The organism is Enterobacter sp. CPE_E863 (assembly GCF_046521465.1).
Taxonomy (GTDB): Bacteria; Pseudomonadota; Gammaproteobacteria; order Enterobacterales; family Enterobacteriaceae; genus Enterobacter; species Enterobacter adelaidei.
Genome location: NZ_JBKFZX010000005.1, coordinates 57034 through 114704, shown reverse-complemented (window position 1 = coordinate 114704; position 57671 = coordinate 57034). Strand labels below are relative to the sequence as shown.

The window sequence follows — 57671 nt, the reverse complement described above, 5'->3', positions numbered from 1 at the left end:
CGTCCAGTCCAGGCCGAAGGGGTTGCCGATAGCGAACACCTTCTGACCCACCTTGAGGTCGGCACTGGTGCCGACCGGCACGGCCGGCGGGCGCTTGAAACCGACGCCGATCTTGAGCACGGCGATGTCGTGCGCGGGGCTCGTCCCCACCAGCGCGGCCTGGTAGTCGCGGCCGTCGGCCAGTTTGACGGTGGCTTCGGACGCGCCCTGGATGACGTGGAAGTTGGTGACGACGTGGCCGGCGTCGTCCCAGATGAAGCCCGAGCCAGTGCCGCGCGGCACGGAGAACACGTTGCGCGTCCAGACATCGCGTACTAATTGCGCGGTGGTGATGTAGACCACCGAGGCGCGCGATTTTTCGAACAGTTCGATGGTGGTTTTCTCGTCCGCCGCCAGATCGCCACGCGCCATCACGGTGCGTTCTGCTGCCTCGCGCGGACTGAACCATGCCTCGATGGCGGGCAGAAACTGCCACAGCAGCATGAGCGCGGCAATGCAGGCGGTGATGAAGAGCCCGCGCCGGACGAAGCGGTCCGGCGCGGGGCGTTGGTACGGGTCGAGATAGGCCATGAGACGTCTCCTGTTGATGGGCAATCAGCGCCACAGCCCGCTCAGGCGCCAGCGCGGTGGGCGCGTCGCCAAAGCGGATTCCGGCAAAAAATGGGGCGCGCGGAGTGGCAACGCTGATGCTGGACCAGGCGCCAACGTCAGCAGGCGTGCGATGCGCTCTTGCGTTGCCGGACGCGTGCGCAAGCAGGAGGGCTCGGGATTGCCCCATCCCGGCCATAGCCAGGCACGCCAGGAGCGGCTGACCCGCTCGATTTTCGCCAGCGCGGACGCCAGCCCCTGCGGGTCGCCAGTCAGTTCCGCCGCAAGGCGGTCAGCGTCGAACTCACGCACGCGAGACAAGCCGAGCTGTGCGGGCAGGCTGAGCAGGATCGCGATCTGCCCCATCAGGGCCAGTAGGCTCGTGAGGCGACTGTTGGAATCCGCCAGCCCCATGACACGCAGATCCTCATTAGCGATGTGCGCGACCTCGTGCACGAGCACACCCGCCAGCTCGCGTGGGCTCAGGCTGCGCAGCAGGCCATCGGTGAGGGCGATCGATGCCTCCTGCTTCGATCCGGTGGCGAAGGCGTTGACGACGGCACTGGGCACATAGTGCGGCACCGGCGTGGCGGGCAAACCGGCACGGGCGGACAGCTCGCGCAACAGGGCCCACATCTCGTGGGCTTGTTGCGGGTGCAAGGCCCGTACGCGGTACAGGCGCAAGCTCAGCGCCGACGCGGCTACCGGTTCCAGCAGCAACGCACCTGCAACGGCAAACAGCGCGAGCCACAGGCAGCCTTCCCCAAATGGCAGTCTCCCTGCTGCGGCTGCGATCCCGACCAGGGTCAGGACCAACAGCCCGGTCTGCAGGCGGTTGAGCCAGCGGTGTTGCAAGAGCGCAGGGCGCGGATCACTCGGATGATGACGGGTCATGCTCAGAGGTCTCGGCGGCGCGGTCGCCGCGCTTGCGCAGCAGCCAGTAGGTCGCACCCAGAGCCAGCGTGGCGCCTGCCAGCGCGGCTATCTTTGCGGGACTCGCGTCGGAGTCGAGGATCACGAACTTGCGGGAGAGTGCGATCACCGCGATCAGGACCACCGTCTTGACCTGGATGATGCTGTCCCGACGCAGCGCCACGCGCACGATGGAATGCTTGAACTCCATCGCGATCAAGAGCGTCATGATCATGCCGAACACGCTCTGGAATACCTTGTGGTCCAGGGGATTGAAGGCATCGAGAACCAGCAGCGTGAAGACGATGGAGATGAGCTGGAACAGCGACACCACGATGATGACGGCGATCACCGCCGACAGCACGAGCGCGACGACCTGCTCGAAGCGCTCGTAAAAACTCATGATGGCCAATTGGTCACGCAAGACCTGAAATGGGTTAAGGCGTTTTGATTTCATGACTATGAACTCCCTGGAAAACGGCTGCTGTCGAGACGGCGGCGCATTGCGCTGATGTGTCCTTCAATCAACTCGGTCGACATGCCAAGCGTCGACATCACCTGTTCCGCCAGCCCAATAGCTGCGGCAAAGGATTGCTGATACACGCGCACGTTAGGCATGGCGCGAAATGCATCGGCCGCGGTCGTACTTCTGCATGACACCCACAAGGTCAGCGCCGGACGGCGCTCGGCAATCGCCTGGGCGATGCGCAACGCTTGCTGGGCATGGGCGAACGTTAGCACCACCAAGTGCGCATGCGTCAAGCCGGCAGCCAGCAAGGTATCGGGCCGACTGGCATCGCCATGGAACACCGGCGCGCCGGCGGCACGCGCGGCCTCTACCTTCTGCGCGTCCGCCTCCAGCAGCAGATGCGCCACGCCGGCGTGGCGAAGAATCTCGCTGACTGTCAGGCCAAGCTCGCCCGCGCCGCAAACGATGACATGGTCTCGATATCGCGTCGTCTGCGCGGCGATCTCGACTTCTTCAGCCTGGGGTGGCTGAATGACGCCGCCGGTGCGGCTCAAGAACCGGGCAAGTACATCGTGATGGCGGATCAGTAGCGGTGCCAGGGCCATGCTGAGCACCAGCGCGACCAGCATGGGTTGGACGACGGTCGCGGGGATCAGATGCTGCTGCAAGACCGTGCCCAACAACAGCAGGGCGAACTCGCCGCCGTGCCCCAACGCTATGCCCGTGCGCCAGGCATCGAGGGCGGACAGGCGCGTCGCCCGCAAGGCCAGCGTATTGAGCAGGATCTTGACCGGTACCAGCACCACCAGCCACGCCAGCACCGCCAGCGGTGCCGAAAGAATCTGTGCTGCGTCCAGTTGCAGGCCGATGGTCACGAAGAACACGCCCGACAACACATCGCGAAACGGCCTGAGGTGGCTTTCCATGTGGTGCCGGAAGTCGCTCTCGCCCAGCACCATCCCGGCGAGGAAGGCCCCCAGGGCGGCGGATACGCCGACCGCGTGCGCAGCAGCGGCGGCAGCCACCACCACGCACAAGGAGACGAGCACGAACGATTCCTCGTGGCCCCGCCGCGCCACCCAGCCCAGCAGGCCATGCAACAGACGGCGCGAGACGAGGGCCGCTGCCGCGAACAGCAGCAGCACACCGAATACTTCGAGCAGCACATGCTCGATCTTCGGCGACTCGCCGCGCGCCCAGATCGCCAGCAAGGCCAGCAGGGGCACGCTGGCCAGGTCCTGAAAGACCAGCACGGCGATGGCACTGCGTCCGTGGCGGGTGGTGAGCTCGCCTTGGTCGGCCAGTTGTCGGCTGACCAGCGCCGTGGACGACATGGCCGCCGCAGTGCCGAGCAGCGCGGCGCTCTGGCCGGGCTGCCCCAGCCACATCAATAGCAGGATCAGCGGCGGGGCCACGGCGATCATCTGCAGAGCGCCCGCCATCAGCACCGTCCTGCGGGCGAGCCAGAAGTCTCCGAGGGAGAATTCCAGTCCGACCATGGACAACAGCAGCGCCACGCCCAGCTCGGACAGAAAGCTCAGCGTCTCCCCCGGCGCGATCACGCCGATGACTGAGGGGCCCAGTACAACGCCGACAGAGAGATACCCCAGCAAGGCGGGCACTCTGAACGCCGCCGTCGCCATCGCCGCTAGGCTGCAAGCCGCCAGCAGGATTAGCGTAGTGCCGAGCAAGCCCTGCATCGGTCAGCGTCCCACTTGCGTCGACGTCCAGCGCACGATGTCCTGCGCGCCCATCACGCCGGCCTGACGGGCGATCTCCCGCCCACCCTGGAACAGGGCGAGCGTCGGGATGCTGCGGATACCGAACTGCGCGGCCAGGTGGGGCTCAGCCTCGGTATTCACCTTCGCCAGCCGGTTCCTCGGTTCGAGCTGGTGCGCCGATTGCTGGAACTGTGGCGCCATCATCTTGCACGGCCCGCACCATGGCGCCCAGAAATCGACCAGCAGCGGCAGATCGCTGCGCTCCACGTGGCGCGAGAACGTCGCCGTGGTCGACTCGATGGGCTCGCCCGTGAACAAGGGCTGCTGGCAGCGGCCACAGTTGGGATGTTCCGATAGCTTCGCAGTCGGTACGCGGTTGATGGACTGGCAATGCGGGCAGACGAGGTGAAGATCATTCTTCATGGTTCGCCTCCTTGGACCACAGTGAGGCTGCCTCGCTTCGGGTCACAGACAATGCCGACCAATCAACGCCTTGGAGCCAATCGTTCCCGTTTTTGCTTACTCCGGCCTCTTCCAGATGAGCAGCGATGAATGCTTCGGCCTGCATGAGCCACCTTCGGACAGCATCTTCCTTACTAGGAATCAGCAGGATTTCAGAGACGCTGCTGGCATTCAGCCCGTCCACACGGATAAGCAGAAAAATGCGCCGCCACAAACGCGGCATGTCCTTCAGCAGGTCAAATGCAAAAGCGAACTCGCTCGACCGATCAATCAGCTCCTCCTGTTCCGCGATCGTTGCGACATCGGGATGCTGACTGCCAGCGAAAATATCGGCCAGCTTGAGTGTGTCATCGTGCTGATAAAATTCGAAGATTTCCTCTTCCACCATGGCCTCGGCCACGTCTTGGGCATCCGGTTCGACCGGCGCGTCCAGAGAAACGAATTCGCCAAATTGCCGGCTGCTTGCCACTTCGTTATCCAGGACGGCGAACAGATGCTTCAAAAGACCGGTGTAAGCCTCTTTTTCCCCCGGCACGGATTGCCATTCCACCTTAGCTCGGACAATCGCTTCATCCACCACGTCGCGCAGCGTCGGATAATCGCGCGGTAAATCGCCGACAGCCCGCAGATAAGCCAGCTCACGCCTTGCGACAGCCTCAAGTTTCGACAGTAGAGGCATTCGGGTCACCTCGGCCTCATGGGCGGCTGATGCGGGTTTTGCGGCAATCCGCACCTTGAGCTCGCGCAAGCGCTCGCGTCGTGCTTTGCGCTTGATTTGATCCTGAGCATGCAGTCGGTCAAAATGCTTCTTGGCCTGACGGAACAACGACTGTGCGAGCATCTGCGCGAGGGGCGTCAGCTCGTCATGTGATGCAGTAACGCTGACAATCTTTTTGCCGGGCAGGTGCATATAGCCACTGGCCAAAAATTGCCGCTTGATCTTGTCGCGATCAAGGACGATTTGAAGTCGCGCTGAATCTTTAGTGTGTTTGTCGAGCAATGGCTTGAGGGCGTGCTCGATCACATTTCCCAAAGCTCTCTGCCAAGGTTCATGAAACTCTTTGTCGATAGCTCGATAGCTATATTGTATCTGCATGTATGACTCCTTCGATGTCATTTCTATGGAGGCATGAATCGAGGATGCTCATATCCATAGATTTTGGTTTGGCACGCTCTTACCCCAGGCGCGTTTTGCGAAGACTCCAACTCAAGAACAAAAGCGTGACGCCATAGACTGCCGCATGGAAACCCAACAGCCAGCCTGCGGCCACGAATGACTCGACCGGACGGGTAAAAAATATCCACAAGACGATAGCACCAAGGATAATCGAGAGCAGTCCACTGAGGGCAAGCCAGATTTCACCCTTGATTTCCCGACGCAGCCGAACGGCGGCGGATATCTCCAGCACACCGGTGAAAATCGCCCAGAAGCCCACGCTAGCCCATAAAAAAGAAGCCAAGACTATCGTGGCGACCCAAGGAGCAACCAGGACGACGACGCCCATAAGTATGCCGACAATGCCGCTGAACAGCAGCCAGCCCCAGCGCTCTTTTTTCTGGATATGGCGCACCGCTGCAAACAAGTTGAACGCGCCATTGACCAAGGAAAATGCGCCGAACATGATGGTCATGGCCAACAGAGCCGATTGTGGCATCCAGAACGCGAGGGCTGCAAAAATCAATGCCAAGACACCGCGCAGCACAAAAAGCCACCAATTTTGGCTCAGCGAACACAGTGCTTTGGTGGGGTCATCCGCATTGGAATTGGCGATGGTGTCTGTGTTCATGCAATATCTCCTAAAGATCTATACAAAATAAAAAATCAAACACTCATGGGACAAGAGAGGGGGCGCTATGCGCCCCCTCTCCAGCGGTTTCAGAACAACCTGGACAGTTTTGCCTTGACTTCATCGAGCCAGCCTTTTCCGCAGCCTCCCCCTCCCGTCTTTTCCTTGATTTTCTTGAGTTCAGCGTACAGGGGCTCAAAGTCCTTCCTTTTTCCATAGCCCAGCAGTTCTGCCATTTCCAACTGCTGCCGGGCTTCGTTCAACAATGTCTCCAGGCGCTCATTGGATGCTTCGCTGCGCTGACCATCTTCTACCAGGGGCTCGGCGCGCTTCAGGAGCAGCTTCGCACGCAGGACGGGCAGCGGAAGCACGCTGCGCTCCTCGACCAGCGTGCTGAGCGCTGACTGCAGCGCGGCTTTGGCTTCTTCGATCTTGCCCTGATCGATCAGCGGCACGACTGCCTTCACGGCTGCGGGATAGGACGCCAAAGGGATGTTGGTGACCGTGATCACGATTTCACTGGCCAGCAAAGCCAGCACGTGGCGAGCCTGTTGCACCTCGCCATGTTTGAGGGCATCCAGCGCCTCGTCGGTCATCGCCTCAATGGTTTCCGTGTTGGCGAACAAGTCGTGCACGATGGTGCGCACATCAACGCCGGCCAGGGCGAGCGTGGGTTCGCGCGCGACGATCAGCTCCAGCTTTCCCGTCACTTCGGCCAGCGTTGCCAATGCGCGTGCAGTGTCCTTGCCGTCAAGTGCGGCCAGCGCTGATTTGGTCAGCGACAAGGCCGAGACTGCCTCATCGAGGACTTGTTTACGTTTGTCTGCCGCCTGCGAGTCCGTTTCTTTCTGAACCTCAGGCTGTACCTCCGTGACGACTTCAGGCTTGGACTCTGGACTGACAGGAAGGCTGCTTACCGCGGCCTGTTCGTTTTTTCCTTCGTTCGTCGCATTGGGATTCGGTGTTTGCTCATTCATGGTGATATGCCTCGTATGAGATAGTGAAAATAGGCGAATCTATTGGGGCTCAATGCGAACATCGCGAGACTGACCGACAGAGCAGTCAGCCCCTTCATCACCTCAAAACAGCTTTTGGATGCGCGTCTTCAACTCGTCGAACCATCCCTTGCCGCTTTTGCCACCAGCCGACTTTTGCTCAATGGACTTCACCTGATCGAAGATGGGTTTGAAGTCCGCCTTCTTGCCATAACCTAGGATCTGCGCCATCTCGATCTCCGTGCGCACGGACGACAGCAAGGTGCTGAGCTCCTCGTTCTGCTTGGCATCGCGCCTGTCGGTCTCGGCCAGCTTTTCAGCTTTTGCCATCGCGGCTTCGGCCCGTAGCACGGGCAGAGGAAAGGCGACCGAGGTCACCACCAGCGTGTTCAGTGCTCGGGCGAGTTCCGCTTTGGCGTTGTCGATCTTGCCGCTGTCGATGAGCCGTGCGGCCGACTTGATCGCTGCCGGGTACGTTGCCATCGGAAGGTTGTCGGTTTGGATTACGATTTCGCTGGCCAGATTGGCAACGATGGGCCGGGCCTTTTGCACCTCGCCATCACCCAACAACTCCCGAGACAACTTGACCGCTTTCTTTACCGATTCCACGTTGGCGTGGATATCGTGGGTGATGACGCGTACATCGACCGGCGCCAAAGCAAGTTTGGCGTCGCGTGCCAATACCAGTTCCAGCTTTCCGCTGGCCAGTTCCAGCGCAGCAAGCGCCTCCTTGGTCTTGTTTGCATCAAGGAGGGTCAAAGCCTCCTGGGTCTTGGTGAGCGCCGTGATGGCGTCTTGAGTGAGCTCGGCACGCTTTTTATCGGCTTCCCGGGCGGCCTTGTCATCTACCTGTGGCTGTGCCGCCTTGGATGCGGCAGAGGGTGCTGCAGCACCTGGGCTAGAACCTGCCGCCGATTGGGCCAGAGCCGGTCCGCTCAGTCCGACGACGACCGCCAGGGCAAGTGCGGAGAAGGTGTATTGTGGCTGTTTGATATTCATGATCTTGGGCTCTTGATTGAAGTTAGTTGACTGAGATTTCAATCTGTTTCGGTTTGGCTTGCTCGGCCTTGACAAGCCGCACTTCCAGCACGCCGTCTTTCATGGAAGCCGTCACCTTGGTCGGATCAACGTTGTCAGGCAAGACAAAGCTGCGCACAAAGCGGCCATAGGCACGTTCGATGCGGTGGAACTTCTTGCCCTGCTCCTCTTTTTCCAGTTTGCGCTCGCCGCTGATGGTGAGCACACCGTTTTCCGCGCTGACGCGCACGGCATCCTTGGGGACCTCCGGCAGATCCAGCTTGAGGAGGAATGCGTTCTCATCCTCGCTGATGTCCGCCATTGGAGCCCAGTCCGCCGTGGTCATGGCTTCGTTGCCGGTACGGGCGCCCTGTCGCTGAGGTATTCGTCCGAACATCGTCGCCAGGCGGTTTTGCAATTCATCCAGTTCCCGGAAGGGGTCCCACGGAGTCAATGCAGACATGTCGGTTCTCCTTGAACAATGCCGACGAATTGGATGACGCACTGAACAGAGCCGTCGGTTTACTCTGAATGGCACCTACTACTGTTTTCAGTTCCGAACAAGTCCTTGAGTCAATTGACGGATATCGCTTTCGTCGAGCGTTTCCCGCGCCAGCAGCTCGCGCGCACAGCGCTCCAGCACCGCGCGGTTGATGTCGAGAATCCGGTAGGCGCGCTCGAACACGCCCATCACGATGTCGCGGATAGCCTGATCGATGCGCGCCTGGGTCGATTCGGCCACCCGGCAACAGCCTTGGCCAGCAATGTCTTGCCGGTGCCCGGTGGGCCGACCAGCAACACGCCCTTGGGAATGCGCGCCCCGAGACGGCCATAGTCCTGCGGATTCTTCAGGAAATCGACGATCGCGACCAGCTCCGCCTTGGCCTCATCCCCCCCCCCGCCACATCGGCGAACGTCACACCGGTGTTCTTTTCCACGAACACCTTGGTGCGGCTCTTACCGATGTTGAGAAACCCGCCCATGCCCTGCTTCTCGGCGAAGCGGCGGAACAGGAAGAACCAGACGCCAAAGAAGGATACCGCTGGCAGGATCCACGACAGCACATCGCTCAGCCAGGTGCTCTCCAACACGCGGGCATAGGGTACGTCGTACTTCGACAGGCGATCGGCAAGATCGGGTTCGACCCTCGTTGCCACGATCGTCGTCTTGCCCCGGCTGTCCGGCGACTTCAGGCGCCCGGTCACCGTACGATCCGACACCAGCACTTCGGCCACGCGCCCCTCGTCCAGCGCCTTCTCGAACTCGCTGTAGGGCACCGGCTCGACGGTTTTCGCCGTCTGCCAGTAGCTCTGCAAACTCAGCAACAGCAGGAGGGCAACGATCCAGTAGCCGGTATTCCATTGATTCTTTTTTTCCATGGACCGTGTTCCTCGAAAGTCGAGTTGCCAGAGGATCATGTGAACAGACGGGCCGCACCGTCACGCAAACGGATGGCCAGCGAGCGGGAGGGCAGTGCCGCCGCTGATGAGCAGCCCCCACGGCGTGGCCGACCGCGGATCACGCTTGTAGACGACCGCGTGACCCGCGGCCACGACCGCCACCGCGATCGATGCCAGGGAGGCTGCCCATGCCAGGCTGATGGAGTCGGACACGGCAGCCTCGCCCGCCATCAAGATGCGTCGCTCGCCGACTTCTTCTTGCTCGAGTCTTTGCCAGCGTCGCCGTGCGGCGTCTCGGTCGCCTTCGCGACATCCGGCTGCTCCGGCTCGGCCGGGGTCTGCGGTGGCTCTTTGCGTTCGAACACCACGCGTTCGGCCTTGTCGTCCCAGCGTGCGCTGGCGTGATCGCCCTTGCCGATGCCGCCACCGAGCATCTCGCGCGCCAGCGCAGTTTCCAGCTCGCTGCGGATCAGGCGCTTGAGTTCACGCGCACCGAACTCGGGCTTGTAGCCTTCTTCCGCGAAATGGTCGATCAGCGTCTGATCGAAAGTGAGCGTCACGCCCTGGCTGGCGGCGCTGCGCGCCACGCGATCGAGCTGCAGGCCGACGATGTGGCGGATCTCCTCCTTGCCCAGCGCATGGAAGACGATGATCTCGTCGATGCGGTTGAGGAACTCGGGCCGGAAGTGGCCGCGCAGCACGTCCATGACCTCGGCCTTGGTCTTTTCGTACTCCTCGCCAGCCGCCTCACGCGCCTTCAGCCGTCGCTGGATGATGTCCGAACCCAGGTTGGACGTGGCGATGATGATGGTGTTGGTGAAATCCACCACCCGGCCCTTGCCGTCGGTGAGGCGACCGTCGTCGAACACTTGCAGCAGGATGTTGTAGACGTCAGGGTGTGCCTTCTCGATCTCGTCGAGCAGCAGCACGCTGTAGGGCTTGCGCCGCACCTTCTCGGTGAGCTGACCGCCTTCGTCGTAACCGACATAGCCCGGAGGCGCGCCCACCAGCCGCGCCACGGTATGGCGTTCGCCATATTCCGACATGTCGATGCGCAACAGGGCATGCTCATCGCCGTAGATCGATTCGGCCAATGCCTTGGCGAGCTCGGTCTTGCCCACCCCGGTCGGGCCCAGAAACAGGAAGGTAGCCACCGGTTTACTGCCTTCGCGCAGGCCGGCGCGGGATAGCCGCACGGCATCGGCCACGGCACGGACCGCCTCGTCTTGTCCCACCAGGCGCTCGTGCAGCCGTTGTTCCAAGTGCAGCAGCTTTTCGCACTCTTCCACCGTCAACTCGTTGACCGGGATGCCGGTCAGGCGCGAGACAACCTGCGCCACGTGTTCCGCCTTGACCTCGGCACTGCCGGAGGCCCGCTCCCGCTCCCAGTCCTCGACGAGCTTCTTGAGCTCGGCCTCCTTGGCTTCGATGCGCTTGCCGAGCTCGGCGGCCTGGTCGTACTGCTTGCGCGCGGCCACGTAATCCTGTTCACGCCGTAGCTGGTGCAGTTCGGACTCCAGCTCCTGCACGGCCACCGGCCGGGCCGTGGCCGACAGCTTCACGCGCGCGGCCGCCTGGTCGAGCAGGTCGATCGCCTTGTCCGGCAGGAAGCGCGCCGTGATGTAGCGGTCGGACAACTCGGCTGCCGCGATGATCGCGTCCTCGGAGATGCTGACCTTGTGGTGCGCCTCGAAGGTGTCGCGCAGGCCGCGCAGAATCATGATGGCCTGGGCCACCGTCGGCTCGGGCACCGTCACCGGCTGGAAGCGCCGCTCCAGTGCAGCATCCTTCTCGATGTATTTCTGGTACTCGTTCAGCGTCGTGGCGCCGATCAGGTTGAGTTCACCGCGCGCCATCATCGGTTTGAACACGTTGGCCACGTCCAGCCCGCCTTCGCCACCGCCCTGGCCGGCACCGACGATGGTGTGCACCTCGTCGATGAACAAAATCAGCTCGCCCTGGTGCTCGGTCACCTCCTTCAGCACCTTCTGCACGCGCTCCTCGAACTCGCCGCGATATTTGGCGCCGGCCACCATGGCGTTGATGTTGAGTTCCACCAGGCGCTTGTCGCGCAAGGTCTCGGGCACTTCACCCGCCACCATGCGCTGCGCCAGCCCTTCGACGATGGCGGTCTTGCCCACACCCGGCTCGCCGATCAGCACCGGGTTGTTCTTCTTGCGCCGGGCCAGCACCTCGATGGTGGTTTCGATCTCCTGCGCGCGGCCGATCACCGGGTCGAGCTTGCCGTCGCGCGCCATCTTGGTCAGGTCGCGCGAGTACTTGTCGAGTTCTGGCGTGTTGGTCGGCGTCTCAGCGCGGCCATCCTCGGCGCCCTTGCCGACCACCTTGTTGACCTGTTGGCGCAGCGCCTGCGGCGTCAGGCCGTAGCGGCGCAGCAGGTTGGCGGCCAGCCCTTCGCCTTCCTCGGCCAGACCGATCAGGAAATGCTCTGGACCGACATAAGAATGGCCGAGTTCATTGGAGGCCACGAAGGCGCGGCTGAGCGCATCCTTCACGCGCGGCGACACGCCGATCTCGCCCTCGAAGGGCTTGTCCCCGCGCTTGGCCTCAGACTCGATCTGCCGCTTGAGGTCATCGACCTTGATCTTGAACTGACCCAGGATGGTCTTGACCACGTCGCTGTCGGCCAGCGCCAGCAGCAGATGTTCGGTATCCACCTCGGAGCGGCCAAATTCGGCAGCGTGTTTGGCGGCCTCCTGCAGCAAGGCTTCCGACTGTTCGCTGATGCGGCTGGCCAGCCCACTGCCGCGACGGCGCGGCGCACCCGAACCTGCGGTGGCGGGCTCGCCAAACGAGGCATCGACCACGTCATCGGTATCGGCGGCAACTGGCGTCGCGTCTTCGCCGATGCGGAAGAAGTCACTGCCGAGGAAGTCCTCGAACAGGCCGCTGCGCGAGCCGAACAAGGCTTCCAGCGGCGAAACGGTGCGCTTTTGCTGGCGCACTAATTGCCGGTAATGGTCGTCGCACAACAGCATGGTGCTGTTACGACCGTTGAGATTGGCTTCCACCCGCACGGTGGCGGGTTGGCCGCAGACCTGGCATTGTTTTCTGGCCATGCTGATGCTCCTGAGAAGGTTGACAAGGTTGAGGAGACGAGGCATCGCGAGCCGCGACTCCTCGTCTCGTGCCGGGTTTTTCTTGTGACGAACGAGCCGGCGACGTCAGCCTTTGATCGGGATCGAGCGTCCCTGCTTCGGCGCGCTGACCTCGCGCTTGTCGATCGTGACCGTGAGCACCCCGTTCTTGAACGATGCCTTGATCGAATCCTGGTTGGCGTCGTCAGGCAGGTTCAAGGCACGCTGAAAGCTGCCGTAGGAGCGCTCCACACGGTGGAAGCCACCTTCCTTCTTCTCCTGTTCCTGGCGCTTCTCGCCACGCACCATCAGCACGTCGTTGTCGAGAGTTATCTGGATGTCCTTCTCCTCGACACCGGGCACTTCCAGGGTAATCTTGTACTGCTTGTCGGTTTCCTGGATGTCCAGGGCCGGCTTCAGCATGCCCGACCAATCGGATGGCCACTGCGGCATGTTCAACGCCGGAAAACCGAAGCCCCGGAATGCGTCATCGAACAGCCGGTCGATTTCCCGATGCAGTTGCAGGATCGGGCTGACTGGCCCGCTCGCCGCTGGCAGGTCATTGCGCTGCACCGGCAGGGAAGAGGCGGTCTGCTGCTCTTGCTGCTCGTTCTTGAACCAGTTCCAGGGAGCCAACTTCTTGAAATCGATGTCCATGTCATACCTCCAGAAAAATTGGAAAACGAGTTACTCAAGCCCTTTGCCTGCTGCGACGGGCAGTGCGCCCAGGCGACACGGGCTGCTCGGATGACTTCTGCTGTTCACGCTTGCGCATCACCTCCTTCTTTGCTCCGGCTCGGGTCTGATCATTGATGCACTGATCGATTTCACTTTGACGAAGCCGCCACGTCCCGCCCACCTTGAAAGCCGGAATTTCCCCGTGTGCGGCGAGCCGATAAAGCGTCCGCTTGCCGACTTTCAAGTACGCAGCCAATTCATCGAGCGTGAAAATCACCTGTAGGTGCGCTTTCATCTCACCCTCTCCAATCGCGTCGCTTTGCGGTTCCGGCCAAGGAAATCCTTGCAATACTTTGTAATATTAGACCTACTATGAATAACTTCAAGAGTCAATGTGCAGCGTTCTCCCGCCCCATTGATGCAGGTCAACTGCTCAGGCAAGGCACAGGGGGGCGGTCTGATCAGGCAATGGACAGCGCCTGGCTCGTCAGCCTGCGTGTACCACAGGCGCCTCGATCAAACACCGATCCTCACGTTGTAGCCGAGTGCCCGCAGCCCCTTGCTCGTCTGCATGTTCCTTGGCGGAAACTCGTCTGGGCGCGCCCAGACGACGATTTCCCCGAGGCTGCTCAGGCTAACGTGCGGAATTGCCCAGTCGTCGCTGCGGATCGCGTTCCAGAGTCGGGCCGAAACACTTCCGTTGCCCCAGACAACGTAGTTCAACAGTATCCGTCCGGCCAACACACCTTCCCGACACCGCCGCCGAAGGCCATGGCCCATCAAGCGGATTTTCCATGCGCCCTCAGCGCCGTACCTACAGCAAATCTTTCAAGGCTCATGTCATTCAGGAGTGTTCTGAACCCGGTGCCTCCATCGCAAACATCGCCTTGGGCTACAGCCTCAATGCCAACCTCGACCACAAATGGATTCGGCTGCCTACCCAGAAAACCACGGCTATCCAGCCAGCGTTCATCCCGTTGCCTTCTCAAATGCTCGGCGTGGGTTCGCATACTCAAGCGCGCTGCTGCGATCATGAGTTTGATCCAGTCGGCCCGTAATAATGGGCACGATCCGTATGCCTATCTCAAGGATGTGCTGACACGGTTGCCGTCCCTGTAACAGCCTGAAGTTGACCTGGGTAATCAAATACCGGTGTAGTGATTAGGAAACAGGGCTCGGATAACATCATGGCGCAGGTCACCCTGATCTTGACCCTCCATCTCCGAACAGCTTTTGTATCTTAAGTTAACGATGTCCGCTGCCGGTATTCCCTCGGGGAGTGATATCCCAGCGCGCTGTGCGGGTGGCTTCCATTTCAATCAGATGTCCTTCCTGCTCCGCTACTGAAGGCGTGGTGCGTAACGGCAAAAGCACTGCCGGACATCAGCGCTATCTCTGCTCTCACTGCCGTAAAACATGGCAACTACAGTTCACTTACACCGCCTCTCAGCCCGGTACGCACCAGAAAATCATTGATATGGCCATGAATGGCGTTGGATGCCGGGCAACCGCCCGCATTATGGGCGTTGGCCTCAACACGATTTTACGTCACTTAAAAACTCAGACCGCAGTCGGTAACCTCACGCATACAACCGGGCAGTGACGTCATTGTTTGCGCGGAAATGGACGAACAGTGTGGGGTTATGTCGGCGCTAAATCACGCCAGCGCTGGTTGTTTTACGCGTATGACAGGATACGGAGGACGGTTGTGGCGCACGTATTCGGTGAACGCACGTTGTCCACGCTGGAGCGTCTTCCGGGCCTGCTGTCGGCCTTTGAGGTCGTGGTATGGATGACGGATGGCTGGCCGCTTTATGAATCACGCCTGAAGGGAGAACTGCACGTTATCAGCAAGCGATATACGCAGCGCATTGAGCGGCATAACCTGAATCTGAGGCAGCATCTGGCAAGGCTGGGCAGGAAGTCACTGTCGTTCTCAAAATCGGTGGAGCTGCATGACAAAGTCATCGGGCATTATCTGAACATAAAACACTATCAGTAAGTTGGAGTCATTACCTTCTTTGCCGCCGGACATTGTCCGGCGCAACACCAAACCGGTCTGGCGGGCTGAGCCAATCCCGCAGGCAAATTCAGCCCTTACCGGATGGCTCAGCCCCCTACTCATTGGAATTGGATATTCAACTTTCAGGGGCTACTGCGCCAGACTTCAGTCTTTAAAGTGATTGACTTAGCGCCTGGCACACTCAATTTATTTAGGTAGCGGGCCTAATTGCACCCCATCAGGATAATACTTCCAGCCATCGCGAATTTTGACATTTTCATCCCACGGAAGTTTGTATTCGCCATTGGCAAGATCGCGCACCCAGGTCAGGTAATTCTCGCGTTCGCCTCCCGGTTTGCCGACATAGCCCCGGCAGCCAAGGTTGAAAATATTGTTTTCCAACGCCCAGTTTTCACGCGCTTTATCCACCAGGCGCGGGAACAGCTCTGCGGTAACAATTTCCCATGGGTTGCGGTGCCCCTGCTGAATGACGTTACCGTCATAATTGCAGACCGTACCCTCGCCGAAGTAATAAAAGACATCGTCATAACCGGCCAGATTCACCGAAACGGTATACATCAGGTTTTGCCAGGCATTCGTCCGGTTTGTCCAGATCCACTGATCGTTCACCTGCGTGGAATAGCCCGAAATACGGATATAGACATTGCAGCCTTTATAAGCAGCCTCACGCGCCAGTTCCGGGAACATGCCGTCATGGCATATGCAGACGGCGAGTTTAGAACCTTTAGGCCCATCGCATACCGGCATTCCCATATTTCCCGGCATCCAGGGCTCAATCGGAACCCATGGTTGCAGCTTGCGGTAATGCAGAGCGATATCGCCCCGATCGTTAATGATAATAGCGGTGTTGTACGGTGGAAGAGACGGGTCTTCATTGCGCTCCATTAAGGAAAATACCCCCCAGATGCCGTTGCGGATACAGGCCTCTTTGAACTGACCAATCTCCGGGCTATCGAGAGTGAGTAACATCTCGTCATAGGTCCAGATTTTAGTATTCAGTCCCTGGGTTGAATATTCCGGGAAGACGATAACATCAAGTCCCGGATATCCGGCTTTGGTGGAGTCAACGGCCTTACAAATCTTATCGACCTGTATCTGGATATCCTCCGGTCCTTTAATAACGGGAACGGGGTATTGGATGGCGGCAATTAATAACGCTTCATCCCAGGAGCTTACACTTCCGGTGCTACCCATAGCAGACCTCTCGTAGTTAAGTTGGTGATATAAATTTAAACCGACAGATATGACGCAATTTGTTCTTCATCAGCACCAGAACGCGCCTGTTGATGAACAATATTGCCTTTCTCAATAACAACAATTTTATCTGACACATCGAGTACAAAGCTTAAAACCTGCTCGGAAACTAATATGGTCAACCCTTCTGCATCACGAATCTTACGTAATATTTTTGCCATTTCTTTAATAATTGACGGTTGAATTCCCTCCGTTGGTTCATCCAGCAAAAGTAATTTGGGTTTACCGGCGAGAGCTCTGGCCATAACGAGCTGCTGCTGCTGACCACCGGAAAGATTTCCCGCCATCCGTTTGCGCATTTCTTTCAGCACAGGGAAATAGTCATACAGGTATTCAGGAACCTGTAACGAACGGGATTGGCGAATCCCCGTTTTTATATTTTCTTCAACCGTCATGGTTGAAAATACCATTCGCCCCTGCGGGACAAAGCCAATGCCATGCTGAACGCGCTGGTAACTAAGCAAGCCGGTAATATTTGTACCGGCAAACTCTAACTCACCGGCACAGGACGGTATCATACCAATCAGTGATTTCATCAGCGTGGTTTTACCCATACCATTGCGCCCTACCAGAGCGACGATTTCACCCTCTGCTAACGTCAGATTCAGTCCACTGATGACCTGGCTCTGACCATATGCGACAGCATAATCAGAAATTTTCAGCATCCGTGTCTCCTTAATGACCAAGATAAACGTCAATAACCCGAGGGTCGTTTTTGACTTTATTGATGCTACCTTCCGACAATACTTTTCCCTGGTGCATGACGGTGACATGATCGGCAATGTCTTCGACGAACTGCATGTCGTGTTCAATCACCAGTACAGAACGTCCCCCGGCAATTTTGCGCAGGAGCTGCGCGGTTTTTTGGCGTTCGGCGACAGACATGCCTGCCACGGGTTCGTCCAGCATCATGAGCTTAGGATCTTGTATTAGTAGCATCCCTATTTCTAACCACTGCTTTTGCCCATGGCTGAGAAGGTCAGCCTGCGTATGTAGGTAATCGGCAAGGAAAATTTCGCCAGCAACCTGTTCGACCGCAGCGATTATTTCTGGCGTGCGACGAAAGAACATGGCGCCCAACGCGGTTCTGGCTTTGGGATAAGATAACTCGAGATTTTCAAATACCGTTAAGTTCTCATAGATTGATGGATTCTGGAATTTACGCCCAACCCCTTCATGAACAATTTTATTTTCCCGAAGTTTACTCAGTTCCTTATTGCGAAATTTGATGCTGCCGCTGGTTAGCTTTGTTTTCCCGCAAATGAGATCAAGCACTGTTGTCTTACCCGCGCCATTTGGGCCAATAATAACGTAAATCTGCCCCTCATCGATGTACATTGAAAAATCATCGACGGCTTTGAAGCCATTAAATGAAACGGTTAATCCCTCTACCGCTAAAATTATTTCTTTTATCGGATTTTTCATTTCAGCACTCCGGTGTTTACTCTGGGTTTGGTCATACTCTTTTTGCGCAGCAGCGACATCACGATCGGGTGAATATATTGCTGATAAAGCCCTGCCAGTCCTTTCGGGAAAATCAGCACGACGGCAATAAAGAGCAGGCCCATGGCAATCGTCCAGAGTTCAGGAAAAGACTCGGAAATACTGCTCTTGGCGGCATTGACGATAAGGGCGCCATATACTGCCCCCAGCAAAGAACCTCGCCCGCCCACGGCACAGAAAACGACCATTTCAATTGAAGCAACAGTGCCAATAAACCCTGGCGACATGAACCCTACTTGCAGAGTGAACATCGCGCCACCGATCGCCGAAAACAGAGCGCTAATGCAGAAAACCACCGTTTTGATATTCGCGACATCATAACCAGAGAAACGAACGCGGTCTTCCTTATCGCGAATGGCAACCATCAGTCGGCCGAGCTTGCTATTCACAATAAAATAGCCCGCGCTCACAACCAGCATCAGTAAAACAGCATTAATAAAGTAGAGGATATAGCGTGCAGAATCAGTACGGATATCCCAACCTAAAAGCGTGCGTAAATCCGTGATGCCGTTAATTCCCCCGGTGTAACCCTGTTGTCCGATAATAAGAATCGTCAGGATCGCGGAGATAGCCTGGGTGATAATAGCGAAGTACACACCGCCAACGCGGCGTTTAAACATTGCGCTGCCGAGAATCAATGCGCAAATAGTGGGCACGATTAAAATAGCCAGAATTGTCAGACTAAAAGAATGGAATGGCTGCCAGAACGAGGGCAAAGCGGTTAGCTGATTCCAGTCCATAAAATCCGGGATGCCCGGGGTGGTTTGCATTTTTGTTTCCGCTGGCGAGGAAGCTTCCAGCTTGAGAAACATGGCCATACAATAACCGCCGAGGCCAAAAAAGATGCCCTGCCCCAGGCTCAGAATACCGCTGTAGCCCCAACAAAGTACCAGCCCGACGGCAACAAATGCATAAGTCAGGTATTTACCGATCAGGTTTAAACGGAAAAGATCCAGGGTTAGCGGCATGACGATAAAAATAAGGCCTATCACCAGGGCAATACCCAGTAGCGGATAATTTTGCATGCGTTTCATCATAAACTCCTAGCGGCGGACCCGGTTGGCGAAAAGACCTTGCGGACGCAATAGCAGAATGCCGACCACGATCAGTAGCGTAATCACCTTCGCCATTGAACCGCTCAGGAAAAACTCCAGCGTGGATTGCGATTGTGAAATGGCAAATGCGGAGGCGAGCGTGCCGAGCAAACTTTGCGCGCCGCCAAACACCACCACCAGGAAGGTGTCAACGATATACTGCTGGCCAGCCGTTGGACCTGTTGAGCCGATCATGGTAAAGGCGCTTCCGGCGATCCCGGCGATGCCGCACCCAAGTGCGAAGGTTCGACTATCGACCTGAGCCGTATTAATACCCACCGCGCTGGCCATCTGGCGGTTAAGTACCACCGCGCGGACTTTTATTCCCCAGGCGGAGAAATAAATCAGCCAGGCCGTAAAAGCGGTAATAACTACGGTCAGCAGCAGAACAAATACCCCATTAACAGGAATATCAATATTGTCGGCAAACTGATACGACCCCATTAGCCATGAAGGTAAGTCAACGCCGACTTCGCGGGGACCAAATAGCGAACGATAGCACTGCTGTAGAATCAGGCTCAGACCCCATGTCGCCAGCAGCGTGTCGAGGGGGCGTTTATACAGATGCCGTATCAGGATTTTCTCAACGAGCGTACCCAGCAAGGCGGTACACAGGAAAGCAAGGGCAATGGCAACAAAGAAGTAGATGCCGAAGATTGAAGGCAGATAAGCGCTGAAAAACTTACCGGTCAACCATGTGACATAAGCACCCAGGATCATGAACTCGCCATGAGCCATATTAATCACGCCCATCTGGCCAAAAATAATAGCGAGTCCAAGCGACATCAGAACAAACACGGCGAACAGGCTGAGCCCCGAAAACCCCTGCATGACAAAAATGGAAGCCAAATCGGCGAAGTTATAATCGCTGAACATGGAAGTATCCTCGGTGAAGTCAAAGACCCCCCACGCTATATGGGGGGAAGCGTCGGTTAGTCTTTCGGGAATGGGTTCGGTTCGATAAGTTCTGGCGTCTGATAAATCACGTCGTACTGCCCATCCGCACGAGCGCGACCGATAACCGTTTTGGACCACAGATGATGGTTATCATGGATGCGTACATACCCTTCCGGCGCATCTTTGAACTCAATACCGGGCGAGGCCTTACGAATTTTGTCCACGTCGAACGAGCCAGCTTTCTCAACCGCCGCTTTCCATAACCATGGGCCAAGATAGGCCGCCTGAGTGACATCGCCGATAACCATGTCATTACCCCAGCGCTTTTTAAATGCGGCGACAAAGCTTTTATTTTCCGGATTATCCATACTCTGGAAATACTTCATCGAGGCATAGGCGCCGACGATATTTTCGCCGCCAATACCGCGGATCTCATCTTCCGTGACGGAGATGGTCAGCAGCAGCGGTTTCTCCTGCGTCATATCGATCCCCGCCGCCTTCAATTGCTTATAGAAGGCCACATTCGAACCGCCGACAACAATGGCATAGATAACATCAGGCTTCTTGAGTTTTATTTTGTTAATAACCGAATTGAACTGCGTATTACCGAGTGGGTAATAATCTTCGCCAACGACTTTCAGCCCCAGCTTTTCAATATGGTGACGGGCGATTTTGTTTGCAGTACGCGGCCAAATATAATCAGAGCCAAGCAGGTAGAAGGTTTTTGCATGTTTATTTTTAACTACCCAATCAATGCCGGAGATTATCTGTTGAGTAGCTTCCTGTCCGGTATAAATAACGTTTGGCGATTGCTCAAGCCCTTCGTAAAAGGTTGGGTAATAGAGCATGCCGTTATATTGCTCAAGTACCGGCAGCATGGCTTTGCGGGAAGCCGAAGTCCAGCCGCCGAAGATAGCGGCGACCTTATCACTGACCAGTAACTTACGCGCTTTTTCTGCAAAGGTCGGCCAGTCGCTGGCCCCGTCTTCCTGTACATATTCAATTTTTCTCCCCAGTACCCCTCCGGCAGCGTTAATCTGCTCAATAGCCAGCTTTTCAGCCTGAATCGAGCCGGTTTCACTGATGGCCATCGTGCCTGTGGATGAATGCAGTATCCCGACCTTGACGCTATTGTCGGTGACCGCCAGGCCCGTGGTATTAACCACTGACGTCGCCGGGGCGGCGATGGCCGTATTAGCTGCCATCATCAGGCCGGCAATCGCCAAAAGTTTCGCTTTGAGGCACGCCTGGTGAAACCGGCCTGGGCTCGGGATTTTCATATTGCTATGTGGCTGGGGTAAATCACGAATGTTCATGGTAGCCCTCATAATCGTTATGGTTCATCTCAACTGGGGCTATCATGCGAGAGAGTCCAGCAATCCAACAATGCGCGAGGTAACGCAGCGGCTACGTCATTTAACGTATTGGTTAATTCTCATAATCAAGACATGCTCACGTGCGCGATAACAAGAAAATACTAAGACGCGCCTGTGGTTAAGTTCAGCATTTTTATCATTTCAGGAGCAGTGAATGACCGTTCAGCAAAAGGCGTTTAAATCGCGCAGACGCTACAACCAGTGGGTGACCAATCAGACTCTCGAGGATTTTGCGCTCCGCTATACGCCGGTCTCGGCACGACGCTGGAGCGCAAAGCGAGTTGTTATGACAGCGCTCAGCGCAATTACCTTTTTGGCGCTTGAAGCCATTGGCGGCGCGCTGACGTTAACCTATGGATTTAATTATGTGGGGGTGGCGGTTATCTTAGTTAGCATTATTATCTTTGCGCTATCAATGCCGATTGCCATTAATGCCGCAAAAAACGGCCTGGATATTGATTTGCTGACCCGCGGCGCCGGATTTGGCTACCTTGGTTCCACGGTGACCTCGTTAATCTATGCTTCTTTCACCTTTATATTTTTCGCCCTGGAAGCCGCTATTATGGCGATGGCGCTTAATATGCTGTTTGGCCTGCCATTGCACTTTGGTTATCTGATTGGTTCCGTTGTTGTTATTCCCCTCGTCACCTGGGGGTTCACTTTTATTTCCCGTTTTCAGCAGTTCACCCAGTTTTGCTGGCTGGCGCTACAGCTATTACCCTTTATTTTCATTTTAATACGTGAACATCATGTGCTGCAAAACTGGATCGACTTCCCTGGTTTTATTACAGCCCGCGATGGTTCTTTCGATTTCCTTCAGCTCGGCGCCGTCTGTTCCGTACTGCTCTCACTGGTAAGTCAAGTGGGAGAGCAGGTCGATCAGGTTCGTTTTTTACCAAAGCCACAACATCCGGCCCGCTGGAGATGGTATGGCGCAGTAATTGCCGCAGGTCCGGGGTGGGTTGTCATCGGCGCCATCAAGATCCTGCTCGGCTCCTTCCTCGCCGTGCTGGCGTTTAATTACGGACTCGGCGCGGAAGTGGCCAGCGAACCCACCCATATGTATCTGGTGGCATTTAGCTATGTCACCCATTCATCATCAACGCTACTGGCATTAACCGGTATTTTTGTGGTGCTCTCCCAGCTCAAAATTAACGTCACCAATGCATATGCCGGCTCGATCGCATGGTCTAATTTTTTCCTGCGCCTGACCAATCGTCATCCAGGGCGCGTCGTGTGGCTGTTTTTTAATGTCGGTATTGCTCTGTTATTGATGGAACTTGGCGTTTATCGCGTATTTGAGGATATCCTGGGCATTTATGCGGTGGCGGCCACATCCTGGCTTGGCAGCGTGGTTGCCGATCTCACGTTAAATAAGTGGCTTAAATTACGACCCGCGGAAATAGAGTTTCGCCGGGCCTATCTCTACGATATCAATCCTGTCGGCATCGGTTCGATGACGCTCGCCATGCTCTGCGGTCTCTCAGCCTGGATGGGATGGCTTGGTCATCCTCTACAGGTTTTTGCCTCAATGTTATCGTTGTGTCTGACGTTTATCACCGCCCCCTTCATCGCCTGGCTGACTCGCGGACGTTACTATTTTTCCCGGACGCCGGTGCAGGTCACGGCAACGGAATGCTGTGTCTGCGGTAATTATTTTGAAAAACCAGAGATGAGCTATTGTCCTTTTTATCAGGGCAGTATTTGCTCACTATGTTGTTCTCTCGATGTCCAGTGCAACGATACTTGCAAACCTCATGCGCGCTATACGGAACAGGCTTCAAAGCTTATCGGGATATTTATTAAAGAAAAATCATTACGCAAAATTGATCCCAGAGTGTGGAGTTTTATCAGCATTTTGCTGTTATTCAGTTCCGTCATCGGTCTGCTTTTGATGCTGGTTTTCGCTCAGATGCGCGATGAATTCGGCAGCGAGCAGGACCTTCTCGCCGCGGCGTTATGGAAAGTTTTTTTTATCCTGCTTATCGTAACCGGCGTCACCACCTGGCTATTTGTCCTGACAAATAAAAGTCGCCAGATTGCGCAAGAGGAATTGCGCCTGCAAAGCGACCGTCTGATGAAAGAAATTATTGCCCATGAAGCGACGGACCGGCAATTGCAGCAGGCAAAGGAAGATGCCGACGATGCTAATCAGGCCAAAAGCCGCTATCTCACCGGCATTACTCATGAACTCAGAACGCCGCTCAATGCGATGCTGGGTTATGCGCAATTACTCGAACGTGCTGATGATATCCCCCCAGCCCGGCAGCGCGGTATCGGTATTATGCGCAGAAGCGGCGAGCATCTGGCTAATCTAATTGAGGGATTACTGGATATTTCGAAAATTGAAGCGGGAAAATTAGAAATATATCGTGAAGAAGTGCGCATTGGCGATTTGGTGCAGCAACTGGTCGCCATGTTTGAACAACAGGCCAGCGATAAAGGACTGACATTTCACTACAACGCCCCACACTGGCTGCCCGAGGCGGTGATGACGGATGAGAAACGCCTCCGGCAAATTCTTATCAATCTGCTTTCTAATGCGGTTAAATTCACGGACAGAGGCAGTGTAACCCTCGATTTCCAGTATCGTAGCGAGGTGGCGTTTTTCTCGGTTCACGATACCGGCATCGGCATCGCCCCTGAGAACCTGGAACGCATCTTTAAGCCTTTCGAACGCGTATCCGGCGATAGTCGTCGGATCGGGACGGGCCTTGGGCTGACGATTACCCGGCTTCTGACTTATATCATGGGTGGCGATCTCCAGGTGGAAAGCATCCGTGGCGAAGGCACAACGTTTAAACTCACCCTGATGCTGCCAAGCTATAGCGGGGATGCCTACCAACCCGCCGAGCCTGCGGTAATCACCGGATATCCAGGCAAGCGACACACCCTGCTGGTAGTTGACGATGATGAATCCCATCGGCAGCTGATGATGGATTTACTCACGCCCATAGGCTTCACGCTGCTAACAGCCGAAAATGGTCATGTCGCGCTACATTTAGCCCGGCAAAATCATATCGACCTTCTTCTTCTGGATGTTGCAATGCCTGAAATGTCGGGGTGGGAACTGCTACGTCAGTTACGTAATAAGGGACAATTAGCGCCGGTAATTATGATTTCTGCGGAAGCGGATGAGGGTAAATGCCGCCATTTCACTGGCGAAGGGGAAGTTCGCTACCTGGTTAAACCGCTGCGTTTCCCTTTACTACTGGAGAACATCGGTGAAATATTGCATCTCCAGTGGCGCACGGAATGTCAGCCGCCAAAGCAGCCGGAAATACATGAACCACGCTCGCAGCTTACCCGTGTCCAGATTGAGTCGTTAAAAGAGATGGCCAGATTGGGTTATGTGAGAGGGTTTCGTGAACTGCTGGACAAACATATTTCCGCTAACCAGATCAGCAAAGCCGAGGGCGAAAAATTTGCCGAGTTGCTGAGGCGCTTTCGATTCAAAGAGATAGTCGAGAGTCTTGAACGCCCGGAGGGAGAGAAAAATGGCAATAGCAAAGCCGACGGTACTTATCGTCGATGATGATATCAACACGGTAAGTATGTTGAATGACACGCTTGATGAAGCCGGTTTTACCGTTCTGGTCGCTCTGGAGGGTAATCAAGCCCTTTCGATAACCAGCCAGATAACCCCGGATATCATTCTGCTTGATGCCGTAATGCCGCATCTGGATGGGTTTTCAACCAGTAAGCGCCTGCGGCAAAATCCGGGGCTGCGGCATACCCCGATTATTTTCATGACAGGCCTGAGTGATACGCAGAATATCGTTGATGCATTTGATGCCGGGGTGGTCGATTACGTAATTAAGCCGATACGCACGGAAGAGCTGGTTGTCAGAATGCGTACCCACTTGCGGAACTCAAAATTAACGGTCAGTGCCTATAGCGCGATGGATTCCGTTGGCCAGACCTTATGTGTTTTTAGCAAAGAGGGGCAACTACGCTGGGCCACGCCCAATGCATGGCAACTGATGAAAAACTTCAGCGATACCGGGTATGAACCCAATAAAAAAATAGTAAACCGGATCATCGGTTGGCTGAACAATACGGAAGGTTTAAAAATACCCTTAGATCTTTCATCGCAAGGCATCGCTCTGAAATTCTATCTTTCACGCCGGACCGCTGAAGGAGAAAGTTTGCTACGTATTGAAGAGATCAAAGGACATGAAGAAGTCGAAGCGGTGAAACGCCTGAAAAACAACCTAGGGCTGACGCAACGAGAAGCCGAAGTCCTCCTGTGGATTGCCAGGGGAAAAACAAACCGCGAAATTGGCGATATTTTAAACCTTAGCCCCAGAACCGTGAATAAACACCTTGAAATTGTATTTCCAAAGCTGAGTGTGGACAATCGCACCGCAGCGGCAGCGTTGGCAATAAATTCGCTATATGCCAGGGAGAAAATGTAGCGACAATGAGGCGTATTCGCGCAGACCTGCCCTGACATTTTTATCAGGCAGAACTGGCACCCTCATGTCCACGTCTCCGTCACCTGTGGCGGTATCGATGAGCACGGGAAGTGGAAGAAAATCAGCTTCCGTAAGGATGCCATGCGCGCCCGCTGGATGTGGAATATCCGCCAGCTTCTGCTGAGCGTCTAGTTCGAAGGCGTGGCCCTGCCGCCGTCCCTGTCACATATCACCACCGAATCACAATGGCGCAGTCTGATACTGACGGCCGGAGGCGACTACTGGCACGTCTACATGTCAAAAAAGACGGACGGTGGCAAAAACACCGTGAAATACCTGGGGCGTTACCTGAAAAAGCCGCCGATAGCGGGCTCCCGGCTGGCGCACTACGCCGGAAGTGCCACGCTGAGCTTTCGCTACCACGACCACAACACGGGCGAGCTGGCCACAGAGAGGCTGACGCAGAGGGACATCGTGGCGCGCCTGAAACAGCACATCCCGGAGAAGTTCTTCCGTAAGCGTACAGCGAGTGACCTGCCCCCAGGATTAGATACAACCGTCAGTTAGTAAGGTCGGTTTGTTTACCTTCACATTTTCCATTTCGCCACCGTGCTGCAAACTCTGATGGCGTCTGATAATTCAGTGCTGAATGTGGACGACACTCGTTATAATCCTGCCGCCAGTCATTAATGATTTTCCTTGCGTGAACGATATCGCTGAACCAGTGCTCATTCAGGCATTCATCGCGAAATCGTCCGTTAAAGCTCTCAATAAATCCGTTCTGCGTTGGCTTACCCGGCTGAATTAAGCGCAACTCAACACCATGCTCAAAAGCCCATTGATCCAGTGCGCGGCAAGTGAACTCCGGCCCCTGGTCAGTTCTTATCGTCGCCGGATAGCCTCGGAACAGTGCAATGCTGTCCAGAATACGCGTGATCTGAGGCTTTGTTGAATAAATCAGCTTCAGGACGAGTGACTCTGTAGCTGACCGGGTTTTCAGGCAATACGCACGCTTTCTGGCATACCAGCCTTCGTTATTTTATTCAGCGCACGCACCATGCCCAAAGCCTCTGCTACCTGACCATCGTAATCACACAGCGTCAGTGAACCTCCGAACAGTTGCTTTACCCTGTACATGGCCGTCTCCGCTATCGAGCGACGGTTGTAATCTGTTGTCCATTTCCACCGGGCATTACTCCCGGTCAGCCGCTGATTCGCTACTGCACGGTTACGGTCTGCGTACTCTACGGGCCAGTAACCCGCTCCTTTTCGGGGCGGGATGAGGGCACTGATTTTCTTGCGCCGCAGTTCATCGTGACAGAGTCGGGTGTCGTAAGCGCCGTCTGCTGCGGCTGCCCTGATTTTTCTGTGTGTCTGCCGGATAAGACCCGGGAAAGCTTCTGAGTCCGTGACGTTGTTCAGAGACAGGTCCGCGCAGATGACTTCATGTGTTCTGCTGTCAACGGCCAGATGCAGCTTCCGCCAGGTACGACGGCGCTCTTTGCCGTGATTTTTGACTTTCCATTTGCCTTCACCAAAAACCTTCAGCCCGGTGGAATCAATCACCAGGTGTGCGATTTCACCCAGGGTGGGTGTTTTGAAACAGACATTAACCGACTTTGCCCGCTTGCTGACACTGCTGTAATCCGGGCAGCGCAACGGAACGTTCATCAGGGCAAAAATGGAATCAATAAAACCCTGCGCAGCCCGCAGGGTCAGCCGGAACAGGCGTTTAATCATCAGGACGGTGGTGATGGCAAGGTCAGAATAACGCTGAGGTCTTCCCCGTGATGAAGGCGTTGCCGACTCATACCAGGCATGAATCGCTTCATCGTCCAGCCAGAAAGGGAGGGAGCCACGGTTGATGAGGGCTTTGTTGTAGGTGGGCCAGTTGGTGATTTTGAACTTTTGCTTTGCCACGGAACGGTCTGTGTTGTCGGGAGGATGCGTGATCTGATCCTTCAACTCAGCAAAAGTTCGATTTATTCAACAAAGCCGTTTGACCGTATCATTCTTAGCCAAATGCGCTAAGGCTAAAATTTAGTATGAGTAGTGATAAGCACTTTTCCTCAACAGGAAAATATCAACCTCCGTTTGCTTAATGAAGGTCTGCTTATCGCTCACAACTGCCCGTCATGCCAGCTCAAAAAACAGGCTTAACGTAGGATATTTAATGAGATGGTCACTCCCTCCTTCCCAGTACTATGCTGAGGACAGGCTTTCATTCGGAGAACCATCATGGAAAACATTGCGCTTATTGGTATCGATCTGGGTAAGAACTCTTTCCATATTCATTGTCAGGATCATCGTGGGAAGGCCGTTTACCGTAAAAAATTCACCCGACCAAAGCTAATCGAATTTCTGGCGACATGCCCAGCAACAACCATCGCGATGGAAGCCTGTGGCGGTTCTCACTTTATGGCACGCAAGCTGGCAGAGTTAGGGCATTTTCCAAAGCTGATATCACCGCAATTTGTCCGCCCATTCGTTAAAAGCAACAAAAATGACTTCGTTGATGCTGAAGCTATCTGTGAAGCAGCATCACGTCCATCTATGCGTTTCGTGCAGCCCAGAACCGAATCTCAGCAGGCAATGCGAGCTCTGCATCGTGTCCGTGAATCCCTGGTTCAGGATAAGGTGAAAACAACTAATCAGATGCATGCTTTTCTGCTGGAATTTGGTATCAGCGTTCCGCGAGGTGCTGCCGTTATTAGTCGACTGAGTCCCTTCTTGAGGACAGTAGTTTGCCTCTTTATCTCAGCCAGTTACTGCTGAAATTACAACAGCATTATCACTATCTTGTTGAGCAGATTAAAGATCTGGAATCTCAGTTGAAACGAAAGTTGGACGAAGATGAGGTTGGACAGCGCTTGCTGAGTATTCCCTGCGTTGGAACGCTGACTGCCAGTACTATTTCAACTGAGATTGGCGACGGGAAGCAGTACGCCAGCAGCCGTGACTTTGCGGCGGCAACAGGGCTGGTACCCCGACAGTACAGCACGGGAGGTCGGACGACATTGTTAGGGATTAGCAAGCGGGGCAACAAAAGATCCGAACTTTGTTGGTTCAGTGTGCCAGGGTATTCATACAAAAACTGGAACACCAGTCTGGCAAGTTGGCCGACTGGGTCAGGGAGTTGTTGTGTCGGAAAAGCAACTTTGTCGTCACCTGTGCTCTGGCAAACAAGCTGGCCAGAATAGCCTGGGCACTGACGGCGCGACAGCAAACTTACGAAGCATAAAGGCAGAAATACACCAGTTTAAACAATCATTCATCTGGTTTTGCGAATACTGATATTGATGATACAAACGGCCCACCGGCCTGTTGAGGAACCTGTAAAACGGAAAGGCTCGCTGAAGCCGTATATTTTCTGGAGGTTCATCAGGCGCGGAACTCATCGAGGCGCGGGAATAAAATCCCATTCAGACGCCGGATAGATTCAAGCAAGCCAACTTATCGTCAAAATCGGTGTTGCAAAAACGGGAGTGACCATAGATTCCGTTTTCCAAGCGGACCCCTATCAAAGGATTTATCTGTCGACCATCGTCATCAAAAGCAGCATCGAGACTGGAGCGTGAAAGATAAATGCCGTTTATGCTGTCATTCAGGGTAACTGCATAGTCGGTAGTTCCAGCACATATCTTTCGCCGTTTCCAGAGCATGGGTCAACCGGAACAGGTCATTCTGCGCAGACAACTCCCCGGAGCTGGAACGCCAGAGGTAGTTCAGCTTACGGGCCAGTTTAGCATTGACGCCCAGCTGTCGGCCCTGTTTCAGAAGCCACTCGATGTCAGGGGCCACGTCACGCGAAAAACGACGTTGCTTCAGTGCTGTCGCCAGCCAGCGGGTGAGAAAGAGATTTTCCTGTACCGGTGACACAACGTCACCGTTTTGCCTGGCTAACGCCAGCGCCACCAAGGCGCACCACGCCAAATGTGCTGATTTTTCTGTCAGATTCACTGGGGAGTTTTTTCCTTTGTTTTGGGAGCTGAATATATCTTAACCGGAGGCGGGTTTCATCCGGAACCGTAGCCCCTGGACTGAACATCAGGTCCGGACTGGCGAGCAGTGCGCAGCCAGTCTTCTGAATGCCGCTTTGCGGCATGGAGGCGCCAGATGAGGTTACATGCGTCTGTGGAGTCAAATGGCGCCGAAAGCCCGACGTAGCCGGTTACCGGACTATAAATTCTGCCCGTTTGCCCCCTGTCCTGGTTAGCTCTACCCCGCTATCTCGCCCTTTCGGGCGAGGTGTAGTCAAGGACACTCCGGTCCGGCGCTGGTTTGATCGCCGGGTTTTAAGGGATGTGGTGATATACGGATCCGTCTCCTATCTTCCGAATCTCGCGTAAGCGTTAACGTCAACCAACGCATCACTAGGGCTACGTCACTTGTGGCTCGTTGATGTTATGAGGTTGCCGTGTCTTCTGCGCTTTCCCCCTCCAACCCCACTAGGACAACTTCCCGCTGGGGCTTGTACGTCAGCATTGTGCTGATTGGCGCTAATCTGCGCGCCCCCATTACGAGCCTCGGGCCGGTTCTTCCCGATATTCAACGCGCCTTACACCTCGGAGGTCTTGGGGCGGAAGCAGCTGGCACCGACGGCAAACATCTCCAATTCAATGCGCAGCTGGCGACAAACCATTTCCATCAATTAGGGCTGGCCGCCTTGTGAATTCCAGAAAACGATCTTGCGAATACCTGTGCGCCAGGCGCTTTTAGCCATTTCAAAACACACTTTCCCCAGAACATCATATGGCAACGAAAGTGTGTCAGGGTAAGCTAGGTGTTCGTCAGATTTACCTACAGGCAAAGTGGCCAACACCAGCATCGGTAAATTGGCAGGCAGTAATTCTACAGCTCGCTCAATAATGCTGGCATTAATGGCAGCAAACACCCGAACCGGCAGATGAGCTCCGTGTTGTTCTACGGCGCAAATAGGTAGTACGGCGACGATATTCGCCATATCCAGTTTACTGAATTCCCGCGTGGTGAGATCACACCACTAGGGAGAAGACGGTTTAAGCATGTTTACCTCCGGTTTTGTCTAACAATAAAAGATACGGTACGTTGCATTTAGGGCATTTTAGACCGGCTCTATGTCCTGCTATGTGCTAACTTTTCCAGTTTAATGGCCTTTCGTCGAGTTGTGTGGCAACAGTGTTGCCACCGGCGGAAATCCGCCGGTTTGAATGCTTTTTTGTTCAGCAGGCGACGAGGTGCCCGTCGCCAAAATCGGTAAAGCGCTGCGGTACTCTCTGATAGCCGATGGGTTTGATCGGTTCTGGTCTTATCGGCATTGCGCTGGTGGCTCGGGGTTGCCGTCTTTGCTGAACGTCAGGTATAGGAACGGCGCTGAGCAAGTGCTGAGTATAAGGATGCTGCGGATGGTGCAACACTCGATCTCGTGGGCCGATCTCCACGAGCTGGCCGCCAAACATCACCGCTACCCGGTGGCAGATGCGCTCCACCACCGCCATATCATGGGAAATAAACAGATAGCTGAGCCGATAGCGCTGACGCAAATCTTCCAGCAGCGTCAGCACCTGCGCCTGTACTGAAACATCCAGCGCGGAAACCGATTCATCGGCGATGATCACTTTCGGGTTCAGCGCCAGCGCGCGGGCAATGCAAATGCGCTGGCGCTGGCCGCCGGAAAACTGGTGCGGATAACGCCGCATCGCTTCCGCTGGCAGGCCGACCTGCTGCAATAGCTGCACCACCCGCTCCGTGCGCTGTTCTGCGGGCATCTGCTCATGAATCAGCAGCGGCTCCCCAACCAGGTCGAAAATAGTTTTGCGCGGATTGAGCGCCGCCCAGGGATCCTGAAACACCATCTGCAAATCGCGGCGTACCGCTCTTAACGCCTCGTCCTTCAGGCCGTGCAGCTCCTGTCCGTTAAGCTGCGCGCTGCCGCTAAATGGCACCATATTCATCAGCGCTTTTGCCGTCGTCGATTTACCGCAGCCGCTTTCACCGACAATGCCCAACGTCTCGCCGGGGAAAAGATCGAAGCTGACGCCATCGACGGCATGGACTTCGCGACGCACGCGCAGGCCGTCGCCGCGCACCGGAAAGCGCACGCTGAGGTCGCGGACGCTGAGCAACGGTCGAGTCGCCTCGACCGGCGCCAGCGCGGGCGCCTGGCCCAGCACCGGTACCGCCTGCAACAGCTGGCGGGTATAAGCCGCCTGCGGCGAGGTAAACAGCGTTTTTGCCGGAGCCTGCTCCATGATTTTGCCGTGACTCATGACCAGCACATCATCGGCCATTTCTGCCACCACTCCCATATCGTGGGTGATCAACAGCAGGCTGGTGGAAAACGCCTGCTGCAGTTCGCGCATCAACTCGAGGATCTGCGCCTGAATAGTGACGTCGAGGGCCGTAGTCGGCTCATCGGCAATCAGCACCTGTGGCTGGCACAGCATTGCCATGGCGATCATCACCCGCTGGCGCATACCGCCGGAAAGCTCGTGCGGATACTGTTGCAGGCGCTTCTCCACATGACTGATTTTGACCGCGTCCAGCATCGTGCTGACCCGGCTGCGCCGTTCACGGCGGCCCAGCACTTCGTGGCGTTGCAGCGTCTCTTCCAGCTGCTGGCCCACCGTCATCAGCGGATTGAGCGAGGTCATCGGTTCCTGAAAAATCATGGCAACCGACTTGCCGCGCAGCAGCTGCATTTGCCGCTCCGGCAGGCTGAGCAAATCCTGGTTATCAAAAATAATCGCGCCGCCTGGAATCTGTGCCTCCTCCGGAAGCAAACCCATGATCGCCAGCGAAGTCAGCGATTTACCGCTGCCCGACTCGCCGGCAATGCACAGAGTTTTTCCCGGCCAGAGCGCAAAGCTGACGTCATCCACCACCCGCTGTGTACCAAACTGGATCGACAGGCGCTCGACCGAGAGCAGCGGCGCCGGAAATAGGACTGCTGACATAACGCTCCTAATTAAACACGCTGTTGGGAAAATAGAACGACACCACCCAGTTAGGCCGATCGACGATTTCGCTGATGCGCAGATCGCCGCACACGGAGCAGAGCATATAGGCCTCTTCCGCCGACATCCCTTGTTCGCGGCACAGCGCATCGATGGTATAGCTTACCGCGTCGCGGGCGGCGGTCATCAGGTCAGGGCCAATGCCGGTGAAGGCGCTGTAGCCGTGCCGATCCAGATGTTGGGTCACTGGGCCAGGGGTGGCGAAACGCGGCGTTTTCAGCGGCATATCTTTAACCACTTCCAGCTTCACCACCACGTCCATCGCGCTTTCAATCGCCGTGCCGCAGACTTCACCATCGCCCTGCGCGGCGTGGGTGTCACCAATAGAAAACAACGCGCCTTCTACTTCCACCGGTAGCCATAATGTGCAGCCAGCGGCCAGATCGCGAATATCCAGATTGCCGCCCACGCGGCGCGGCGGCACCACCGAATGATGGCCCGCGGCGGCGGGAGCGACGCCGAGGGTACCGGCGAAGGGTTTCAGCGGTACGCGGCCATATCGGCCAAAGGCGCAGGGGGTTAAGCCCTGGCGGTCATATTGCCACAGCGTCAGCGCCGGATCAGAAAACTGATCGGCCAGCAGGCCGAAGCCCGGGATATTCGCAGTCCAGCCAAAGCCGCTGGGACGAAAGGATTCCAGCGTCACCTTTAGCGCATCGCCCGGCTGAGCGCCTTCCACATAGACCGGGCCACTGACCGGGTTGAGCTTATCAAACGGCAGCGTTGGGATATCCGCTGCGGTAGAACCGGCGTTGAACCAGCCGTTAGCCGCATCCAGGCAGTGAAACTCCAGTTGGCTGCCGGAAGCTACGTGCAGGACCGGGCTCAGGCTGTTATCCCAGCCGAAATGATGTTGAGCATGATGAATGGTCTTCACCAGACAATTTTGGCACATCCTGACTCTCCTTTAAGCAGCGGCGCCATCCCGGCGCCATCAAATTATTTCAGTCCGATATAGTCGTAGTTGACTGGTACATGCACTGGATCGACATACAGAGCGTCCTCGCCCCCCATGCGTGCGGAATGTACGGTGTAGCGCTTCTCGTTGAATACCGGCACCCAGGGCGCGTCATCCATTGCAGTGATGAAGATTTTGCGCCAGGCTTCAATGCGCGCGTCCTGCTGGTCGGGTTTCACCATGCTGTCCGCCGCGGCCGCCTGCGCGTCCAGCGCTTTGTTGCAGTAGCGCGCCCAGTTCCAGCCGCCCTCTACCGCCCCGGCGCAGCCGAGGATCGGGCCATAGAAGTTGGAGGGATCCGGGAAATCGGCGATCCACGCCATGCCGCCGGACCAGACCATCGGCGCTTGGCTGGCGGAGCCGCCCGCCGCAATCACATTCGCCTGCGCCAGGGATTTGATGCTGGCGTGGATGCCCACTTTGGCCAGATCCTGCTGGATAGACTGGGCGATACGCGGCTGCGGATCGGTATTCATCACGTACAGTTCGGTAGCAAAACCGTTGGGGAAACCCGCTTCGCTGAGCAGTTGCTTCGCTTTTGCCGGGTCGTAGCTGAAACCCTGATATGCCTTGTCATAACCGGGCATGGCGGGTGGCAGTGGCTGGTTGGCCGGCGCCGCGCGTCCATTAATGATGCGCACGATGCGATCTTTGTTGACCGCCATGTTCACCGCCTGGCGGACTTTGAGATTATCGAAAGGCGGCAGCGTGGTTTTCATCGTCACGTAGCCGGTCTGCAACTGGTCGCCGGTGACCATCAGGCCCTTATAGGCCGGGTTGTTTTTAAACGACAGAAACTGTGCGGGCGGTACGCCGTCGCCGGCAATATCCACTTCGCCTTTTTCCAGCCGCAGCAGAGCGACCGAGGGATCCTGTCCCATTTCGAACTTTATGTGATCCAGCCGCGGCACGCCGGCTTTAAAGTAGTTCGGGTTTTTGCGGAAGATCAGCTCCTGGCCCAGCTTCCACTCCTGGAGCTCAAACGCGCCGCTGCCGACCGGATGCTTGCCGAAGTCGGCGCCCCATTTCTCCACCTCCTCACGGGGAACCACCGAGGCAAAGTTCAGCGCCAGCACATGCAGGAAGGTGGCGTTGGGCTCTTTCAGAGTGATTTTTACCGTATGATCGTCGACGACCTCGATACCGCTCAGGGTCGTGCTTTTACCGCTGGCCTCCTCGTCATAGCCCGCGATGGGACTGAAGAACCCGGCGCCCGGACTTTGGGTTTTCGGGTTGACTGTGCGTTCCAGAGAATATTTCACGTCCGCCGCCGTGACCTCGCGGCCGTTGTGGAATTTCACCCCTTTGCGTAGCACAAAGGTGTAGACCTTGCCGTCCTCGGAAATGGCGTAGCTCTCCGCCAGGTCGTTCACCAACTCGGTGGTGCCGGGACGATAGTCCATCAGGCCGTCGAACAGGCTTTTGATCATCGACCAGTTTTGCCAGTCATAGCCAATGGCCGGATCGAGGGTCGCCACGTCGTTCTGGTAGGTCACCACGATATCGCCGCCGGTCTTCTCGTCAGCCTGCGCGCCATAAGAGAAACAGGCCGCGGCCACCGCCATTGTCAATAACGCATTTTTCATCATCTTCCCCTGCTACTTTTTGACATCAATGCGCGGATCGACCCACGGCAGCACCAGATCCGCAATAAGGTTGCCGCCAACAATGGCAACCGCTGACACGGTGGTTACCCCGACAATCACCGGGATATCCACCTGTTGAATCGCCTGCCAGGCCAGCTGACCGATACCCGGCCAGCCAAAGACCGATTCGACTACCACCAGTCCGCCCATAAAAATGCCGATATCAATGCCTATCATCGGAATTAGCGGCAGCACGGCATTCGGCAGCACGTGACGCAGCAGTACGCGGGTTCGGCCCAGCCCTTTGGCCCGCGCGGTACGGATAAAATCCTGATGCAGCACCTCAATCATCGACGAGCGCAACATGCGTGAATACCAGCCGCTGCCGAGCAGGCCGAGGGTTAGCGCCGGTAGCGCCAGATGGCTGAAGCCGCCATAGCCTCCCATCGGGAACCAGTTGAGTACCACGGCGAAAAGATAGAGAAAAAGCATCGCGGCGATGAACTGCGGCGCCGAAACACCGATAAAGGAGAGCGCCATCAGAAGCCGGTCCGCCAGCCCGCCGCGTTTTAACGCCGCCAGGGTGCCGAGGGCGATCCCCAGTACCAACTCGCAGAGAATACCCGCCGCCATCAGCTGCAGTGACGGCCCGATACGGGCGGAAACCAGTTCACTCACTTCGCTGCGCTGAATAAACGAGCGTCCCAGATCGCCGTGCAGCAGCCCCTGCAGATAACGCCAATATTGCTGATAAAACGGCAGATCCAACCCCAACTGATGGCGGATGTTTTCGACTACTTCCGGCGTGGCACTGCGCCCGGCGATTTGGCGCGCTGGATCGGCGGGCAACATAAACAGCAGCAAATAGCAGATCAACGTAACGCCAAGCAGGATCAGCCCGGCATGCAACAGACGTTTTCCCAGAAATAGCATTAGTTTCGTCCTTTTAAGCCGGGATCGAGGGCGTCGCGCAGGGCGTCACCAGCGATATTGAAAGAGAGCGACAGCAGCACAATCGCCGCGCCGGGAAAGAACACCAGCCAGGGAGCCGAAGTAAAATAGCTCTGGCTTTCAAAGATGATGTTGCCCCAACTCGGCGTTGGCGGCTGTACCCCCACCCCAAGGAACGATAGAGTAGCTTCCAGCAGGACTGTGGTGGAGATGCCTAGTGTGGCCCAGACCAGCACCGTTGGCGCCAGATGTGGAATTAAATGCACGCCGAGAATACGCAACGTTCCGGCCCCCAGGGTGCGTTCCACGGCGATAAAGTCGCGGGCGCTAAGCGCGCTAGTTTCGGCGTAGATAACCCTGGCGATCTGCACCCAGTTCACCATGGCGATCACCAGGGACACGATCCAGACACTTGGCTGGAAAATCGCCGCCAGGGCAATCGCCAGCAGCAGTGCGGGAAACGCCATCATCAGATCGGTAAAGCGCATCAGCAGCCCTCCGATACGCCCCTGCAGATAACCTGCGCTAAGCCCTACCAGGACGCCGATCAGTACTGCAGTGCCGTTGGCGACAACACCGATGAGTAACGAAGTACGAGCTCCGTAAATTAAACGCGAGAAGAGATCGCGTCCCAGCAGATCGGTTCCCAGCCAGTAAGTGCTGTTGGGAGAAAGCGGTGCGCCTTCCAGGCTCAGTCCCTCGACAAACTGTTCATCGGGATCGAAGGGGGTGAGCCAGGGGGCAAACAGCGCGCTCATCACCACCAGGAGAATAAACAGCAGCGAGAGCAGCAGGGCTGGCCGGCGCAGAAAATATCCGACTCTATTCATTGTGCTCCCCGCTTGCCGGACGACATTCGTAGCAGCCACTTCTGCGCCACCTGTGCCACCGACTGGTTCGTACACATTGATTCCGAGCGCAGGCGAACCCATGCCTGTTGTTCATCAATACTTTCCGCTTGCATCTGGGCCGCCAGAGCTTGGGTAATCTGCGGCATTGCTGCCAGACGCTGGCGCAGTAGCATCTGTTGCTGTTGAATGTCATGCAACTGCTGACGCAGCCCCACTGCCATCATCAGGGTGGTATAGATGGCTCGCTGTGTAATAGGCTTGGTAAGGAGCGCTGTTGCCCCTAACTCCAGCGCGCGCTGTACCTGGTAAAGTCCCTCATGTGAGGTCAGCGCGATCACCGGTATTCCCGCCAGATTGATCTGGCTCAGGGTTAGCGGGCTGGCGAATGCCTCCAGTTCCACCAGTACTGCACAGGGGGTGAGAGGAGGTAAAGCCTCATCTCCGGTCAGGTGATGCCAGCGGATACCCATCCGCGTCAGGTTTTTTTCCAGCGCTTCGCGACTCCTTGCTTCACAGTCTACCAGCAGGAGCGGCTGAGCATCTAAATCCGGGGACAGCAGCGTTTTCATTTAACAATCCTCAGAGCAGGTCTGGCTGCAACCGTTCGGCTTTCACGTAGCTCGGTCGCGGAGAGATAGGGATCGGGCATAACCGGCAGCGGTTCGCGATGCAGTATCTGAAAGCAAGTTTGTTGCAACTCAGCGATGTAGCAGGGCAAACAGGCGTGGTTGTTTCGAGCCATTACTGAGCGAGCGCCCGGAGAATCAACGTCGTGCTGACGATGCAGTGCCGCCAGCACCGCACCCGGCTCGCTGTTTCCGGCCTCGCGCAGGCTATTGGCAAACAGCCTTACTGCCCGCCAGCCGCCGATATAGTAGTGGGAGATGCGCTGTACGCCATGTTGCAGGTGCTGCCGCGCGCAAAAATCGAGATCGACGCTCTCAAAAAACGGTCCGCAGGAAAGCAAACGTACCGCCCTTAGTGGCGCGACTTCGGCGACTTCGGCTTCGGTAAAATTACAGCTGAGCACCGCTAACGTCCGCCGATCGCGAAGACAGGCCTCGTCCAGTGCGCGCAGAAACGCATAAGAGGTTTCGCCTACCAGGTTATTGAGCACAAAATCTACCTCTGTGCTGAGAATCGCCTCAATCAACTCGGTCACGTTGCTGTTTCTCAGGTGCAGATATTTTTCGCCCACCACCGTACCGCCGGAACCTTCCACTACCTCACGGGCGATACGATTGCTTTCCCAGCCCCAGACGTAGTTAGAGCCGATCAGCCAGGAGCGATTTCCGAACATATCCAGCGCCAGCCGCAGGAGTGGCAGCAGAGTCTGGTTCGGACAACCGCCCAGATATACGACCTGCTCGCAGCTCTCGAACCCCTCGTAAGGACAGCCATACCACAGCAGCAGGTTATGCTGCTCCAGGTCCGGGATAATCTCCTTCCGACTGGCAGAGGTAATGGTTCCGAAGATATGGCGGATGCCGTGAGCGATAAAGGTGCTCACCGCTTCACTGTAGGCTGCGAGTTCACCCGCAGGGTTGATATGTCGGGCCCGCAGCTGAAAAGGATAAGCAGGATCGGCATTGATTTCCTCTAAGGCATGGCGCGCACCAAGCAGTGTGCTGTTCGCCAGGTGGCTGTAGGTACCTTCTGTGGAAAGCAAAATTCCAATATCAATAGTTTGCACGTATGTTTGCTCTCTGCATTAATAAAAAAGCCTGATTGTCCTTATTAGGACAATCAGGCTTCATTACCTGTCGATATTTAATGGATTCAAGGCTTAAGGGTTGCCCCTGCTTGCATATACCCGACATGAAAAATTCATGCCATTTTTAAAGCACAGTTAAATCAATGGATTATTTATTTTTGGAGACACTTTTGCACCAATGGGATGCGGCTTGCTCAGTTATGGTGCAATTTTCTGATGCAGTCTGGTCTCTTCAACATGAGGTGGAGTAATGCACACCTGTTTTAGTTCCACGCACTTTTTGAGAGTTCCGGTTTTTCAGCCATCAGCAGGTGATCCTCCGGCGTCAGGTTATTCAGGGATTCATGGGGACGCTCTGGATGGAAGATCCTCGTGACGAAGCCGAATTTGCCCCCGGCCACGTGCTTTTTTTCGAGCGTAATGTTGTCCATGCATTACCAACCCTTCTTGAAGAACCCGTAATATTTCTGTCATTGGCCAGCCCTCGTCGTGATCCTGAAGATATTACCTTTGTTGACCCGAAAGATGGCACTGCCAGAACCTTTATGGCCAGAAATAATGAGTCAGCATAATTTATTTCCTAGTCCATTCATATGAAAACACTGGCGGAAGAGGGCTATGCACCGAGGTAAAGGGAGGCAATCCGTCGTCAGATGAAGTGGTTTACTGAATTTGGCCACCTGAACAGAGGTGATATGCTCACCTCAGAACAACACAGGTGTCATAATGAAAAAAAGAAATTTCAGCGCAGAGTTTAAACGCGAATCCGCTCAACTGGTCGTTGACCAGAACTACACCGTGGCAGATGCAGCCAGCGCTATGGATGTCGGCCTTTCCACAATGACGCGATGGGTGAAACAATTACGTGATGAACGGCAGGGCAAAACACCAAAAGCCTCCCCCATTACCCCGGAACAAATTGAAATCCGTGAGCTCAGGAAAAAGCTACAACGTATTGAAATGGAAAATGAAATATTAAAAAAGGCTACTGTAGATTCAATCTGTCAACGCAACACCCCTTTCAATTATCTCTTTAGGTGTTTTGAACTTCAGTGTCTTTCTCGGTCTGTTGTTTAGCTGAGCTGCAACCTGATCCAGCTCATGCTGAGTATATTGGGCAAGGCATGTCTTTTTGGGAAAGTACTGTCGGATTAGCCCATTAGTGTTCTCGTTTGTTCCCCGCTGCCAGGGGCTCTGAGGATCGCAGAAGTAAACTTTAACTCCTGTGCTGTCAGTAAATTCCAGATGTCTGGCCAGCTCCATTCCTCTGTCCCATGTCAGTGATCGCCGGAGTTCAGGTGGTAGGCTCAGGAATTTATCTGTAAGAGCCTGATTCACTGATAAAGCGTCTTTGCCCCTGAGTCTCAGGATGATCGTATAACGTGATTTTCGGTCTACAAGTGTGGCTATATGAGAGTTTTTTGTACCCGAGACTAAATCGCCTTCCCAGTGTCCCAGAGAGCGTCTGTTATCGATATGCCGGGAACGTTCGTGGATTGGCGTTCCGTTCACTATGTTGATAGTGCCTCTTTCACCTTTGCGAGTATGGCGCCTGCCATGACGGAGGCTTTGCGATCGGCGCAGATGCTGTACGTTCAGGTGGTGTAGCGCTTCACGACTACGAAAGTAAAGCGTCTTATAAATTGTCTCAGGTGATATTCGTAGTGTTTTTTGACGCGGTTTCGCTCGCCTTAACCATCCTGATATTTGCTCTGGGGACCACTTCATCTCAAGCTTTTCCAGAACAAGCTCTCGCAACGGCATATTCTGATCCAGTAAGCACGGTTTTGGTCTTTTAGCCATCCTGTTGGCCCGGTTATTCGCATCAACGGCTTTGTAATAGCGCCTGCCACGATTACGCTGGACTTCACGTGAGATTGTCGAAGGGCTACGATTCAGCATTGTAGCGATGGCTCGAATGCTCATTTTAGCTGACAGACCGGCTCGTATTTCCTCGCGCTCAGACAGCGTCAGGTGAGCAACAGCTCGCTTGCGCTCATTGGGTTTTATGCCGCCAGTATCTCTTAACATCGTGAAGATGGTTCCTGGTTTCGAACCCAGGATATTAGCTATCTCACTGAAGCCTTTTCCGTTCTTCCACAGTTCAAAAACAGATGTTTTTTCCTTTGCTGTAAATGTCCGTCTCATCCAACAATCCTCCGCAACTACATGTTTTCACATGACTGTTGCGTTGACCAATTGAATCTACAACCGCGCTCTTGATGTCAGACTCCCTGAACAGTTCTCGATAATCGGGAAACTCAGGGCGCGTTATCCTGTGGCCACTCTCTGCCATGTGTTCGGGGTTCATCGCAGCAGCTACAAATACTGGAAAAACCGTCCTGAAAAGCCAGACGGCAGACGGGCTGTATTACGCAGCCAGGTACTTGAACTGCATGGCATCAGCCACGGCTCTGCCGGAGCAAGAAGCATCGCCACAATGGCAAGCCGGGGTGTCCGGATCATGCAGAAGGTTCGCCTGATTCTCCATGACGTTGAGTGCAAACATCTTCTGCTTACGTGTTTCCTGCTGTTCCTGCAGCTTATTACTGACGGTCACCAGAATCTCCGGGTGAGATACCAGATAGTCGGCAGCGATTTCGCCGATACGAGCTTCCTGCTCCGGGCTGAATACCGGCTGAGGTGCTGAAGCGTGTGCCGTTGAAATAAAGCTAATGTATGTTGTAACTATTAATGCGGCTAATTTTTTTGCTTTCATTGTCTGATTCTCATGGTTAAAAGGGGGATTTCAGAAAATGCTAACGCCGTGGTGATTCAGTACCAGAATAAGCCGTATGTTCGGCTGAACGGCGGCGACTGGGTGCCCTATCCGCAGTAGGTTATTTCCCCTCGCCCTGGCCCTCTCCCCAAAGAGGAGAGGGGACCGTTCGTGCTCGCATTTTTGTGGGGATTCCTCACCCCTCAAGGGAGAGGGTGAGGAGATATCACCAGGAAAAGCGGAAAATTACTGTTGCTGCTGTGCCAGCCAGACCAACATTTTCAGACTGGCAGAATAATAATCATCCTGTGCGTTGATTTGCGGCTCGCCAGACGTTTGACCCATCGTCAAATCACGTACCGCCAGCAAACCGCCATTCATATTGTACGGGGCGGTATCGTTGGTTGTAACGTTCACCCAGGCCGGGGTGCGGCTACGATCATAACCCTGCCACCAGTTGCGCCACGGCGTCAGCAGCGAACTTTGCGGGTTCCACCATGAGAGATACAACGGAATACGAATGGCGTCGAAACTCATGCGCGGCGGCCACTCTTTAGCAGGGCTCAGTTTGCCATCCGCCGACAGTGATACCCAGTCGGTAGGCAAATGCGATTGACCCCAGCCCATTTTGCCAAGCAGTGTAGTGCTATCACGGATCAGATCATTCCAGACCACCAGATGGCTACGGTTGGCGAACGCTTTCCATGCCGGGAAGATAAAATAGGACGGGTTCAGGTTCACATAACTGTTGAGATTGAACCCCTTCGCCCCCGGCAGCATCACCCGATAACCCGCATAATTGATCACCGTATGTTTAATCATCGCCTGGGTAATGGCATCCGATGCGGTGGCATAGCTGTTATCATTCCAGCGCTGACTGGCTTTTAACAACGCCCATGCAATTAACGCATCGCCATCCGTTGCGTCATTCTTATCGGCAATCGGATCCGGCTCGACGGGATTAAAACGCCAGTAGAACAGACCATTGTCCTTGTTCCTGAGCGTCTTATCTGTCCATCCCCAGATGCGGTCAAACGCCGCTTTATCATTGCTGGCCACCGCCATCAGCATGGCGAAACCCTGGCCTTCCGTGTGAGAGACGTTTTTATTGCCGGTATCAACAATACGGCCATCCGTCATCAGAAAGCGCGCTTTGTACGCTTCCCAGGCCTGTCCCGCCTGTGAAAACGAGGAAAAAAGCACACTAACCATCATCACCATCATGGCGAAAACGCGTTTAAACATACTCAGACTCATTGTGGGTTAGCGTAGCGGAACACAACGTCCGATACGGAGTAAAGCCGTTCGCGGCTAAAAGCGAGATGCGATTGCCCGCCCTGTCCCTGCAGCCAACGGGAATAAAGCCCTTCCAGTATGGCGCAAAATGCGTAACACCAACGCGTCTGGCTGTTCTCATCCCGGGAGACCGGTAACCCCTGATGGCGGAACGATAATCCCTCTTCGCTGGCATCAATATCAATATAGCCCCAATTAAACTCCGCAAGCAGCGCGTTGATGTTGGTTTCGAGTTCGCCGATGGTTTGTGAGGCAGGCAGAGGAAAACGTTCCGCCAGCGATGCCCCCATCTGGCGCAAGAAGGGTTGGCTTTCCGCTTCCCCCACGTTTCTCACCATGCCATCAACCATTACCGACAGCAGGTCAAACCAACCGGCCGGCGTTTGCTGCCGTTGAAAATAAGACAGCAGTAAAGGATTAGCCGTACTCGACGTCATTATTTATCTCCCAACATATAGCGGAACCAGATCCCGGCAGTACTTTCGTTATAGTCGCCAAAGGTGTCGTAACCGACCCTACCGCCGACGGTCATGTTCTTGTTCAGGTTGTAATCAATCCCTGCCCGGAAGGTATAGCCAATCCCGTTTTGCGATTTGCTGCCGTACTGCGCTTCTTTTGCAAAACCAGTTTTCACGTAATCTGTTAAAGCGCTTTGCATTGCGGAGTCTGTCGGGAAGTAATTGCTAGCATCCTGGGTGTAGGATTGATACCCCACAGAGCCTCCAAGGCTAAGCTTCCAGTTGTCAATTTTCTGTGAAAAATCAACTGGCAATGACACGCTGACATAATTTTGGGGGCTAAAATAGCCGCCCTGCCCGAAAGTGAAGTAACTGAGGTTTTTCGAGAAATCCATCCAACTGACGCTTAAACCTGTTTGCAGTTGACGGAAATCATCATGCCATGGGCGCAGATAGACTCCGGCGTCTGCGTTCATACTGGTGTTGCTCGCCACATTTTCACCAATGTAACTGTAACCACCACCGCCAACGAAGAAGCCTGCGTCACCGTCGTCATAGCTTAATTGCACGGTACCGCCGTTTTTAGTCACCTGGCCCCAGGTTTTGCCTGAGTAAGCGTCTTTCAAACCAACATACGAGAGCAAACTATCAGTCACGGCGCGGCGCTCGCCGGTGAAGATCAATGAGAGGTAGTTAGATAACTTAGGTGACCATTTCACCCCACCGACCAGTGTATTCAGATCCTGGCCCAGCGGCGTGCTGCCAATATCCAGGCGATAGCTGTCACCGCTAAGCGCCATATTAAGCTCTACACCGTTCCCATTTTGCGAGTCTGTTGAAACATCGCCTGGCTGCGAGACGTCAGCCTTTAGTGAGGAACGGTTCAGATAGTTTCGTAGCGCCCCCCCCTCTGCGGCATTTAGCGCGGCAAGGTTCGTCAAACCTCTCGATGTGAATTGACCAAAATCGGCCGAAGAGACCTCGCTAAGCCCATCCAATGCAGCGGCAGCCGGATGCAACACCAAATATTGCGCTTTCTGATCTGCTGTCATGCTCGCCAGCGAATTGATCTCATTATTGATTGTCGATGCTAAATTTGATGCCGCATTCGCCAGCGGGTTCGAGCCATAGCGTCGCCAGGCATCGCCAGAAGCACTCCCGGCACTCAGGGTGATCGGCGTGGCGGTAAACTCGAAGCGCGACTCACCAAACGGCGAACTTGACCAGGTCAGCGGCGTTTTGGCTTCGGTCAGTTTACTGGTGCCCGACTCACCGTCACGGCCACGGATATCGACCTCGCCCTGCAACCACATCCCTTTCTTCTCATCAAGCTCCTGCATCATGTTATCAACCTGACGCAGCGTGCGGCTTTGCGCGGTCTCGACCGGCAAATCGGTACGGGTTGTGCCCGGTAAACTGCTCCCCGGCTCACGAGCCACTTGCGCGACCTGCCACGGCAGAATAGTGCCGTACAACGCCTGTGGAGAACTCGACTGCGGCGGCGTTTTACTGGTGGTAGTAAACGGATTATCTGCCAACAGTATGCCGCCAATCGTCGGCGTAGCGGCGCTATTAGACGACTCCAGCCCCACCAGCTTGCCGCGTGCGCTACGTAAGTAGGTCATCGCCTGCTGGTGGTTGCCTTTTGCCTCTTCCAGACGCGCCAGCAACAGCATGCGTTCCGGTGAGCTGTCGCTACGCAGACCGCTGGCAAGGGTAGTAGCTTTCTGCACGTTATTCTCGGACAGCGCAACGTCGATAGCCCCCACACGTGCCGCCTGATCCTCGGTATCACGGGTCATCAGGTAGTCATAGAGCACGCCCGCTTCTTTGTTCATTTTGCCTGTCTGGTACAGACGGCCCATGGCGAACATCAAATCGGTGTTTTGCGGGTCGCTTTGCAGCGCACGGATCAGCTTGTCATACGCCGCGGCGTAGTTGCCCTCTTCACGCAGTTTGTCGGCTTCATTAATCACGTAGCCATTGCGGATCCCCGCAAGCTGAGCAGGCGTACTGCGCGCCTGTAGCTCCGGGTTCGACATCAGGGTTTGCGCTTCCTGAGTAAGCCCCGCCTGGTTCAGTACCGCTATCTGATCGGCATAATCCCCGGCGTTGCCTTCTACGCCATCTTTAATACTGTTGCGCACCAGCGATACGGCGGTGGTGATGTCACCCGAACGGGCAAGCATCCGCGCCAGTTTCCCTGCATCGACCGGGCTTTTCGGCGGCTGACTGGCCAGCGCTTTCAGCGTATTGGACGCCGCGGTCATGTTCCCTTGTGAAAGGTAACGTTCTGCCGTCGCCATTTGCAGGTTGTAATTCACACTTTCCGCCAGATCGCGCATCTGGCTATTACGGCTGGACGGCGGAATACGCGCCAGCAGAGAGTTGGCCTGCTGCCAGGCCCCGCTTTCGCTGGCATAGAGCGCAGCGGCGTACAGTGAATTGCTGTTAGCACCATCGCGACCCGCCGGGATCATCACCGTGGCCGCTTCACCTTCCTGCCCGGATTTTTGCAGCAGGCGGGCAAGGTCAAGACGCAACCACGGATCATCCGGCACGCGGGCAACGCCCTGGCGCAGTACCGAAATCGCCTGGTCAGTATTACCGGCCTGGACCAGTTGCTGTGCCTGACGGCGAATCGGATCGCCAGGCGCCCCCGCGACCACACGCGGCTGCAGTTTTTCCTGCAGGCTGGCGGGTAAAGTGCGCAGCATCGCCTGCGCTTCTTCCGTTTTATTCTGGTCGCGCAGGACGTAATAGAGGTTTTCCCTTGCCGGGGCGTTCTGCGGCTGCTCGTTGAGAAGACCTCGCAGGGTCTGTTCGGCCTGCGAAAAGTCTTTGTTCTGCCGCAGTACAGAAGCACGGAACAGTTTTCCTGCCGTGCCACGCTCCCCGCTCTCTTGTGCCAGCGGGGCCGAAAGCGCCAGCGCCTGGCTAATATTACCCTCTTTCAATGCCTGCTGAGCCTGGGCGAGCTGACCGTAAAACGCCGCGTCTGCGGCCTGATTTTTACGCTCATCAGAAGCATCCCCGCCCTGACTGGCTGCCCGATTCAGATACTGTGCCGCCGCTTTGTAATCACCGCTACGCTGGGCGATGTAGCCCATCCCGGCAAGGGCGTCAGCATCGTTAGGGTTGGTTTGCAGCACCTGCTCAAATTTGTTTTTTGCCGCACTGTTATCACCGCTGTTCAGCGCGGTATAGCCCGCGCCTTTCGCCGCGCCGCCGACATTTTTACGGTAATAGTTTTGGACATCAGTATCCTGCGGATGCCGCTGTAGCCAGGTGTCGTAGAAGCGCTCATCGCCTGCCTGCGGCCCCAGCCATAACAGCGCCTGACGCAACCCGTCATCGGCCTCTTTACTGCCGCTGGCCATCGGTTCGAGCAACAAAATGCCGTCGCGGCGTGTCTCTTCACGCCAGGTCAGGATTTTGCCGAGTGCAATGCGCGCCGAGGTATCCTGCGGGTTATGCATCACGAAATTTTTCAGTTGCGACACGGCCTGCGGATAAAGAGTTTTATCTCCCGCCATCGTCTGGTAGTACTCAGGGGCGAGGCTGGGTGGCGGCGTATCGCCGTTAAACATGCTGCGCCAGGTCGCCAGCGCCGCCGGTACGTTACCGCTGCGCGCCTGCTGGCGGGCAAGGCTCAATTGCCCCTGCGGAACCTGCGTCAGTTGTTTGGCATTATCCAGCGCCTGCAACCCCGGATCGTCAGGAGAAACCTGCGCCAGCCGCGAACGCCACTGGGACGAGACTTGCAGATCGCCATTTTGCTGCGCCCATAACGCCATCAGGTACATCGCCTGGGTGTTATTGGCATCCACCATCAACACTTTACGCAGCGACTCCATCGCCAGGTCATCGTGGGATTTCTCATGCCAGTAATTCGCCTGGTCAAATAAGGCTTTGAGCGCGGCATCATTCGCGGCGGCATGGGCCAGCCCTGGTATACCGAAAGTGAGCGCGCTGGACAGGCACAGCGTCGTCAAACGGCGGGCGGTTTTTATCATCATTCTTGTCACCCTCTTATTTGCGGTTGTCCAAATCCAGACGTCGTTTCGCGCGGTTTCTCAGCCAGACAAAGAGCACCGAGCCAACGATACAACCAAATAGCAGCCCTAAAATCGCCAGCAGCGCCGAGTGCTGATTTGCATACCAAATCACCCGCATTTGCGTTGGCATCTCGCCACTCGGGAACTGCTCACCCACGCGGAAGCTGCGCACGCCGTTCTCATTGGTGATCACCGCTGCGTCGCCACGGATCCCGGCGTTAATTTTCGCTGAGGCGAGGTCACCGTGCAGACGTGAGAGCTGCTCGTCATTGCTGCCGATAGCCAGTACCACCAGACGATCGTTATTCCACGGTGAACGGAAGCTGACAAACCCGCGCCAAGCTTCGTTGGAGGAGAAGTAGCGGTCGGCTTCCAGCCCGTCTGATGCCCAGTCCCCTGCTATCCAGCGTTTGATACGCTCCCAGGTCGTTGGCTCACGTACGCCCAACGTCGAGTCGTGCATCACAAACGGCGAGGTATTGAGGATCGCGCGGTTAAAGTCATGCTGATCCAGGCCCGTGACCGCCAGCACATCGCGGTCGTTTAGCAGTTCAACACCCGCCCCGCCAGTGGGTACGCCGAGCAACACGCGGTTGCGGCCCAGCGCCGTTCCCGTCGCGTTACCGGAACGTGCCGCCATATCTAAAAGCGTGGCAATCTGCGTTTCAGTCGGTTTTTCCGGCAGCATCAGCACCGTTTCCGAATAATCCGCAAGCCGGGTGAACGGGAAGGACGCGCCCACAAAATAAGAGAGGTTCGGCAACAGCGCGAAGTGACGCGTATGGCTGAGATCAATCCACGAGTCGTCTTCGATACGGCTCTTAATGTTATTGTTCAGCAGCACGCTACACGGGGCGCTCGCCTTGGGTTGAATGTTGAAGTACAGCGAGAGCTGGTTGTCGCCATAGATCATGTACGGCTCCAGCGGCATATCAAACTTCTCCTGGCGCGCATCACCGCCAAGCTTATGCCACAACGTTTCCAGCGCCCCCTGCTTATTCACCGGCAGGTTATGCAGGAAAGTATCGTTCATGGTCATGCTGAGCCACGAACGGTCTTCATCAATCCAGCTTTCCGTCGGGAAACGGTAACCAATGTGCAGAGGAATCGTTTCGCCATCCCACAGGAACAGATCCGGTGCCGCACGGAATGCTACGCGCAACGCATCGTGCCACAGCCCCGTGGTGGTCAGGCTCTGATCTTTACGGATCAGTTCTGACAGTTTTACCGGACGATCGGTAGGGATCCAGCGCGGCGCATCGTAAGGTTTACTCGCCGGGATCGTTTGGGTGGTGACATCCACCGACGGCGTCTGCATGGCGAAATTGCCACGGGTTAAACGCCATGCCGCCGCACGCAGGCTGGCATCATCTTTACCCACCACCAGCAGCAGCTTATAAACCGGGTTTGCCGGGTTATCGACCACTTTGAGTAGCGGCTGCTCGGTAGCCGGCAGCGTCAGGCCACCAATTTGCTCGCCCGGATGACCAATCAGGATGCCGTTCTTTTCCGGCAAGCGGTCATGATAGGCGGCAAACGACACGCCACGGTAGTCTGCCTGGATCCCCATCCACGATGAGATCAGCGCACTGGCGCTTAAGGTATCGCCACTGAGCTTCGCCGGGAAAGCCATGGCGATCGCCGCCGGGGTCATTTGCATGCTGTCAAAGAACGGGCGCGGGAAGTGGCTTAAATCAGCGCCAATGTCCAGTTGCTGCCCTTCCAGCTCGAAACGGGAATCCGCCATGATGGTGACGCGATATTTATCGCTCAGGTCGCGCTGGCACTGCATGGCATCGCCATCGTTGATTTTAAAGCTCAGGTTGTTGCTCGACACCATCAGTGCGGAGGGAATATCCAACTGATAACGCGCGGTGTCGCTGTCGGTCACGGTCAGCGGTACCGTCCCCAGCGGCTGACCATTTAGCATCAACTGCATGGTGGCATTGCGCGCCACCATCGCGGGCGACACTTTCAGGTTCAGTTCAAGGCGCGCCGTGGTAATCACCTGGTCCACGGGCAGGGTAAAGGAGGCGCCCCCCTGGAACTGACCACCCGTCAGGGAAATCCCTTCCGGGAAACCCATCTGCGCGAGACTGATGCTGTTAACCACCGAAGGAATAAATACCGGTGCGCCCGGCGGCGGCACGGGTGGCGTCTCCGCCGGCTCGTTTAATTTCAGTAGCGACTCGATGGAGGTGTCTTCGGCATGCAGCGGCATCATAAAAAGTGCGCCGACCAGCACAGCCAGTGTTGTCAGACGTTTCATGCGTTGCCCTCCTCCTGGGAAGCGGCCTGGTCCTGGCTGGCGCGCAAACGGCGATTTTCTCGACGGTCTTTCCAGGTCAGCCAGAAGAGGTCAAACACACAACGCATAATGGTTCCCAACGAACGGAACGGGTTGTCCTGAGGTTTCGGTGGGTGAATCCATGCATCCGCACGGGAGAGCACCACGCGCACCAGTTCACGACGGCGGGCGAGCGGGATGTCTTCAAACATCAGACGAATCGATTCTTCATCCGTGGCGATGGTTTTTACCGGAATGAGGATCGCGCCGGATTGCAGCAGCAGCTCAATCTCTTCAATCTCATCATCGAGATGGCGATCATCCGGTGCCACAATACGGCAGCCGCCCATCGACAGGTCAGCGGTATGGCTGCGCGACACCACGCCGCTGGCATGGTGGAGCAGTACCGGGATTTCCGCATCAATACGAATGGTTTTGCGCGTCTGTCGGGTTTCGCGCGCAACGGCAATCGCGGCCAACAGAAAGATCAGACTGTACAACCCCCAACCGACGTTTAGGGCGATAACGCGCGGATCCACGCCAAAGTAGTCATGAGCACAGGCGCGAACGATACCGGCAATCACTCCGGCCGCCAGCAGCAGGGCGATAATCAAATGCGGGCGCACCACGCTAAAATCAAAGTACCCCACGTCCAGCAGCGCACCCTTGTCGGTCACGTTGAATTTGCCGCGTTTCGGGAAAAACATCGTCACCACAGTCGGCAATGCAATGTGGAAGGCCAGCACCAGGTCGTAGATCTCCCCCCAGAAGCTATAGCGATGCCGCCCGTTCATGCGCGAGTTGACGTAAATCGCGAGGAACAGATGCGGGAGCGCATAGGCGAAAACCAGGCTCGCTGAGGAGTGAATGATGTTCAGGTTAAACAACAGATAGGCCAGCGGCGCGGTCAAAAACGCAATACGCGGCAGCGCGAACTGGTAGTAAAGCATGGCGCTCAGATAGCACAGGCGCTGTTGGATAGTCAGGCCGCGACCAAACAGCGGGTTATCCAGACGGAAAATCTGCGTCATCCCACGCGCCCAGCGGGTACGCTGGATAACGTGCAGCACCAGACGTTCAGTCGCCAGACCGGCAGCCAGTGGGATATCCAGGAATGCCGAGCCCCAACCACGGCGCTGCAACTTGAGTGCGGTGTGAGCATCTTCGGTAACGGTTTCTACGGCAAAACCGCCAATCTCTTCCAGCGCGCTACGGCGAATCACCGCACAGGAGCCGCAAAAAAAGGTGGCGTTCCAGTTGTCGTTGCCCTGCTGAATCGGTCCGTAGAACAGCGACCCTTCGTTAGGGATGTTACGTCCAACGGAGAGGTTACGCTCGAACGGGTCCGGCGAGTAGAAATAGTGCGGTGTCTGCACCAGCGCCAGTTTCGGATCTTTCAGGAAACCACCCACCGTCGCCTGCAGGAAGATGCGTGTCGCAACGTGGTCGCAGTCGAACACGGTAATCAACTCACCCTGCGTCAGCTTCATGGCGTGGTTGAGGTTACCGGCTTTGGCGTGATTGTTGTCGTTACGCGTGATGTACCCGACGCCAACGTCTGCGGCAAAAACAGCAAACTCGCGGCGTTTGCCGTCATCCAGCAGGTAGATATTCATCTTATCGCTAGGATAATCAATGCATTGCGCCGCCAGCACCGTATCACGCACCACATCCAGTGGTTCGTTATAGGTAGGAATATAGACATCCACCGTCGGCCACTGGGTCATATCATCCGGCAGCGGCACAATTTCGCGTTTTAACGGCCAGACCGTCTGCAGATAGCTCAGCAGCAACATGACCCAGACGTAGACCTCCGCCAGAAACAGCCCCATCCCAAGAATGGTTTCAATTTCGGAATTAAAATGCAGGGTTTGCGTCAGGCGGAAATACATATAGCGCGTCGATAATAAAATCGACATGACCACCATAATGACAGACACACTGCGTTTTTTGCTAAACCCCATTAAAAACAGCACACCGATACTGAGCAGACCAAAAATATACTGTTTCTGGCTGTCCATAGGCGTAATGATGACCAGCAGCGCAACAGGTAGCATTGCCAGTACCAGCAAAACATAAAGGAACTTTTTCATAGGTTGCCCTGCGCGAATTAGAAGCCAGACATTTTCGGTTTACTGTGAACCGTGCCGTCTCCGATTTTTACGCCTAAGATTCCGGCGACTCTTTTTGCAATGAGTTCGATATCGAATGCAGCGGCGGATGCAGGACTAAAGTCGAAAACCGACTGCTGCGAGGCATTCGCTTCTATGACGCTTTCATCACGATGAATAACGCCTAAAAGTTGATTACCTAATTTCTGTTCCATAAATGCGGTGACATCCCGGCTGACCTGACGACGGTTGTCGCTCTGGTTGAGCACGAAGTAATGGCCCGCTTTTCGATTGAGGACATCCCCGGTCAGACGGTGATTTTCAACGTGAGGCAACAGGGAAAGAGAGGCGGTATCTGCCTGCATGATGACCAGATGCAGATCGGCCAGGCGCGACATGGCTTTCAATGCAGCAGAGGGACCGGGAGGAAAATCGGCCACAATGATCAGGCCCGGATAATTCAGCAACGTGTTGAGGCCACGAATCAGAAAATGTTCGTCATTCGTCAGACGTTCTTCAAATACCAGGCGTTGATCTTCGCTGGCTTCGCCATAAGGCAACACAAAGATATTCCCGCCTGCGGTCAATACGAACTGACTCCAGTCCGAGGACTCGGCTGATTTGGCGACATAACCGCGCTCGTCAGACAGCGGCACGCCAAAGTGCAGACGCAGTGCGTTCTGCACGTCAAAATCCAGCGCCAGGACCTTACTGCCAGAACGCGCAAGGGCGTAAGCCAGATTAGCCGTGAGCGTCGTTTTCCCAACACCACCCTTCGGTGAACAAACACAAATCAACGGCATGAAGCGATCCTTTCTAGCAAAGATTGTAAAGGTTGGTTTTTTTCTACGGTGGGTTTTGCTTCTGGCGCTTTCGTTGCAAACAGCCGGGAATAATCAGCAGGCGCTGTCGCAGACGGAGCAGGTGCGGTGGTGGTCGTTGGTACAACCGGGTTAGCCGCCGGTTGGGCAGAAGGCGCAACGGGTGCCGCCGATTGCGATGCAAGTTGTCCGGCAACTTCACGGAAAATAGACGGGGCGGTCACCGCCGGTAAGTCTGTGTCGACAGGAGGAAGAACGCTTTCGGTGCTGGTTTCGGTGCTGGTTTCGGCGCTTTCAATACTGTCGATAGTATCGATACTTTCGACGCGCTCATGACGTTCGTCGCTCGCGAAGACATCCGGGGCGACAGCCTGCGGTTGCGGCAGCGAAACGTGACCACCCATCGCCAGTTTAGACTCCTCTGTTGCAGGAGCTAGCTGATTCATGATCGCCCAACTTCCATGGTCAGGAGAGAGGTTCTGCGCCGACAGATCCTTGAATTCGTATTTTTGGTTGCGGGTCTTATCCTTAAACCTCTGCAAATCATCATAATGGTTCATAGCTATACTCATGATTTACAAAATAAACTATATACCCACCACCTACATAACCTGAGCGATCAGTTATTGGTAGATTCGTTTTATAATTAGGCTGCTCGCCTGTTGTGTGGGTACGTAGATGCTTTGGCTATTAACAATTCGCCTTATTATCGCGTGATTAAATTACACCAGTGCTAAGGAAGGTGCGAATAAGCGGGGAAATTCTTCTCGGCTGACTCAGTCATTTCATTTCTTCATGTTTGAGCCGATTTTTTCTCCCGTAAATGCCTTGAATCAGCCTATTTAGACCGTTTCTTCGCCATTTAAGGCGTTATCCCCAGTTTTTAGTGAGATCTCTCCCACTGACGTATCATTTGGTCCGCCCGAAACAGGTTGGCCAGCGTGAATAACATCGCCAGTTGGTTATCGTTTTTCAGCAACCCCTTGTATCTGGCTTTCACGAAGCCGAACTGTCGCTTGATGATGCGAAATGGGTGCTCCACCTTGGCCCGGATGCTGGCTTTCATGTATTCGATGTTGATGGCCGTTTTGTTCTTGGTCGAGCTGGGTGCCTCAATGATGGTGGCATCGACCAAGGTGCCTTGAGTCATCATGACGCCTGCTTCGGCCAGCCAGCGATTGATGGTCTTGAACAATTGGCGGGCCAGTTGATGCTGCTCCAGCAGGTGGCGGAAATTCATGATGGTGGTGCGGTCCGGCAAGGCGCTATCCAGGGATAACCGGGCAAACAGACGCATGGAGGCGATTTCGTACAGAGCATCTTCCATCGCGCCATCGCTCAGGTTGTACCAATGCTGCATGCAGTGAATGCGTAGCATGGTTTCCAGCGGATAAGGTCGCCGGCCATTACCAGCCTTGGGGTAAAACGGCTCGATGACTTCCACCATGTTTTGCCATGGCAGAATCTGCTCCATGCGGGACAAGAAAATCTCTTTTCTGGTCTGACGGCGCTTACTGCTGAATTCACTGTCGGCGAAGGTAAGTTGATGACTCATGATGAACCCTGTTCCATGGCTCCAGATGACAAACATGATCTCATATCAGGGACTTGTTCGCACCTTCCCTAACACGCTGTTTATTTCTAGCAAATATATAAATTTCACCTGTACACATGCTATCTTTTTTTTCCCTAAAAATCATTAAAGTAGTTAATAGCAACTCATTACGTTGAACATCAACCTAAGAATCAACTTAATGTGGATAACTAACACAAAAAACCAAATAATACACGGCATGCAGGGTTTTACACCAGTATGAATAGTGAGCGATTTAATTATTGGTTACCTACTGAAATATATAGAAATATTTATTTCATTTAGAACCGGGGTAATGACTCCAACTTACTGATAGTGTTTTATGTTCAGATAATGCCCGATGACCTTGTCATGCAGCTCCACCGATTTTGAGAACGACAGTGACTTCCGTCCCAGCCTTGCCAGATGTTGTCTCAGATTCAGGTTATGCCGCTCAATTCGCTGAGTGTAACGCTTGCTGATTACGTGCAGCTTTCCCTTCAGGCGGGATTCATACAGCGGCCAGCCATCCGTCATCCATACCACGACCTCAAAGGCCGACAGCAGGCTCAGAAGACGCTCCAGTGTGGCCAGAGTGCGTTCACCGAAGACGTGCGCGCCACAACCGTCCTCCGTATCCTGTCATACGCGTAAAACAGCCAGCGCTGACGTGATTTAGCACCGACGTAGCCCCACTGTTCGTCCATTTCAGCGCAGACAATCACATCACTGCCCGGCTGTATGCGCGAGGTTACCGACTGCGGCCTGAGTTTTTAAGTGACGTAAAATCGTGTTGAGGCCAACGCCCATAATGCGGGCGGTTGCCCGGCATCCAACACCATTCATGGCCATATCAATGATTTTCTGGTGTGTACCGGGCTGAGAGGCGGTGTAAGTGAACTGTAGCTGCCATGTTTTACGGCAGTGAGAGCAGAGATAGCGCTGATGTCCGGCAGTACTTTTACCGTTACGCACCACGCCTTCAGTAGCTGAGCAGGAGGGACAACTGATGGAGATGGAAGCCACGGGAGCACCTCAAAAACACCATCGTACACTAAATCAGTAAGTTGGCACCATTACCTATTTCTGGGCACATGGTGCGATGGGGTTGCTGCATATCTTCCTCACCGTTCGTAGCCAAAGGAAAAATCCCGTTACCGAATAGTGCTGTAGGTTTATGATGGATAAGATGCCCTGTAATGGTTGGCTAAAACAGACTATAACCGCGCATTTATCCGTCAATGCATTTTCTATTTATCCGTAATTCCGATGAGTATGCGTATTTGAAGGAAAAAATATATGCATCTTGAACGACATAGTATCGAAAAAGTGGGATGGCTGAGGGCAGCTGTACTGGGGGCAAATGACGGAATTGTTTCGACAGCGAGCCTTGTTCTTGGGGTTGCATCTGCAAATAGCAGTCCTTCCGGTGTTTTACTTGCAGGTGTTGCAGGACTGGTTGCCGGAGCTATGTCAATGGCTACAGGGGAATATGTTTCCGTCTCATCTCAGGCGGATACCGAAAACGCAGCACTTGCCCAGGAAAAAAGGGAGCTGGAAACTGATTATCAGGGAGAGGTGCGGGAACTGACTTCACTTTATATGCAACGTGGACTGGAGCCAGAGCTTGCCCGGCAGGTTGCAGAGCAACTTATGGTCAAAGATGCCCTGGATGCTCATGCCCGTGAAGAACTGGGGTTGACGGATATAAATTCTGCACAGCCCCTACAGGCAGCTGTCTTTTCTGCCCTGAGTTTTTCCGCTGGTGCGGTGTTACCCTTAATCGTGGCATGGCTCTCCCCTCTGAAACTGGCTTTTTTGTTGATAATCCTTTCCACCCTTTTTTCACTGGCGGTCCTTGGCTATATATCTTCGGTTTTGAGTAAAGCCTCTCCTGTCAGGGCGATCATAAGAATTACGTTCTGGAGTACCATGGCTATGCTTTTGTCTTTGGGGATTGGTCATTTTGCAGGGCAGGCCCTGCTTTAATGTTATGAAGGGCTTTGTTGAATAAATCGAACTTTTGCTGAGTTGAAGGATCAGATCACGCATCCTCCCGACAACACAGACCATTCCGTGGCAAAGCAAAAGTTCAGAATCACCAACTGGTCCACCTACAACAAAGCTCTCATCAACCGTGGCTCCCTCACTTTCTGGCTGGATGATGAGGCGATTCAGGCCTGGTATGAGTCGGCAACGCCTTCATCACGAGGAAGGCCCCAGCGCTATTCTGATCTCGCCATCACCACCGTTCTGGTGATTAAACGCGTATTCCGGCTGACCCTGCGGGCTGCGCAGGGTTTTATTGATTCCATTTTTGCCCTGATGAACGTTCCGTTGCGCTGCCCGGATTACACCAGTGTCAGTAAGCGGGCAAAGTCGGTTAATGTCAGTTTCAAAACGTCCACCCGGGGTGAAATCGCACACCTGGTGATTGATTCCACCGGGCTGAAGGTCTTTGGTGAAGGCGAATGGAAATCCAGCCAGCTACAGGGTCGTTCGCACGAAATCTTATTTATTCAACAAAGCCGCGCTGTGGCGCTCCTTGGTAGCCGGCATCGGCTGAGACAAATTGCTCCTCTCCATGAAGCAGATTACCCAGCTGATTGAGGTCATGCTCGTTGGCCGCGGTGGTGACTAGGCTGTGGGTCAGGCCACTCTTGGCATCGACACCAATGTGGGCCTTCATGCCAAAGTGCCACTGATTGCCTTTCTTGGTCTGATGCATCTCCGGATCGCGTTGCTGCTCTTTGTTCTTGGTAGAGCTGGGTGCCTCAATGATGGTGGCATCCACCAAAGTGCCTTGGGTCATCATGACGCCTGCTTCGGCCAGCCAGCGATTGATGGTCTTGAACAATTGACGGGCCAGTTGATGCTGCTCGAGCAGGTGGCGGAAATTCATGATGGTGGTGCGATCCGGCAGGGTGCTATCCAGGGATAATCGGGCAAACAGGCGCATGGAGGCGATTTCGTACAGGGCATCTTCCATGGCACCGTCGCTCAGGTTGTACCAATGCTGCATGCAGTGAATACGCAGCATGGTCTCCAGCGGATAGGGCCGTCGGCCATTGCCCGCCTTGGGATAAAACGGCTCGATGACAGCGGTCATATTCTGCCATGGCAGAATCTGCTCCATGCGGGAGAGGAAAATCTCTTTTCGGGTCTGACGGCGCTTAGTGCTGAATTCACTATCGGCGAAGGTGAGTTGATGGCTCATGATGTCCCTCTGGGATGCGCTCCGGATGAATATGATGATCTCATATCAGGAACTTGTTCGCACCTTCCCTAAATTAGCAGCGTTACAGCGTACAGGCACCTACCCGAATCTGACCGTCAACAGCTGTTCGAGCTGCAATGACCGAAGAATGGTTTCAGTTTTTTCTGCTTATTAAAATGTACGTTTGAGAAAGTAGACTCTATGCGGTACGCTCTGGCGTATACTTTTCCCCGATTTTTCACGCAGCGCGCCGGACGCTTTCCGGCCCGGACGGAGCCCCGGATGACACTGATGCCTGACGATGAACCCGAGCAGCTCCCGCCACCGGCGGTCATTCCGCTTGATGTGGATTTCCTGCCGGCGCTGGTTGGTACTGAAAGCCCG

At 55.2% G+C, this 57671-nt stretch carries 45 protein-coding genes and 15 pseudogenes (2 of these 60 only partly in view); 13 read left to right on the top strand and 47 right to left on the bottom strand.

Annotated elements, in window-relative coordinates; translation table 11 throughout:
• The 17 genes and pseudogenes from ACLHV8_RS26865 to ACLHV8_RS26785 form a co-directional block, all read right to left on the bottom strand.
• On the bottom strand, positions 1 to 570 hold the beginning of the coding sequence (locus tag ACLHV8_RS26865) for a S1C family serine protease (protein ID WP_003847784.1). Its footprint begins 582 nt before the window's first position; 570 of the gene's 1152 nt are visible here — the first part of the coding sequence; the start codon lies at positions 568 to 570; its stop codon lies beyond the left edge, outside the window.
• Between the two features lie 24 nt (positions 571 to 594).
• A complete protein-coding gene (locus ACLHV8_RS26860) occupies positions 595 to 1482 on the bottom strand; it encodes a zinc metalloprotease HtpX (protein WP_410377070.1) in 888 nt (295 codons plus the stop codon).
• Positions 1460 to 1957 (bottom strand): heat resistance protein PsiE-GI, encoded by a 498-nt coding sequence (gene psiE-GI, locus ACLHV8_RS26855; RefSeq protein ID WP_060657179.1) that lies wholly within the window; start codon positions 1955 to 1957, stop codon positions 1460 to 1462. Before psiE-GI ends, ACLHV8_RS26860 begins: the two co-directional genes overlap by 23 nt.
• A 2-nt stretch (positions 1958 to 1959) precedes the next feature.
• Complete coding sequence (gene kefB-GI, locus ACLHV8_RS26850) at positions 1960 to 3669, bottom strand: heat resistance system K+/H+ antiporter KefB-GI (RefSeq protein WP_069602382.1); 1710 nt, start codon at positions 3667 to 3669, stop codon at positions 1960 to 1962.
• A 3-nt stretch (positions 3670 to 3672) separates the two neighbouring features.
• Positions 3673 to 4113, bottom strand: coding sequence for a heat resistance system thioredoxin Trx-GI (trx-GI, locus tag ACLHV8_RS26845; protein ID WP_208595266.1), 441 nt, complete (start codon positions 4111 to 4113; stop codon positions 3673 to 3675).
• Complete coding sequence (locus ACLHV8_RS26840) at positions 4103 to 5248, bottom strand: hypothetical protein (RefSeq protein WP_004118192.1); 1146 nt, start codon at positions 5246 to 5248, stop codon at positions 4103 to 4105. The genes trx-GI and ACLHV8_RS26840 overlap by 11 nt, the downstream gene beginning before the upstream one ends.
• A 79-nt stretch (positions 5249 to 5327) precedes the next feature.
• A complete protein-coding gene (hdeD-GI, locus tag ACLHV8_RS26835) occupies positions 5328 to 5939 on the bottom strand; it encodes a heat resistance membrane protein HdeD-GI (protein ID WP_069602384.1) in 612 nt (203 codons plus the stop codon).
• Between the two features lie 89 nt (positions 5940 to 6028).
• Positions 6029 to 6916 (bottom strand): heat resistance protein YfdX2, encoded by an 888-nt coding sequence (gene yfdX2, locus ACLHV8_RS26830; protein WP_004118195.1) that lies wholly within the window; start codon positions 6914 to 6916, stop codon positions 6029 to 6031.
• A 102-nt stretch (positions 6917 to 7018) separates the two neighbouring features.
• Entirely contained in the window at positions 7019 to 7933 is a 915-nt protein-coding gene (gene yfdX1 / locus ACLHV8_RS26825; RefSeq protein WP_001022486.1) for a heat resistance protein YfdX1, read from the bottom strand.
• A gap of 22 nt (positions 7934 to 7955) precedes the next feature.
• The gene (gene hsp20-GI, locus ACLHV8_RS26820) at positions 7956 to 8414 is read right to left on the bottom strand and encodes a small heat shock protein sHSP20-GI (RefSeq protein ID WP_001275372.1); all 459 of its coding nucleotides are present in this window, start codon (positions 8412 to 8414) and stop codon (positions 7956 to 7958) included.
• Between the two features lie 87 nt (positions 8415 to 8501).
• Positions 8502 to 8693, bottom strand: a complete 192-nt coding sequence (locus tag ACLHV8_RS26815) for a hypothetical protein (RefSeq protein WP_004118789.1) — start codon at positions 8691 to 8693, stop codon at positions 8502 to 8504.
• Positions 8693 to 9330: pseudogene (locus ACLHV8_RS26810) on the bottom strand (ATP-dependent metallopeptidase FtsH/Yme1/Tma family protein); the annotation flags it as partial. The pseudogene ACLHV8_RS26810 and the gene ACLHV8_RS26815, both read right to left, overlap by 1 nt.
• 60 nt (positions 9331 to 9390) lie before the next feature.
• Positions 9391 to 9582, bottom strand: coding sequence for a hypothetical protein (locus ACLHV8_RS26805; protein WP_017146640.1), 192 nt, complete (start codon positions 9580 to 9582; stop codon positions 9391 to 9393).
• Positions 9582 to 12431: a heat shock survival AAA family ATPase ClpK gene (clpK, locus tag ACLHV8_RS26800; RefSeq protein ID WP_208595265.1), complete on the bottom strand. Its 2850-nt coding sequence runs from the start codon at positions 12429 to 12431 to the stop codon at positions 9582 to 9584. The genes ACLHV8_RS26805 and clpK overlap by 1 nt, the downstream gene beginning before the upstream one ends.
• A gap of 105 nt (positions 12432 to 12536) precedes the next feature.
• Positions 12537 to 13106, bottom strand: a complete 570-nt coding sequence (gene hsp20 / locus ACLHV8_RS26795) for a small heat shock protein sHSP20 (protein ID WP_410377069.1) — start codon at positions 13104 to 13106, stop codon at positions 12537 to 12539.
• Between the two features lie 34 nt (positions 13107 to 13140).
• Positions 13141 to 13422, bottom strand: coding sequence for a helix-turn-helix domain-containing protein (locus tag ACLHV8_RS26790; protein ID WP_000643630.1), 282 nt, complete (start codon positions 13420 to 13422; stop codon positions 13141 to 13143).
• Between the two features lie 221 nt (positions 13423 to 13643).
• Positions 13644 to 13907, bottom strand: a complete 264-nt coding sequence (locus ACLHV8_RS26785; protein WP_004118208.1) for a hypothetical protein — start codon at positions 13905 to 13907, stop codon at positions 13644 to 13646.
• Positions 13908 to 13921: 14 nt separating this feature from the next.
• Here ACLHV8_RS26785 and ACLHV8_RS26780 point away from each other — a divergent pair, with 14 nt between their 5' ends.
• The 3 genes and pseudogenes from ACLHV8_RS26780 (at position 13922) to ACLHV8_RS26770 (ending at position 15129) form a co-directional block, all read left to right on the top strand.
• Positions 13922 to 14185, top strand: a complete 264-nt coding sequence (locus tag ACLHV8_RS26780; protein ID WP_071978066.1) for a transposase — start codon at positions 13922 to 13924, stop codon at positions 14183 to 14185.
• Positions 14142 to 14246, top strand: a pseudogene (locus ACLHV8_RS26775) (transposase domain-containing protein); the annotation flags it as partial. The gene ACLHV8_RS26780 and the pseudogene ACLHV8_RS26775, both read left to right, overlap by 44 nt.
• A gap of 184 nt (positions 14247 to 14430) precedes the next feature.
• Positions 14431 to 15129, top strand: a pseudogene (locus ACLHV8_RS26770) (IS1 family transposase).
• A 207-nt stretch (positions 15130 to 15336) separates the two neighbouring features.
• Here the strand turns inward: ACLHV8_RS26770 and ACLHV8_RS26765 are convergent.
• Genes ACLHV8_RS26765 through urtA form a run of 6 tightly spaced genes read right to left on the bottom strand, consistent with a single transcriptional unit; the run spans position 15337 to position 21214 of the window.
• A complete protein-coding gene (locus tag ACLHV8_RS26765; protein ID WP_004181997.1) occupies positions 15337 to 16344 on the bottom strand; it encodes a formamidase in 1008 nt (335 codons plus the stop codon).
• A gap of 35 nt (positions 16345 to 16379) precedes the next feature.
• A complete protein-coding gene (gene urtE / locus ACLHV8_RS26760; protein WP_004181996.1) occupies positions 16380 to 17069 on the bottom strand; it encodes an urea ABC transporter ATP-binding subunit UrtE in 690 nt (229 codons plus the stop codon).
• Between the two features lie 10 nt (positions 17070 to 17079).
• Positions 17080 to 17829 carry an urea ABC transporter ATP-binding protein UrtD gene (gene urtD / locus ACLHV8_RS26755; protein ID WP_004181995.1) on the bottom strand — a complete coding sequence of 250 codons (750 nt, stop codon included), beginning with the start codon at positions 17827 to 17829 and terminating at the stop codon, positions 17080 to 17082.
• Entirely contained in the window at positions 17826 to 18944 is a 1119-nt protein-coding gene (gene urtC / locus ACLHV8_RS26750) for an urea ABC transporter permease subunit UrtC (RefSeq protein WP_244249354.1), read from the bottom strand. Before urtC ends, urtD begins: the two co-directional genes overlap by 4 nt.
• A gap of 6 nt (positions 18945 to 18950) precedes the next feature.
• Positions 18951 to 19877 carry an urea ABC transporter permease subunit UrtB gene (gene urtB, locus ACLHV8_RS26745; RefSeq protein ID WP_004181993.1) on the bottom strand — a complete coding sequence of 309 codons (927 nt, stop codon included), beginning with the start codon at positions 19875 to 19877 and terminating at the stop codon, positions 18951 to 18953.
• A 56-nt stretch (positions 19878 to 19933) separates the two neighbouring features.
• Positions 19934 to 21214 carry an urea ABC transporter substrate-binding protein gene (urtA, locus tag ACLHV8_RS26740; protein ID WP_004181992.1) on the bottom strand — a complete coding sequence of 427 codons (1281 nt, stop codon included), beginning with the start codon at positions 21212 to 21214 and terminating at the stop codon, positions 19934 to 19936.
• A 214-nt stretch (positions 21215 to 21428) separates the two neighbouring features.
• Between urtA and ACLHV8_RS26735 the strand changes: the two genes are divergently transcribed.
• The 3 genes and pseudogenes from ACLHV8_RS26735 to ACLHV8_RS26725 all read left to right on the top strand — a co-directional run.
• Positions 21429 to 24809, top strand: a complete 3381-nt coding sequence (locus ACLHV8_RS26735; RefSeq protein WP_032638063.1) for an ATP-binding protein — start codon at positions 21429 to 21431, stop codon at positions 24807 to 24809.
• Positions 24772 to 25692, top strand: a complete 921-nt coding sequence (locus ACLHV8_RS26730) for a response regulator (protein WP_004181990.1) — start codon at positions 24772 to 24774, stop codon at positions 25690 to 25692. Before ACLHV8_RS26735 ends, ACLHV8_RS26730 begins: the two co-directional genes overlap by 38 nt.
• A gap of 45 nt (positions 25693 to 25737) precedes the next feature.
• Positions 25738 to 26208: pseudogene (locus ACLHV8_RS26725) on the top strand (transposase); the annotation flags it as partial.
• Between the two features lie 43 nt (positions 26209 to 26251).
• On the opposite strand, the pseudogene ACLHV8_RS26720 reads toward ACLHV8_RS26725, so the two are convergent.
• Positions 26252 to 26632 (bottom strand): annotated as a pseudogene (locus ACLHV8_RS26720) (integrase core domain-containing protein); the annotation flags it as partial.
• A 56-nt stretch (positions 26633 to 26688) separates the two neighbouring features.
• A complete protein-coding gene (locus ACLHV8_RS26715; RefSeq protein WP_081330974.1) occupies positions 26689 to 27657 on the bottom strand; it encodes an IS5 family transposase in 969 nt (322 codons plus the stop codon).
• A 273-nt stretch (positions 27658 to 27930) separates the two neighbouring features.
• Between ACLHV8_RS26715 and ACLHV8_RS26710 the strand changes: the two are divergent.
• A pseudogene (locus ACLHV8_RS26710) lies at positions 27931 to 28933 on the top strand (IS110-like element IS5075 family transposase).
• Positions 28934 to 29114: 181 nt separating this feature from the next.
• Here the strand turns inward: ACLHV8_RS26710 and ACLHV8_RS26705 are convergent.
• The 10 genes and pseudogenes from ACLHV8_RS26705 to ACLHV8_RS26660 form a co-directional block, all read right to left on the bottom strand.
• Positions 29115 to 29652, bottom strand: a pseudogene (locus tag ACLHV8_RS26705) (DUF2913 family protein).
• A gap of 691 nt (positions 29653 to 30343) precedes the next feature.
• Positions 30344 to 30676, bottom strand: a pseudogene (locus ACLHV8_RS26700) (creatininase family protein); the annotation flags it as partial.
• 217 nt (positions 30677 to 30893) lie between these two features.
• Positions 30894 to 32627 carry an ABC transporter ATP-binding protein gene (locus ACLHV8_RS26695; protein WP_069602392.1) on the bottom strand — a complete coding sequence of 578 codons (1734 nt, stop codon included), beginning with the start codon at positions 32625 to 32627 and terminating at the stop codon, positions 30894 to 30896.
• Between the two features lie 7 nt (positions 32628 to 32634).
• Complete coding sequence (locus ACLHV8_RS26690; protein WP_004118225.1) at positions 32635 to 33582, bottom strand: acetamidase/formamidase family protein; 948 nt, start codon at positions 33580 to 33582, stop codon at positions 32635 to 32637.
• A 44-nt stretch (positions 33583 to 33626) separates the two neighbouring features.
• Positions 33627 to 35231 carry an ABC transporter substrate-binding protein gene (locus tag ACLHV8_RS26685; protein ID WP_004152278.1) on the bottom strand — a complete coding sequence of 535 codons (1605 nt, stop codon included), beginning with the start codon at positions 35229 to 35231 and terminating at the stop codon, positions 33627 to 33629.
• Positions 35232 to 35243: 12 nt separating this feature from the next.
• Positions 35244 to 36164: an ABC transporter permease gene (locus ACLHV8_RS26680; protein ID WP_004118227.1), complete on the bottom strand. Its 921-nt coding sequence runs from the start codon at positions 36162 to 36164 to the stop codon at positions 35244 to 35246.
• Positions 36164 to 37012: an ABC transporter permease gene (locus tag ACLHV8_RS26675; RefSeq protein WP_004118228.1), complete on the bottom strand. Its 849-nt coding sequence runs from the start codon at positions 37010 to 37012 to the stop codon at positions 36164 to 36166. Before ACLHV8_RS26675 ends, ACLHV8_RS26680 begins: the two co-directional genes overlap by 1 nt.
• Complete coding sequence (locus tag ACLHV8_RS26670) at positions 37009 to 37602, bottom strand: ANTAR domain-containing response regulator (RefSeq protein ID WP_004118229.1); 594 nt, start codon at positions 37600 to 37602, stop codon at positions 37009 to 37011. The genes ACLHV8_RS26675 and ACLHV8_RS26670 overlap by 4 nt, the downstream gene beginning before the upstream one ends.
• The gene (locus ACLHV8_RS26665) at positions 37599 to 38726 is read right to left on the bottom strand and encodes a transporter substrate-binding protein (protein ID WP_208595263.1); all 1128 of its coding nucleotides are present in this window, start codon (positions 38724 to 38726) and stop codon (positions 37599 to 37601) included. Before ACLHV8_RS26665 ends, ACLHV8_RS26670 begins: the two co-directional genes overlap by 4 nt.
• Before the next feature lie 284 nt (positions 38727 to 39010).
• A pseudogene (locus tag ACLHV8_RS26660) lies at positions 39011 to 39112 on the bottom strand (integrase); the annotation flags it as partial.
• 361 nt (positions 39113 to 39473) lie between these two features.
• On the opposite strand from ACLHV8_RS26660, the pseudogene ACLHV8_RS26655 reads away from it, so the two are divergent.
• Positions 39474 to 39731, top strand: a pseudogene (locus tag ACLHV8_RS26655) (transposase); the annotation flags it as partial.
• A 12-nt stretch (positions 39732 to 39743) separates the two neighbouring features.
• On the opposite strand, the gene ACLHV8_RS26650 reads toward ACLHV8_RS26655, so the two are convergent.
• On the bottom strand, positions 39744 to 40895 hold the full coding sequence (locus tag ACLHV8_RS26650) for an IS30-like element IS30H family transposase (RefSeq protein WP_410377067.1): 1152 nt from the start codon (positions 40893 to 40895) through the stop codon (positions 39744 to 39746).
• A 64-nt stretch (positions 40896 to 40959) separates the two neighbouring features.
• Here ACLHV8_RS26650 and ACLHV8_RS26645 point away from each other — a divergent pair.
• Positions 40960 to 41199: pseudogene (locus ACLHV8_RS26645) on the top strand (IS3 family transposase); the annotation flags it as partial.
• On the opposite strand, the gene ACLHV8_RS26640 reads toward ACLHV8_RS26645, so the two are convergent.
• Positions 41119 to 41466, bottom strand: a complete 348-nt coding sequence (locus ACLHV8_RS26640; protein ID WP_265736939.1) for a hypothetical protein — start codon at positions 41464 to 41466, stop codon at positions 41119 to 41121. The pseudogene ACLHV8_RS26645 and the gene ACLHV8_RS26640 sit on opposite strands and share 81 nt — an antisense overlap.
• Before the next feature lie 27 nt (positions 41467 to 41493).
• Between ACLHV8_RS26640 and ACLHV8_RS26635 the strand changes: the two are divergent.
• Positions 41494 to 41586, top strand: a pseudogene (locus ACLHV8_RS26635) (hypothetical protein); the annotation flags it as partial.
• A 126-nt stretch (positions 41587 to 41712) separates the two neighbouring features.
• Here ACLHV8_RS26635 and ACLHV8_RS26630 read toward each other — a convergent pair.
• From ACLHV8_RS26630 to ACLHV8_RS26590, 9 genes and pseudogenes are all read right to left on the bottom strand, one after another.
• On the bottom strand, positions 41713 to 42711 hold the full coding sequence (locus tag ACLHV8_RS26630; protein WP_025760133.1) for a glycosyl hydrolase family 8: 999 nt from the start codon (positions 42709 to 42711) through the stop codon (positions 41713 to 41715).
• An 8-nt stretch (positions 42712 to 42719) separates the two neighbouring features.
• Positions 42720 to 43199 carry a cellulose biosynthesis protein BcsD gene (bcsD, locus tag ACLHV8_RS26625; protein WP_025760132.1) on the bottom strand — a complete coding sequence of 160 codons (480 nt, stop codon included), beginning with the start codon at positions 43197 to 43199 and terminating at the stop codon, positions 42720 to 42722.
• The gene (locus tag ACLHV8_RS26620) at positions 43199 to 47239 is read right to left on the bottom strand and encodes a cellulose biosynthesis protein BcsC (RefSeq protein WP_032672713.1); all 4041 of its coding nucleotides are present in this window, start codon (positions 47237 to 47239) and stop codon (positions 43199 to 43201) included. Before ACLHV8_RS26620 ends, bcsD begins: the two co-directional genes overlap by 1 nt.
• Before the next feature lie 13 nt (positions 47240 to 47252).
• Positions 47253 to 49547, bottom strand: coding sequence for a cellulose biosynthesis cyclic di-GMP-binding regulatory protein BcsB (bcsB, locus tag ACLHV8_RS26615; protein WP_069602393.1), 2295 nt, complete (start codon positions 49545 to 49547; stop codon positions 47253 to 47255).
• On the bottom strand, positions 49544 to 51658 hold the full coding sequence (gene bcsA, locus ACLHV8_RS26610; protein WP_025760129.1) for a UDP-forming cellulose synthase catalytic subunit: 2115 nt from the start codon (positions 51656 to 51658) through the stop codon (positions 49544 to 49546). The genes bcsB and bcsA overlap by 4 nt, the downstream gene beginning before the upstream one ends.
• 17 nt (positions 51659 to 51675) lie before the next feature.
• Positions 51676 to 52479 carry a cellulose biosynthesis protein BcsQ gene (gene bcsQ, locus ACLHV8_RS26605; RefSeq protein ID WP_025760128.1) on the bottom strand — a complete coding sequence of 268 codons (804 nt, stop codon included), beginning with the start codon at positions 52477 to 52479 and terminating at the stop codon, positions 51676 to 51678.
• The gene (bcsO, locus tag ACLHV8_RS26600) at positions 52470 to 53057 is read right to left on the bottom strand and encodes a cellulose biosynthesis protein BcsO (RefSeq protein ID WP_047028230.1); all 588 of its coding nucleotides are present in this window, start codon (positions 53055 to 53057) and stop codon (positions 52470 to 52472) included. The genes bcsQ and bcsO overlap by 10 nt, the downstream gene beginning before the upstream one ends.
• 323 nt (positions 53058 to 53380) lie before the next feature.
• Positions 53381 to 54052 carry an IS5 family transposase gene (locus tag ACLHV8_RS26595; protein WP_069602396.1) on the bottom strand — a complete coding sequence of 224 codons (672 nt, stop codon included), beginning with the start codon at positions 54050 to 54052 and terminating at the stop codon, positions 53381 to 53383.
• A 345-nt stretch (positions 54053 to 54397) separates the two neighbouring features.
• Positions 54398 to 55096 (bottom strand): annotated as a pseudogene (locus ACLHV8_RS26590) (IS1 family transposase).
• A gap of 273 nt (positions 55097 to 55369) precedes the next feature.
• On the opposite strand from ACLHV8_RS26590, the gene ACLHV8_RS26585 reads away from it, so the two are divergent.
• Positions 55370 to 56059 (top strand): VIT family protein, encoded by a 690-nt coding sequence (locus ACLHV8_RS26585; RefSeq protein ID WP_065945184.1) that lies wholly within the window; start codon positions 55370 to 55372, stop codon positions 56057 to 56059.
• A 42-nt stretch (positions 56060 to 56101) separates the two neighbouring features.
• A pseudogene (locus tag ACLHV8_RS26580) lies at positions 56102 to 56557 on the top strand (IS5 family transposase); the annotation flags it as partial.
• A 43-nt stretch (positions 56558 to 56600) separates the two neighbouring features.
• Here ACLHV8_RS26580 and ACLHV8_RS26575 read toward each other — a convergent pair.
• A pseudogene (locus tag ACLHV8_RS26575) lies at positions 56601 to 57287 on the bottom strand (IS5-like element ISKpn26 family transposase); the annotation flags it as partial.
• Between the two features lie 282 nt (positions 57288 to 57569).
• On the opposite strand from ACLHV8_RS26575, the gene ACLHV8_RS26570 reads away from it, so the two are divergent.
• On the top strand, positions 57570 to 57671 hold the beginning of the coding sequence (locus ACLHV8_RS26570; RefSeq protein ID WP_032676104.1) for a tyrosine-type recombinase/integrase. 894 nt of this gene lie beyond the right edge of the window; 102 of the gene's 996 nt are visible here — the first part of the coding sequence; its start codon is at positions 57570 to 57572; its stop codon lies off the right edge, out of view.

Excerpts from the sequence above, each read along its gene's own strand:
- ACLHV8_RS26860 (WP_410377070.1), bottom strand. The coding sequence starts at position 1,482 with ATGACCCGTCATCATCCGAGTGATCCGCGCCCTGCGCTCTTGCAACAC.
- psiE-GI (WP_060657179.1), bottom strand. The coding sequence starts at position 1,957 with ATGAAATCAAAACGCCTTAACCCATTTCAGGTCTTGCGTGACCAATTG.
- kefB-GI (WP_069602382.1), bottom strand. The coding sequence starts at position 3,669 with ATGCAGGGCTTGCTCGGCACTACGCTAATCCTGCTGGCGGCTTGCAGC.
- trx-GI (WP_208595266.1), bottom strand. The coding sequence starts at position 4,113 with ATGAAGAATGATCTTCACCTCGTCTGCCCGCATTGCCAGTCCATCAAC.
- ACLHV8_RS26840 (WP_004118192.1), bottom strand. The coding sequence starts at position 5,248 with ATGCAGATACAATATAGCTATCGAGCTATCGACAAAGAGTTTCATGAA.
- hdeD-GI (WP_069602384.1), bottom strand. The coding sequence starts at position 5,939 with ATGAACACAGACACCATCGCCAATTCCAATGCGGATGACCCCACCAAA.
- yfdX2 (WP_004118195.1), bottom strand. The coding sequence starts at position 6,916 with ATGAATGAGCAAACACCGAATCCCAATGCGACGAACGAAGGAAAAAAC.
- yfdX1 (WP_001022486.1), bottom strand. The coding sequence starts at position 7,933 with ATGAATATCAAACAGCCACAATACACCTTCTCCGCACTTGCCCTGGCG.
- hsp20-GI (WP_001275372.1), bottom strand. The coding sequence starts at position 8,414 with ATGTCTGCATTGACTCCGTGGGACCCCTTCCGGGAACTGGATGAATTG.
- ACLHV8_RS26805 (WP_017146640.1), bottom strand. The coding sequence starts at position 9,582 with ATGGCGGGCGAGGCTGCCGTGTCCGACTCCATCAGCCTGGCATGGGCA.
- clpK (WP_208595265.1), bottom strand. The coding sequence starts at position 12,431 with ATGGCCAGAAAACAATGCCAGGTCTGCGGCCAACCCGCCACCGTGCGG.
- hsp20 (WP_410377069.1), bottom strand. The coding sequence starts at position 13,106 with ATGGACATCGATTTCAAGAAGTTGGCTCCCTGGAACTGGTTCAAGAAC.
- ACLHV8_RS26790 (WP_000643630.1), bottom strand. The coding sequence starts at position 13,422 with ATGAAAGCGCACCTACAGGTGATTTTCACGCTCGATGAATTGGCTGCG.
- ACLHV8_RS26785 (WP_004118208.1), bottom strand. The coding sequence starts at position 13,907 with ATGGGCCATGGCCTTCGGCGGCGGTGTCGGGAAGGTGTGTTGGCCGGA.
- ACLHV8_RS26780 (WP_071978066.1), top strand. The coding sequence starts at position 13,922 with ATGCGCCCTCAGCGCCGTACCTACAGCAAATCTTTCAAGGCTCATGTC.
- ACLHV8_RS26765 (WP_004181997.1), bottom strand. The coding sequence starts at position 16,344 with ATGGGTAGCACCGGAAGTGTAAGCTCCTGGGATGAAGCGTTATTAATT.
- urtE (WP_004181996.1), bottom strand. The coding sequence starts at position 17,069 with ATGCTGAAAATTTCTGATTATGCTGTCGCATATGGTCAGAGCCAGGTC.
- urtD (WP_004181995.1), bottom strand. The coding sequence starts at position 17,829 with ATGAAAAATCCGATAAAAGAAATAATTTTAGCGGTAGAGGGATTAACC.
- urtC (WP_244249354.1), bottom strand. The coding sequence starts at position 18,944 with ATGATGAAACGCATGCAAAATTATCCGCTACTGGGTATTGCCCTGGTG.
- urtB (WP_004181993.1), bottom strand. The coding sequence starts at position 19,877 with ATGTTCAGCGATTATAACTTCGCCGATTTGGCTTCCATTTTTGTCATG.
- urtA (WP_004181992.1), bottom strand. The coding sequence starts at position 21,214 with ATGAACATTCGTGATTTACCCCAGCCACATAGCAATATGAAAATCCCG.
- ACLHV8_RS26735 (WP_032638063.1), top strand. The coding sequence starts at position 21,429 with ATGACCGTTCAGCAAAAGGCGTTTAAATCGCGCAGACGCTACAACCAG.
- ACLHV8_RS26730 (WP_004181990.1), top strand. The coding sequence starts at position 24,772 with ATGGCAATAGCAAAGCCGACGGTACTTATCGTCGATGATGATATCAAC.
- ACLHV8_RS26695 (WP_069602392.1), bottom strand. The coding sequence starts at position 32,627 with ATGTCAGCAGTCCTATTTCCGGCGCCGCTGCTCTCGGTCGAGCGCCTG.
- ACLHV8_RS26690 (WP_004118225.1), bottom strand. The coding sequence starts at position 33,582 with ATGTGCCAAAATTGTCTGGTGAAGACCATTCATCATGCTCAACATCAT.
- ACLHV8_RS26685 (WP_004152278.1), bottom strand. The coding sequence starts at position 35,231 with ATGAAAAATGCGTTATTGACAATGGCGGTGGCCGCGGCCTGTTTCTCT.
- ACLHV8_RS26680 (WP_004118227.1), bottom strand. The coding sequence starts at position 36,164 with ATGCTATTTCTGGGAAAACGTCTGTTGCATGCCGGGCTGATCCTGCTT.
- ACLHV8_RS26675 (WP_004118228.1), bottom strand. The coding sequence starts at position 37,012 with ATGAATAGAGTCGGATATTTTCTGCGCCGGCCAGCCCTGCTGCTCTCG.
- ACLHV8_RS26670 (WP_004118229.1), bottom strand. The coding sequence starts at position 37,602 with ATGAAAACGCTGCTGTCCCCGGATTTAGATGCTCAGCCGCTCCTGCTG.
- ACLHV8_RS26650 (WP_410377067.1), bottom strand. The coding sequence starts at position 40,895 with ATGAGACGGACATTTACAGCAAAGGAAAAAACATCTGTTTTTGAACTG.
- ACLHV8_RS26640 (WP_265736939.1), bottom strand. The coding sequence starts at position 41,466 with ATGAAAGCAAAAAAATTAGCCGCATTAATAGTTACAACATACATTAGC.
- ACLHV8_RS26630 (WP_025760133.1), bottom strand. The coding sequence starts at position 42,711 with ATGTTTAAACGCGTTTTCGCCATGATGGTGATGATGGTTAGTGTGCTT.
- bcsD (WP_025760132.1), bottom strand. The coding sequence starts at position 43,199 with ATGACGTCGAGTACGGCTAATCCTTTACTGCTGTCTTATTTTCAACGG.
- ACLHV8_RS26620 (WP_032672713.1), bottom strand. The coding sequence starts at position 47,239 with ATGATGATAAAAACCGCCCGCCGTTTGACGACGCTGTGCCTGTCCAGC.
- bcsB (WP_069602393.1), bottom strand. The coding sequence starts at position 49,547 with ATGAAACGTCTGACAACACTGGCTGTGCTGGTCGGCGCACTTTTTATG.
- bcsA (WP_025760129.1), bottom strand. The coding sequence starts at position 51,658 with ATGAAAAAGTTCCTTTATGTTTTGCTGGTACTGGCAATGCTACCTGTT.
- bcsQ (WP_025760128.1), bottom strand. The coding sequence starts at position 52,479 with ATGCCGTTGATTTGTGTTTGTTCACCGAAGGGTGGTGTTGGGAAAACG.
- bcsO (WP_047028230.1), bottom strand. The coding sequence starts at position 53,057 with ATGAACCATTATGATGATTTGCAGAGGTTTAAGGATAAGACCCGCAAC.
- ACLHV8_RS26595 (WP_069602396.1), bottom strand. The coding sequence starts at position 54,052 with ATGAGTCATCAACTTACCTTCGCCGACAGTGAATTCAGCAGTAAGCGC.
- ACLHV8_RS26585 (WP_065945184.1), top strand. The coding sequence starts at position 55,370 with ATGCATCTTGAACGACATAGTATCGAAAAAGTGGGATGGCTGAGGGCA.